Origin of the sequence: Kribbella sp. NPDC056951, assembly GCF_042674205.1 — a bacterium.
GTDB lineage: Bacteria > Actinomycetota > Actinomycetes > Propionibacteriales > Kribbellaceae > Kribbella > Kribbella yunnanensis.
This window is the reverse complement of sequence record NZ_JBHUQZ010000003.1, coordinates 220460-275677: the sequence shown is the minus strand read 5'-3', so window position 1 is coordinate 275677 and position 55218 is coordinate 220460. Positions and strand designations below refer to the sequence as shown.

The 55218-nt window shown below is 66.8% G+C and carries 66 protein-coding genes (2 of these 66 only partly in view); 6 read left to right on the top strand and 60 right to left on the bottom strand.

From position 1 onward, the window contains the following. The 6 genes in view from ACFTSF_RS14225 to ACFTSF_RS14200 are tightly spaced (at most 22 nt apart) and all read right to left on the bottom strand, a layout consistent with a single transcriptional unit that may run on beyond the window. Positions 1–426 carry the 5' portion of a low temperature requirement protein A gene (locus tag ACFTSF_RS14225; protein ID WP_380154185.1) on the bottom strand. Its footprint begins 759 nt before the window's first position, so the window shows 426 of its 1185 coding nt (coding positions 1–426); its start codon is at positions 424–426; its stop codon lies beyond the left edge, outside the window. Further along, a complete protein-coding gene (locus ACFTSF_RS14220; RefSeq protein WP_380154184.1) occupies positions 423–1508 on the bottom strand; it encodes a Gfo/Idh/MocA family protein in 1086 nt (361 codons plus the stop codon). Before ACFTSF_RS14220 ends, ACFTSF_RS14225 begins: the two co-directional genes overlap by 4 nt. Beyond that, positions 1501–2259: a ThuA domain-containing protein gene (locus tag ACFTSF_RS14215; RefSeq protein ID WP_344144669.1), complete on the bottom strand. Its 759-nt coding sequence runs from the start codon at positions 2257–2259 to the stop codon at positions 1501–1503. The genes ACFTSF_RS14220 and ACFTSF_RS14215 overlap by 8 nt, the downstream gene beginning before the upstream one ends. A gap of 22 nt (positions 2260–2281) precedes the next feature. Then, entirely contained in the window at positions 2282–3097 is an 816-nt protein-coding gene (locus ACFTSF_RS14210; protein ID WP_380154183.1) for a carbohydrate ABC transporter permease, read from the bottom strand. Between the two features lie 13 nt (positions 3098–3110). After that, entirely contained in the window at positions 3111–4043 is a 933-nt protein-coding gene (locus tag ACFTSF_RS14205; protein WP_344144665.1) for a sugar ABC transporter permease, read from the bottom strand. Between the two features lies 1 nt (position 4044). Further along, positions 4045–5286, bottom strand: a complete 1242-nt coding sequence (locus ACFTSF_RS14200) for an ABC transporter substrate-binding protein (RefSeq protein ID WP_344144663.1) — start codon at positions 5284–5286, stop codon at positions 4045–4047. Between the two features lie 106 nt (positions 5287–5392). Between ACFTSF_RS14200 and ACFTSF_RS14195 the strand changes: the two genes are divergently transcribed. Continuing rightward, the gene (locus ACFTSF_RS14195; RefSeq protein WP_380154182.1) at positions 5393–6406 is read left to right on the top strand and encodes a LacI family DNA-binding transcriptional regulator; all 1014 of its coding nucleotides are present in this window, start codon (positions 5393–5395) and stop codon (positions 6404–6406) included. A gap of 1 nt (position 6407) precedes the next feature. On the opposite strand, the gene ACFTSF_RS14190 is transcribed toward ACFTSF_RS14195, so the two are convergent. Continuing rightward, the gene (locus ACFTSF_RS14190; RefSeq protein WP_380154181.1) at positions 6408–7244 is read right to left on the bottom strand and encodes a LysR substrate-binding domain-containing protein; all 837 of its coding nucleotides are present in this window, start codon (positions 7242–7244) and stop codon (positions 6408–6410) included. Positions 7245–7318: 74 nt separating this feature from the next. Between ACFTSF_RS14190 and ACFTSF_RS14185 the strand changes: the two genes are divergently transcribed. Then, positions 7319–8779: a ketol-acid reductoisomerase gene (locus ACFTSF_RS14185; RefSeq protein ID WP_380154180.1), complete on the top strand. Its 1461-nt coding sequence runs from the start codon at positions 7319–7321 to the stop codon at positions 8777–8779. A gap of 43 nt (positions 8780–8822) precedes the next feature. Here the strand turns inward: ACFTSF_RS14185 and glmM are convergent, their stop codons facing one another. The 3 genes from glmM to rplM are packed head-to-tail and all read right to left on the bottom strand — an operon-like array spanning position 8823 to position 11177. Next, positions 8823–10169 carry a phosphoglucosamine mutase gene (gene glmM / locus ACFTSF_RS14180; protein WP_344144656.1) on the bottom strand — a complete coding sequence of 449 codons (1347 nt, stop codon included), beginning with the start codon at positions 10167–10169 and terminating at the stop codon, positions 8823–8825. A 7-nt stretch (positions 10170–10176) separates the two neighbouring features. Next, positions 10177–10698: a 30S ribosomal protein S9 gene (rpsI, locus tag ACFTSF_RS14175; RefSeq protein WP_380154179.1), complete on the bottom strand. Its 522-nt coding sequence runs from the start codon at positions 10696–10698 to the stop codon at positions 10177–10179. Positions 10699–10733: 35 nt separating this feature from the next. Next, positions 10734–11177: a 50S ribosomal protein L13 gene (gene rplM / locus ACFTSF_RS14170; RefSeq protein ID WP_131360941.1), complete on the bottom strand. Its 444-nt coding sequence runs from the start codon at positions 11175–11177 to the stop codon at positions 10734–10736. A 287-nt stretch (positions 11178–11464) separates the two neighbouring features. Between rplM and ACFTSF_RS14165 the strand changes: the two genes are divergently transcribed. Then, complete coding sequence (locus tag ACFTSF_RS14165; protein WP_344144653.1) at positions 11465–12751, top strand: citrate synthase; 1287 nt, start codon at positions 11465–11467, stop codon at positions 12749–12751. A 69-nt stretch (positions 12752–12820) separates the two neighbouring features. On the opposite strand, the gene ACFTSF_RS14160 is transcribed toward ACFTSF_RS14165, so the two are convergent. Next, entirely contained in the window at positions 12821–13276 is a 456-nt protein-coding gene (locus ACFTSF_RS14160) for a nuclear transport factor 2 family protein (protein WP_380154178.1), read from the bottom strand. Positions 13277–13384: 108 nt separating this feature from the next. Here ACFTSF_RS14160 and ACFTSF_RS14155 point away from each other — a divergent pair, with 108 nt between their 5' ends. Together ACFTSF_RS14155 and ACFTSF_RS14150 are read left to right on the top strand one after the other, a co-directional pair. Then, entirely contained in the window at positions 13385–13933 is a 549-nt protein-coding gene (locus ACFTSF_RS14155) for a helix-turn-helix domain-containing protein (RefSeq protein ID WP_344144650.1), read from the top strand. Further along, entirely contained in the window at positions 13930–14901 is a 972-nt protein-coding gene (locus tag ACFTSF_RS14150) for a hypothetical protein (RefSeq protein WP_380154177.1), read from the top strand. Before ACFTSF_RS14155 ends, ACFTSF_RS14150 begins: the two co-directional genes overlap by 4 nt. On the opposite strand, the gene ACFTSF_RS14145 is transcribed toward ACFTSF_RS14150, so the two are convergent. The 12 genes from ACFTSF_RS14145 to infA form a co-directional block, all read right to left on the bottom strand. Continuing rightward, positions 14898–16580 (bottom strand): ABC-F family ATP-binding cassette domain-containing protein, encoded by a 1683-nt coding sequence (locus ACFTSF_RS14145; protein WP_380154176.1) that lies wholly within the window; start codon positions 16578–16580, stop codon positions 14898–14900. The two genes, ACFTSF_RS14150 and ACFTSF_RS14145, sit on opposite strands and share 4 nt — an antisense overlap. A 48-nt stretch (positions 16581–16628) precedes the next feature. Beyond that, positions 16629–17405 (bottom strand): hypothetical protein, encoded by a 777-nt coding sequence (locus ACFTSF_RS14140; RefSeq protein WP_380154175.1) that lies wholly within the window; start codon positions 17403–17405, stop codon positions 16629–16631. Then, a complete protein-coding gene (locus ACFTSF_RS14135) occupies positions 17398–17919 on the bottom strand; it encodes a SigE family RNA polymerase sigma factor (protein WP_344144643.1) in 522 nt (173 codons plus the stop codon). Before ACFTSF_RS14135 ends, ACFTSF_RS14140 begins: the two co-directional genes overlap by 8 nt. Before the next feature lie 17 nt (positions 17920–17936). Continuing rightward, on the bottom strand, positions 17937–18548 hold the full coding sequence (locus ACFTSF_RS14130; RefSeq protein ID WP_380154174.1) for a class I SAM-dependent methyltransferase: 612 nt from the start codon (positions 18546–18548) through the stop codon (positions 17937–17939). Continuing rightward, positions 18541–19368, bottom strand: coding sequence for a tRNA pseudouridine(38-40) synthase TruA (gene truA / locus ACFTSF_RS14125; protein WP_380154173.1), 828 nt, complete (start codon positions 19366–19368; stop codon positions 18541–18543). The genes ACFTSF_RS14130 and truA overlap by 8 nt, the downstream gene beginning before the upstream one ends. Positions 19369–19432: 64 nt before the next feature. Then, the gene (gene rplQ, locus ACFTSF_RS14120; RefSeq protein WP_380154172.1) at positions 19433–19942 is read right to left on the bottom strand and encodes a 50S ribosomal protein L17; all 510 of its coding nucleotides are present in this window, start codon (positions 19940–19942) and stop codon (positions 19433–19435) included. Between the two features lie 49 nt (positions 19943–19991). Further along, a complete protein-coding gene (locus ACFTSF_RS14115; protein ID WP_132402598.1) occupies positions 19992–21017 on the bottom strand; it encodes a DNA-directed RNA polymerase subunit alpha in 1026 nt (341 codons plus the stop codon). A 101-nt stretch (positions 21018–21118) separates the two neighbouring features. Then, positions 21119–21727, bottom strand: a complete 609-nt coding sequence (rpsD, locus tag ACFTSF_RS14110) for a 30S ribosomal protein S4 (protein ID WP_344144636.1) — start codon at positions 21725–21727, stop codon at positions 21119–21121. A 25-nt stretch (positions 21728–21752) separates the two neighbouring features. Next, entirely contained in the window at positions 21753–22160 is a 408-nt protein-coding gene (gene rpsK, locus ACFTSF_RS14105; RefSeq protein WP_012923659.1) for a 30S ribosomal protein S11, read from the bottom strand. Positions 22161–22204: 44 nt separating this feature from the next. Next, positions 22205–22576, bottom strand: coding sequence for a 30S ribosomal protein S13 (gene rpsM, locus ACFTSF_RS14100; RefSeq protein WP_132402604.1), 372 nt, complete (start codon positions 22574–22576; stop codon positions 22205–22207). Positions 22577–22761: 185 nt separating this feature from the next. Continuing rightward, positions 22762–22875, bottom strand: a complete 114-nt coding sequence (gene rpmJ, locus ACFTSF_RS14095) for a 50S ribosomal protein L36 (RefSeq protein ID WP_008361054.1) — start codon at positions 22873–22875, stop codon at positions 22762–22764. Between the two features lie 35 nt (positions 22876–22910). Next, the gene (gene infA / locus ACFTSF_RS14090; protein ID WP_012923661.1) at positions 22911–23132 is read right to left on the bottom strand and encodes a translation initiation factor IF-1; all 222 of its coding nucleotides are present in this window, start codon (positions 23130–23132) and stop codon (positions 22911–22913) included. A gap of 180 nt (positions 23133–23312) precedes the next feature. Between infA and ACFTSF_RS14085 the strand changes: the two genes are divergently transcribed. Continuing rightward, on the top strand, positions 23313–24179 hold the full coding sequence (locus ACFTSF_RS14085) for an NAD(P)-dependent oxidoreductase (protein WP_380154171.1): 867 nt from the start codon (positions 23313–23315) through the stop codon (positions 24177–24179). On the opposite strand, the gene ACFTSF_RS14080 is transcribed toward ACFTSF_RS14085, so the two are convergent. The 37 genes from ACFTSF_RS14080 to ACFTSF_RS13900 all read right to left on the bottom strand — a co-directional run. Next, on the bottom strand, positions 24163–24945 hold the full coding sequence (locus ACFTSF_RS14080) for a hypothetical protein (RefSeq protein ID WP_380154170.1): 783 nt from the start codon (positions 24943–24945) through the stop codon (positions 24163–24165). The genes ACFTSF_RS14085 and ACFTSF_RS14080 overlap by 17 nt on opposite strands. Next, positions 24942–25391, bottom strand: coding sequence for a DUF1707 domain-containing protein (locus tag ACFTSF_RS14075; protein ID WP_380154169.1), 450 nt, complete (start codon positions 25389–25391; stop codon positions 24942–24944). Before ACFTSF_RS14075 ends, ACFTSF_RS14080 begins: the two co-directional genes overlap by 4 nt. Positions 25392–25451: 60 nt before the next feature. Continuing rightward, positions 25452–26276, bottom strand: a complete 825-nt coding sequence (gene map, locus ACFTSF_RS14070; protein WP_344144627.1) for a type I methionyl aminopeptidase — start codon at positions 26274–26276, stop codon at positions 25452–25454. Positions 26277–26285: 9 nt separating this feature from the next. Beyond that, positions 26286–26858, bottom strand: coding sequence for an adenylate kinase (locus ACFTSF_RS14065; protein WP_344144625.1), 573 nt, complete (start codon positions 26856–26858; stop codon positions 26286–26288). Next, entirely contained in the window at positions 26858–28159 is a 1302-nt protein-coding gene (gene secY / locus ACFTSF_RS14060; RefSeq protein ID WP_344144623.1) for a preprotein translocase subunit SecY, read from the bottom strand. Before secY ends, ACFTSF_RS14065 begins: the two co-directional genes overlap by 1 nt. Before the next feature lie 135 nt (positions 28160–28294). After that, positions 28295–28735, bottom strand: coding sequence for a 50S ribosomal protein L15 (rplO, locus tag ACFTSF_RS14055; protein ID WP_344144621.1), 441 nt, complete (start codon positions 28733–28735; stop codon positions 28295–28297). Between the two features lies 1 nt (position 28736). Beyond that, positions 28737–28919 carry a 50S ribosomal protein L30 gene (gene rpmD / locus ACFTSF_RS14050; protein ID WP_344144619.1) on the bottom strand — a complete coding sequence of 61 codons (183 nt, stop codon included), beginning with the start codon at positions 28917–28919 and terminating at the stop codon, positions 28737–28739. Next, a complete protein-coding gene (gene rpsE, locus ACFTSF_RS14045; RefSeq protein ID WP_344144617.1) occupies positions 28919–29518 on the bottom strand; it encodes a 30S ribosomal protein S5 in 600 nt (199 codons plus the stop codon). Before rpsE ends, rpmD begins: the two co-directional genes overlap by 1 nt. Positions 29519–29549: 31 nt before the next feature. After that, the gene (gene rplR, locus ACFTSF_RS14040) at positions 29550–29933 is read right to left on the bottom strand and encodes a 50S ribosomal protein L18 (protein ID WP_344144615.1); all 384 of its coding nucleotides are present in this window, start codon (positions 29931–29933) and stop codon (positions 29550–29552) included. A gap of 2 nt (positions 29934–29935) precedes the next feature. After that, positions 29936–30478 (bottom strand): 50S ribosomal protein L6, encoded by a 543-nt coding sequence (gene rplF, locus ACFTSF_RS14035; protein ID WP_344144613.1) that lies wholly within the window; start codon positions 30476–30478, stop codon positions 29936–29938. Positions 30479–30505: 27 nt separating this feature from the next. Next, on the bottom strand, positions 30506–30913 hold the full coding sequence (gene rpsH, locus ACFTSF_RS14030) for a 30S ribosomal protein S8 (protein WP_133800688.1): 408 nt from the start codon (positions 30911–30913) through the stop codon (positions 30506–30508). 91 nt (positions 30914–31004) lie between these two features. Further along, complete coding sequence (locus tag ACFTSF_RS14025; protein WP_132167346.1) at positions 31005–31190, bottom strand: type Z 30S ribosomal protein S14; 186 nt, start codon at positions 31188–31190, stop codon at positions 31005–31007. 1 nt (position 31191) lies between these two features. Then, a complete protein-coding gene (rplE, locus tag ACFTSF_RS14020) occupies positions 31192–31761 on the bottom strand; it encodes a 50S ribosomal protein L5 (protein WP_344144609.1) in 570 nt (189 codons plus the stop codon). After that, positions 31761–32150, bottom strand: coding sequence for a 50S ribosomal protein L24 (gene rplX / locus ACFTSF_RS14015; protein WP_132402636.1), 390 nt, complete (start codon positions 32148–32150; stop codon positions 31761–31763). Before rplX ends, rplE begins: the two co-directional genes overlap by 1 nt. Position 32151: 1 nt before the next feature. Then, positions 32152–32520 carry a 50S ribosomal protein L14 gene (rplN, locus tag ACFTSF_RS14010; RefSeq protein ID WP_077019238.1) on the bottom strand — a complete coding sequence of 123 codons (369 nt, stop codon included), beginning with the start codon at positions 32518–32520 and terminating at the stop codon, positions 32152–32154. A gap of 88 nt (positions 32521–32608) precedes the next feature. Beyond that, positions 32609–32905, bottom strand: a complete 297-nt coding sequence (rpsQ, locus tag ACFTSF_RS14005; protein WP_344144605.1) for a 30S ribosomal protein S17 — start codon at positions 32903–32905, stop codon at positions 32609–32611. Beyond that, complete coding sequence (gene rpmC, locus ACFTSF_RS14000; protein ID WP_344144603.1) at positions 32902–33192, bottom strand: 50S ribosomal protein L29; 291 nt, start codon at positions 33190–33192, stop codon at positions 32902–32904. The genes rpsQ and rpmC overlap by 4 nt, the downstream gene beginning before the upstream one ends. Next, complete coding sequence (gene rplP / locus ACFTSF_RS13995; protein ID WP_344144601.1) at positions 33192–33611, bottom strand: 50S ribosomal protein L16; 420 nt, start codon at positions 33609–33611, stop codon at positions 33192–33194. The genes rpmC and rplP overlap by 1 nt, the downstream gene beginning before the upstream one ends. A gap of 3 nt (positions 33612–33614) precedes the next feature. Continuing rightward, positions 33615–34466, bottom strand: a complete 852-nt coding sequence (rpsC, locus tag ACFTSF_RS13990) for a 30S ribosomal protein S3 (RefSeq protein ID WP_344144599.1) — start codon at positions 34464–34466, stop codon at positions 33615–33617. Position 34467: 1 nt separating this feature from the next. Continuing rightward, positions 34468–35070, bottom strand: a complete 603-nt coding sequence (gene rplV, locus ACFTSF_RS13985; RefSeq protein ID WP_380154168.1) for a 50S ribosomal protein L22 — start codon at positions 35068–35070, stop codon at positions 34468–34470. 51 nt (positions 35071–35121) lie between these two features. After that, complete coding sequence (gene rpsS, locus ACFTSF_RS13980) at positions 35122–35403, bottom strand: 30S ribosomal protein S19 (protein ID WP_130441496.1); 282 nt, start codon at positions 35401–35403, stop codon at positions 35122–35124. 15 nt (positions 35404–35418) lie between these two features. Continuing rightward, entirely contained in the window at positions 35419–36252 is an 834-nt protein-coding gene (rplB, locus tag ACFTSF_RS13975) for a 50S ribosomal protein L2 (RefSeq protein ID WP_344144594.1), read from the bottom strand. Next, complete coding sequence (gene rplW, locus ACFTSF_RS13970) at positions 36252–36557, bottom strand: 50S ribosomal protein L23 (RefSeq protein ID WP_329003464.1); 306 nt, start codon at positions 36555–36557, stop codon at positions 36252–36254. The genes rplB and rplW overlap by 1 nt, the downstream gene beginning before the upstream one ends. Next, complete coding sequence (gene rplD / locus ACFTSF_RS13965; protein WP_344144591.1) at positions 36554–37249, bottom strand: 50S ribosomal protein L4; 696 nt, start codon at positions 37247–37249, stop codon at positions 36554–36556. Before rplD ends, rplW begins: the two co-directional genes overlap by 4 nt. Beyond that, positions 37246–37902, bottom strand: a complete 657-nt coding sequence (gene rplC, locus ACFTSF_RS13960) for a 50S ribosomal protein L3 (protein ID WP_344144589.1) — start codon at positions 37900–37902, stop codon at positions 37246–37248. The genes rplD and rplC overlap by 4 nt, the downstream gene beginning before the upstream one ends. 16 nt (positions 37903–37918) lie before the next feature. Then, positions 37919–38227, bottom strand: a complete 309-nt coding sequence (gene rpsJ, locus ACFTSF_RS13955; RefSeq protein WP_012923688.1) for a 30S ribosomal protein S10 — start codon at positions 38225–38227, stop codon at positions 37919–37921. 358 nt (positions 38228–38585) lie between these two features. Beyond that, on the bottom strand, positions 38586–39779 hold the full coding sequence (gene tuf / locus ACFTSF_RS13950; protein ID WP_344144587.1) for an elongation factor Tu: 1194 nt from the start codon (positions 39777–39779) through the stop codon (positions 38586–38588). A gap of 72 nt (positions 39780–39851) precedes the next feature. Next, positions 39852–41912 carry an elongation factor G gene (gene fusA, locus ACFTSF_RS13945; protein ID WP_380154823.1) on the bottom strand — a complete coding sequence of 687 codons (2061 nt, stop codon included), beginning with the start codon at positions 41910–41912 and terminating at the stop codon, positions 39852–39854. A 122-nt stretch (positions 41913–42034) separates the two neighbouring features. Continuing rightward, positions 42035–42505 carry a 30S ribosomal protein S7 gene (gene rpsG / locus ACFTSF_RS13940; protein WP_344144583.1) on the bottom strand — a complete coding sequence of 157 codons (471 nt, stop codon included), beginning with the start codon at positions 42503–42505 and terminating at the stop codon, positions 42035–42037. After that, entirely contained in the window at positions 42505–42879 is a 375-nt protein-coding gene (gene rpsL, locus ACFTSF_RS13935) for a 30S ribosomal protein S12 (RefSeq protein ID WP_012923692.1), read from the bottom strand. Before rpsL ends, rpsG begins: the two co-directional genes overlap by 1 nt. 397 nt (positions 42880–43276) lie before the next feature. Beyond that, complete coding sequence (locus tag ACFTSF_RS13930) at positions 43277–44590, bottom strand: nuclear transport factor 2 family protein (RefSeq protein ID WP_380154167.1); 1314 nt, start codon at positions 44588–44590, stop codon at positions 43277–43279. A 159-nt stretch (positions 44591–44749) separates the two neighbouring features. Then, positions 44750–48610: a DNA-directed RNA polymerase subunit beta' gene (locus ACFTSF_RS13925; protein ID WP_344144579.1), complete on the bottom strand. Its 3861-nt coding sequence runs from the start codon at positions 48608–48610 to the stop codon at positions 44750–44752. 67 nt (positions 48611–48677) lie between these two features. Beyond that, positions 48678–52163, bottom strand: coding sequence for a DNA-directed RNA polymerase subunit beta (gene rpoB, locus ACFTSF_RS13920; RefSeq protein WP_344144577.1), 3486 nt, complete (start codon positions 52161–52163; stop codon positions 48678–48680). A gap of 264 nt (positions 52164–52427) precedes the next feature. Next, on the bottom strand, positions 52428–53093 hold the full coding sequence (locus ACFTSF_RS13915) for a hypothetical protein (RefSeq protein WP_380154166.1): 666 nt from the start codon (positions 53091–53093) through the stop codon (positions 52428–52430). Further along, a complete protein-coding gene (locus tag ACFTSF_RS13910) occupies positions 53093–53557 on the bottom strand; it encodes a hypothetical protein (RefSeq protein ID WP_344144573.1) in 465 nt (154 codons plus the stop codon). The genes ACFTSF_RS13915 and ACFTSF_RS13910 overlap by 1 nt, the downstream gene beginning before the upstream one ends. Positions 53558–53589: 32 nt before the next feature. Next, the gene (locus ACFTSF_RS13905) at positions 53590–54879 is read right to left on the bottom strand and encodes an MCE family protein (protein WP_380154165.1); all 1290 of its coding nucleotides are present in this window, start codon (positions 54877–54879) and stop codon (positions 53590–53592) included. After that, on the bottom strand, positions 54876–55218 hold the 3' end of the coding sequence (locus ACFTSF_RS13900) for an MCE family protein (protein WP_380154164.1). The gene runs 875 nt beyond the window's last position; only the last 343 of its 1218 coding nucleotides appear in the window; its start codon lies beyond the right edge, outside the window — the gene reads right to left on this strand; the stop codon is at positions 54876–54878. The genes ACFTSF_RS13905 and ACFTSF_RS13900 overlap by 4 nt, the downstream gene beginning before the upstream one ends.

Sequence of the window (55218 nt, the reverse complement as noted above, 5' to 3'; positions counted from 1 at the left end):
GGCGCGCAGCCACTGCGCGATCATCGAGACCCGCATCACGACGTACCCGACCACGACGACCCGGAAGTCCTCGTCGGCGAAGACGCGCTCGATCCCGGCGGCGAGCACGAGCACGCCGCCCATCTGGAAGATCGTCAGCACCCGGTAGAGCCAGTCGTCGGTCGCGAACGAGGTGGCGAACCAGGTGAAGTTCATCCACGCCCACCAGATCGCGAAGAACACGATCACGTACGACAGCACGCCGTGCGCGATGTGGTTCTCGGTGAGCGCGTGGTGGAGCTGGGCCGCCGCGACACTCACGGCGACCACGAACACCAGGTCGAAGAACAGCTCCAAGGTGGACGCTACCCGCCCGGGTTCCTGCGGATCGCGCGGTCGCATGGGCATCAACCGCATCCGGGACACCTGAGAGCTGCTCGTCGTCATGGCTCCAGAGTCTTCAGTACGTCCGGCCAAGACTCCAAGCAGGCACGCACAGCAGTGTCTGACGCAGTAGCGATCGCTTCGGTGTAGGCAGCAGTCAGTACGTCGTCAATCCGCACCACTGCACCAGTAGCAGCGGACTGTACGGCGGCCTCCACCATGGCCACGCTGATGACGTTGGAGTGCACCTCGGACTGCGGCTTTGTCCCCGATCGGACCGCAGCAACGAACTCGGCCAACGAACCAGCGATCTCCTCGGGCTCGTCAGCCAGCTCCGCCACTCGGGTCTCCCCCGACACCAGTTCCACGGCCGGTGCGTTGTCACCGTCCCAGTACGCCGTCCCTCCGGCCGCACTGGCTCGCCAGCGACCGTTCCATGAGGTCTCGAGGCCCGGTGCGCACCAACTGCCGTTGAACGCGAACCTGGTCCCGTTGGCGAAGGTGAACACCGCGTTGGCGGCCGCATTACCGTCGAACCAGCTCCACTCCGGGTTGTAGGAGTCGCAGTACACCGACACCGGCGCAGAACCGGTCAGTTTTCGGGCCAGGTCGAACTGGTGGATCGCCATGTCGACCAGCAGCGGCTCAGGCATCTCCTCACGGAAGCCGCTGAAGTGTGGCGCCTTGTAGAACTCACACGACAGTGAGCCGACAGGTCCGAGCTGAGCGATCTGGCGAGCGAACGCGTTGCCGGCCCGGAAGTACCGCCGAGACTGCGACACCATCAGCAGCTTGCCACTGAGCTCCGCTGCGGCGACCATCTGCAGCCCCTCGCGCACAGTCGCGGCCAACGGCTTCTCCGACAACACCGGCAACCCATGGCTCAGTGCGGTCGCGCTAACGATCGGGTGCGCCGCCGGAACCGTCACGTCGATGACCGCATCGGCCGATGCCGCCAGCTCGTCAATCGACGTGGCCACGGGCACAGCGCCGTACCCATGCTCGTCGGCTGCGCTCCGTGCCAGCGTGGTGTCGAGGTCGATCAGTCCAGCCAGTACGACGTCCCGGTTGCCGGCGATCGTGTTGAGCCACGCGCGGCCCATACCGCCGGCGCCGACCTGAAGGATGCGCAGAGGCTCAGGCATCGATCGGTCCGCCGTACCCGTGACCGTTGAAGAAGTCGCCGGTGTCATAGCGCAGCAGCGTCGGTACGGCGCGTTCGGGGCGGTCCGACTTCGCCCAGGCAACGCCGTTCGCGATCACCTTGCGGATGTCCTTGTGGTGATAGACCGGGTAGTCCTGGTCACCAGGCGAGAAGTAGAAGATCTTCCCGTGGCCGCGACGGAACGTGCAGCCGGACCGGAACGCCTCGCCACCACTGAACGTCGAGATGAAGATCAGCTCGTCCGGCACCGGGATGTCGAAGAACTCGCCGTACATCTCCTGCTGCTCGATCTCGATCGGGTGCGGCACCCCCTGCGCGATCGGGTGCGTCGGGTTCACCGTCCAGACCAGCTCACGGTCGCGCTCACTACGCCAGCGCAGCGTGCACGACGTACCCATCAGCTTGCCGAAGATCTTCGACCAGTGACCGGAGTGCAGAACGAGGAGACCCATGCCGGCCAGCACGTGCTGGTAGACCCGCTCGACCACCTTGTCCTCGACCTCACCGTGCGCCGCGTGTCCCCACCAGACCAGTACGTCGGTGGCCGCCAGCACCTCCTCGGTCAGGCCATGCTCGGGCTCGTCCAGAGTCGTGGTGGAAACCTCGGCCTCGAGGTTCTCCGCGATGCCGGCGGCGATCGTGGCGTGCATGCCGTCAGGGTAGATCTCGGCGACGTGCGGTTCGACCTGCTCGTGCCGGTTCTCGCCCCAGACGAGTACGCGAATCGTCATCTGTAGAAGTCCTTTTCAGGGGTCACTTGACTGCTCCGCCGACGGCGCCGGCGGCGATGTACTTCTGGGCGGCGATCAGCAGCACGACGGCCGGGATCGCCGACAGGACCGCGGTGGCCATCACCGCGTTCCAGTTCTGTACCTGGGTTCCCAGGTACTGGTAGATGCCGAGCGTCACCGGCCGGACGCCGCCCTTGGTGGTCAGCGTCAGCGCGAAGAGAAAGTCGCTCCAGGAGAACAGGAAACTGAACAGTCCCGCGGTGATCAGGGAGTTCCGGCTGATCGGCAGCACGATCGCGACGAACGCCCGGAACAGTCCAGCGCCGTCGACCCGCGCGGCCTCCACCAGCGACGGCGGCAGCGAGAGCATGAACGACCGCAGGATCAGGATCGCGAACGGCACCGCACTGCTGAGGTTCGCCACGATCAGCCCGGGAATCGAGTTCAGCAACCCGATCCGTTCGTACGCCGTGTAGAGCGCGTTCGCGATCACGATCCCCGGGATCATCTGCGAGATCAGAATCGCGAGCAGACCGATCGACACCCAGCGGGACCGGAACTGCGACAGCGCATAGGCACACGGCGCCGCGATCGCCAGGCTCAGCACGACCGTCCCGGTCGCGATGATCAGGCTGGTCACCAGGTTCCCACCCTGCTCACTGAGCGCCCGTCGGTAGCCGGCGAAGCTCGGCTCGAGTGGGAGGAAACCGGCCGTTAGGGTGTTGCCGGACGGCTGCAGTGACGCGTTCACCATCCAGTAGACCGGGAACAGCATCACCGCCAGGATCAGTACGCCGATCACCGTGTACGTCGCTCGTCGCGTGGCCGAGTCCGTCATCGCCGTACCCTCCTCACTCGTCCACCGCGCGGCGGGTGCTGCGCAGGTAGAAGATCGCGAACAAGAACGAGAGCGCGATCAGCAGATTGCTCAGGGCCGCGCCCTCACCGAACTTGAAGTCGATGAACGACCGCTCATACGACTGGGTCGCGAGCGTCTGCGTCGAATTGGCCGGGCCGCCGCCGGTCAGCCCGAGGATGATGTCCAGCACCTTGATCGTGTAGACGACCCCGAGCATCAGCAGCACGCCCGCCACCGCGCGCAGGTTCGGCCAGGTGATGTGGACGAACGCGCGCCGGCCGGTCGCTCCGTCCAGCTGGCCGGCTTCGTACAGCTCGTCGGGAATCTCGGCCAGACCCGAGTACAGCAAGGTGACGTTGAACGGGATCCCGATCCAGATGTTCACTCCGATCACTGCGATCAGGGCGACCGACGGCGAGTTCAGCCACGGCACCGGCTGGTCGATCAGGTGCAGGCCGGTGAGCGTGCGGTTGAGAATGCCGTTGTCCTGCTCGAGAATCGAGCGCCAGGTCGCACTCGACACGATCAGCGGCAGCAGCCAGGGCAGCAACAGCAACGACCGCAGGAGACCACCGAGCGGGAACCGTCGCCGGAAGAACAGTGCGAGCGCCAGGCCGATGCCGAACTGGAAGGCGATCGAGCCGATGGTGAACAACGCGGTGTTCACCATCGCCTGCGAGAACAACTGATCGCTCACCATCGCCGAGTAGTTCTTCAGCCCGACGAACGGCGCCTGACCGGTGAAGAACGTGCGCAGGCCGTAGTCCTGCAGGCTCATCACCAGGTTCTTCACGATCGGATAGCCGAACAGCGCAGCCATCGCGAGCACGGCCGGCAGCACGAACAAGACCTTGGTCAGGCTCTCGCCACGCCGGCCACGCGCCCGCCGTACGGCGACTGTCCGGGTCAGTGTCGCCTGCGCCATGTCAGCCGCCCGAGGCCTGCTTGAAAGCATCCTGTGCCGAGGCCTTGCCGGTCAGCGCCAACTGGATCGCCTGGTAGATCACCTTCGCCGCGTCCGGCCACTTGTCGCCGAGCTTGCCGGTCCGGGCGCGGGCGGTCTTGACCTGCTCGGCGAACGCCTTCATCGACGGCACTTCCTTGGCGTACTGGTCGAGCAGCGCGGTCTTGGTCGGAAGGGTGAAGCGGGCCTTCGCCCAGGCCAACTCGTTCTCGTCGGAGTTCAGGCACTGCACGAAATCGGCGGCCTTCTGCTGCTTGGCCTGGTCCTTGTTCAGCGGGACCGTCCAGGCCTCGCCGCCGAGCGGCGCGATCGGTGTCTGATCCGGCTTGTGCAGCGGGAAGGTGACGACATCCCACTTCACCTTCGGGCTCTCCTGCAGCGCCGGGATCTGCCACGGGCCGTTCACCATCATCGCGGCCTTACCGGCCACGAACTGGTCCTTGGCGTCACCCTGGGTCCAGTTGATCACGCTCTTCGACGCCGAGCCGGACTGGACGAGATCAACCCACAGTTGCAGGGCTTCGGCCACCTGCGGGCTCTTCAGGTCGGTCTCGTCGCCGCCATTGGTCCACATGGCCGGCAGGAACTGCCACGACCCTTCGTACGTCGCGTTGGCGTTGAACGCGATGCCGTAGCGGCCGGGCTTGGTCAGCTTCTTGGCCGCGGCCTTCAGCTCGTCCCAGGTCTTCGGCGGCTGCACGCCGGCTTCCGCCAGCATGTCCTTGTTGTAGAACAGCGCGATCGTGTTCGTCACCGGCGCCAGTCCGTAGAGCTTGCCGTCGTACGACGTCGCGTCGACCATGCCCTGAATGACTCCGTCCGCATTCAGACCCAGGTCGTTCAGGGGCGCCAGTGCGCCGGTGGCCGCGATCTGCTGGACATCGGGATTGTCGAGCATCAGCACGTCGGGCAGCGTCTTCGAGGACGCCTGCTGCAGCACCTTCTGGATCAAGGTGTCACCAGGCACCGTCTCCCGCTGGATGCTGACGCCGAGCTTCGTCCCGCAGGCGTCCAGGCCCTTCTGGACCAGCGCCTTGTCGGGGTCGTTGTTGTAGTAGTCGAGGACGGTCAGGCTGGTGACCGCGCCACCGTTTCCGCCGCCGCCGTTGCCGTTGCCGTTGCCGCTCCCACCGCAGGCCGCGATGGCGAGAGACAGGGCCACCGCACCCGCCAGGACGGCGGTGGACCGCTTGCTGCTGATCACATCGGACTCCTTGCACTGTCGCAGGTAAAGCGCTTAACTCCGGAGTGAAAGGACTATGTTCCTTGGGTCACAGTGGTGTCAAGAGTTCAGAAGGGGGCCAGCCTCGATGGTTACGATGCGCGACGTCGCCGAACGCGCGGGAGTGTCGATCGCCACGGTGTCGTTCCTGCTCAACGACACCAAGCCGGTCACCCCGGCGACCCGCGCCCGCATCGAGCAGGCAATGGCCGACCTCGGCTACCGGCGCAATGTGGTGGCCCGCGCGCTGGCCAGCCGGCGGACGCGCATCATCGCGATGGCCTATCCGGCGCTCGAGCACCGCTTCGGGATGTCGACCGCGGAGTTCTTCACCGCGGCGGCCGAGCGAGCCCGCGAGCAGGAGTACCACCTCGTTCTGTGGCCGGTCGGCAACGACGGCGTCGAGCTCCGCGAGCTACTAGGCCAGGGTTTGGTCGACGGCGTCGTACTGATGGAGGTCCAGTTGGCTGATCCCCGCGTCGAGGTGCTGCGCGAGACCGGTACGCCGTTCGCCCTCATCGGCCGGACAACCGAGCTCGACGGCCTCGCCCACGTGGACATCGACTTCGACGCGACCATCGAGGCCGCGGTCGCCCACCTGCATGACCTCGGGCACCGCTCACTTGCGCTGATCTCGGGCGACCTGGCCGACCCCCGCTTCCACGAATACGGGCCCTGGGTCCGATCAGAGGCGGCGTACCGGCGGGTGATGGCGGAATACGGCCTACGCACGGTCGTCGAACCATGCTCGGACACCCCCCGGGCCGGCCGCGAGGCCGCCGAACGCCTGCTGCAGGAGCACCCCGATACGACAGCGATCCTGGTCGCGAACGAGTACGGGGCACTGGGCGTGGTCTCCGCCCTCAAACGCCTGGGCCGCGACATCCCCGCCGACCTCTCGGTGCTCTCCCTCCTGATGGTCCCCGAAGTAGCCGCCCTCAGCGACCCCGAACTCACCTTCCTGAGAACCCCAGGCTCCGAGCTAGGCCAACTAGGCATCGAAGCCCTCATCCGCCAACTCGAAGGCGCCGCCCCCCTCCCGCCCCAACTAGTCCCCGCCACCCTCCAACCCGGCGACACCGTCGGCCCCCCACCCAGTTAGTTCAACGGGTTGGGGTGTTCCAGAGGGCGGTGATGAGGGGGCGGTGGAGGTCGGTTCGGCGGACGCAGAGGCCGATGGGGAGGGGGTCTAGTGGTGGGTGGACTCGGCGTTCGACCAGGCGGCCGGAGAAGGTTGAGGTGTCGAGGACGAGGCGCGGGACGATGCCGATGCCGAAGCCGAGGTCTACGAGAGCTAGTAGTGCCTCGTGGCCATCTGGTTCCGCGGCAATCGACGGGCGGAGGCCTCTGGCGCGGAACCAGCGGAAGGCGGCCTCGCGGACCAGGCCGCGGGCGGGAACGACGTACGGGCTGTCGGTGGGGACTCCGGGGGCGCTGACCAGGATTAGGTCGGTGGTGGCGATGGTGCGGCTGATCAGGGTGCCGGGGAGGCGCGGGGGGATGCCGGCTACGGCGGCGTCTACCTCGCCCTCGTCCAGGCGGGCTAGCGCCATCGCGGCGTCGCCGGTGCGGATGTCCAGGCGGATCTGTGGGTGGGCGGCGTGTAGTGGGGCGAGTAGGTCGGGCAGGAGGGCCTCGCAGGCGGTGACGGTGGCGAAGATGCGTAGCTCGCCGGTCAGGTCGGCCGGTACGTCGGTCCCAGCGCGATAGTCACTCCACAGCCCCAGCACCTGCTCGGCGTACGACGTGAAGCGGCGGCCGTCGGCGGTGAGCACGACTCCGCGCGGACCGCGGTCGAAGAGGCGGCTCCCGGTGCGCACTTCGAGGCGCTGGATGGTTCGCGTGAGCGTCGCGGCGCTGACGTGGCACTCCAGGCTGGTGCGGCCGTAGTTGAGGGTCTGGGCCAGGTGCAGGAACAGTTCGAGCTCGCGATGGTCCACGTTTCACCTTCTGCAACGCTGCGGTGCAGATCTTGCGCTTGCTGCAAGAGTAGCTTCGGCTTTCACTGAAAGACATGACCACCATCGACTCGTCGGTCTTCACGACCGAGACCATGACGGTGCCCGGGGGATCCGAGACGATCCTCCGCGGCGGCCGCGACCTGTTCCCGCTGCTTCCCGCGGCCTTCCACGGCATCGAGCGGATCGGCGTACTCGGCTGGGGACCGCAGGGTCGCGCCCAGGCCCTCAACCTCCGCGACTCACTGGCAGGCACCGGCATTACCGTGTCGGTCGGCCTCCGGCCGGGCTCGACGTCGGCGGACGACGCCCGGGCGAACGGCTTCACCGAGGAAGACGGCACACTCGGCGAACTGCTGACCGTCGCAGCCGCCTCCGACCTGGTGATCCTGCTGATCGCCGACGCGGCGCTGGCCGCCCAGCACGAGACGATTTTCCAAGCGCTCAAGCCCGGCGCCACGATCGGCCTGTCGCACGGCTTTCTGCTCGGCCACCTGCAGGCGAGCGGCCAGGACTTCCCGCCGGGCCACCCGGTGATCGCGGTCTGCCCGAAGGGCATGGGTGATTCGGTACGCCGTCTCTACCAGCAGGGCGCGACTGTCAACGGCGCCGGGATCAACGCGAGTATCGCGGTCCACGCCGACCCGGACGGGCATGCGACCGACCGGGCACTCGCGTGGTCGGTCGCCCTCGGATCGCCGTACACGTTCGCGACCACACTGTCGGCCGAGTACCGGTCGGACATCGTCGGTGAACGCGCGATCCTGCTCGGCGCGGTCCACGGCCTGGTCGAGGCGCTCTACCGGTACTTCCGACTCGAAGGGGCCGACCCGGTGACGGCGTACGAGCGGTCGACCGAAGCGGTGACCGGACCGATCGCGCGAACGATCTCGGCCGCCGGACTACCCGCCGTACGGGCTGCGTTGTCCGGCGCGGATCAGGAACTGTTCGATCGCGCCTACAGCGCCGCCTACCAGCCGGCCCGCGACCTGGTCGCCGAGATCTACGACGAAGTTGCCGAAGGCACCGAACTCCGCAGCGTCATCCTCGCCGAGCAACGCCTCGCCACTCGCCCGATGACCGCGATCGCCGGCAGCGAAATGTGGTCCCACAGCGCCGAGGTCCACGCCCGCCGAGGGACGGCTACAACCATTGATCCAGTTACTGCAGGACTTTTCGTTGCCACCATGACTGCCCAGGTGGACGAGTTCGCGGCCCGCGGCCATGTCTGGTCGGAGATCGTGAATGAGTCGATCATCGAGGCAGTCGACTCGCTGCTGCCCTACATGCGCGCCCGCGACGTCGCCTACATGGTCGACAACTGCTCCCGCACCGCCCGCCTCGGCACTCGACGCTGGGGCCCGCGATTCCAGGCGGCGTACGAACAGCTAGCCCTCCCCGCCCTAGCCAACCCCGCAGACCCAAAGGCAATCGACGCGTTCCTCCAAAACCCCGTCCACGAAGCCCTAGCCGTAGCCGCCGAACTCCGCCCCTCCGTCGACATCTCCGTGTCATAGCAAAGAGCCCGGGACACCAAGTGTCCCGGGCTCTCAAACAGCTTCAGAGCTTCAGCGAAGCCGCAACCACATCAGCCAGCGAGTGCGCGATCTCGTCGGCCGTGTCGGACGACTCGGCCTCGACCATCACGCGGACCAGCGGCTCCGTGCCCGAGGGACGAAGTAGCACCCGGCCGGTGTCGCCGAGCCGCTTGGTCGCCTCAGCGACAGCAGCCTGTACGACGGAGTCGGTCGCGGCCCGGTCCTTGTCCACGTTCTTGACGTTGACCAGGACCTGCGGCAGGCGGGTCATCACGCCGGCCAGGTCGGCCAGTGTCTTCCCCGTCTGGGCGATCCGGGCCAGCAGCATGACCGCGGTCAGCGTGCCGTCGCCGGTGGTGGCGTGGTCGGACAGGATCACGTGCCCGGACTGCTCACCGCCGAGCTTGTGGCCGCCGGCCTTCATCGCTTCCAGCACGTACCGGTCGCCGACTTTGGTCTGCTCGACCGCGATCTGCTCCCGGACCATCGCCTGGACGAAACCGAGGTTGCTCATCACGGTCGCGACCACGGTGTCGTTGGACAACCGGCCGCTGTCGCGCATCGCCAGCGCCAGGATCGCGAGGATCTGGTCACCGTCCACCAGCTCGCCGTTGGCGTCGACCGCCAGGCAGCGGTCGGCGTCGCCGTCCAGGGCGATACCCAGGTCGGCGCGGTGCCCGATCACCTCACGCTGCAGACCCTCCAGGTGGGTGGATCCGCAGTTCAGGTTGATGTTCAGGCCGTCCGGTGCGGCGGCGTACGTGATCACCTCGGCACCCAGCCGGCGCAGCGCCTCCGGAGCTGTCCCGGACGCGGCGCCGTTGGCGCAGTCGATGACGACCTTGACCCCGTCGAACCGGTTCGGCGCCGAGCGGACCAGATGCGAGACATACGTCTCGAAGCCCTGCCCGTCGTCGAGAACGCGGCCGACGGCCGCGCCGGTCGGGCGCTGCCACTCCTCGTTCATCCGGATCTCGATGGCGTCCTCGATCTTGTCGTCGAGTTTGATCCCACCGCGGGCCAGGAACTTGATGCCGTTGTCCGGCATCGCGTTGTGGCTGGCGGACAGCATCACGCCGAGATCGGCACCGGTCGAGCCGGTCAGATAGGCGACGGCCGGGGTCGGCAGTACGCCGAGCCGGAACACGTCGACGCCGGCGCTGGCCAGTCCGGCCACCACAGCGGCTTCCAGGAACTCTCCACTGGCGCGTGGATCCCGCCCCACAACGGCGCGTGGCCGGTGCCCTTCGAAGGCACCGGCCTCGCCGAGTACATGAGCTGCCGCGACCGAGAGGTCGAGCGCCAGCTCCGCGGTCAGGTCCACGTTTGCCAGGCCACGGACTCCGTCCGTACCGAACAAACGCCCCATCAGGTGATCAGCGCTTGCTGTACTGAGGAGCCTTGCGGGCCTTCTTGAGACCGGCCTTCTTACGCTCCTTGATCCGCGCGTCGCGGGTGAGCAGACCGGCCTTCTTCAGACCGGGCCGGTTCGCCTCCTCGTCGGCGGCGTTCAGGCACCGGGCCACGCCCAGCTGCAGCGCACCGGCCTGGCCGGTGATGCCACCGCCGTTGATCCGGGCGATGACGTCGTACGAGCCCTCGAGGCCCGCGACGACGAACGGCTCGTTCACGTGCTGCTGGTGGACCTTGTTCGGGAAGTAGACGTCCAGCGGCTTGCCGTTGACGGTCCACTGACCCGTGCCGGGCACGAGGCGGACGCGGGCGACAGCCTCCTTGCGGCGGCCGGTGGCGCCGGCCGGGTTGATCACCGCGACACGACCCGTCTCGGCGCGCTGCTCCGGAGTCGGGTTCGTCTCGGAGGTGTAGGCGACCGGGCCCTCGTTGTCGATGGGGACCTCGGGGTCGAACTCTGCAGTCTCGGTGGTGATGTCGCTCACGCTGAAAATCCTCGTTTACCTGGCTCGTCGATCGCTTACTGGGCGATCTGGGTGATCTCGAACGGCTTCGGCTGCTGGGCGGTGTGCGGGTGCTCCGGACCGGCGTAGACCTTCAGCTTGGTGAGCAGCTTCCGGCTGAGACGGTTCTTCGGGAGCATGCCCCAGACAGCCTTCTCGACGGCCTTGCGGGGATCCTTGTCGAGGATCTCGCCGATCGGCGTGGCCGTCAGACCACCCGGGTGACCCGAGTGGCGGTAGGCCAGCTTGTCCGTGCGCTTGGTGCCGGACAGGGCGACCTTGGAGGCGTTGATGACGACGACGAAGTCGCCGCCGTCGACGTGCGGAGCGAACGTCGGCTTGTGCTTGCCGCGCAGCAGGGTGGCGATCTGAACGGCGAGCCGACCGAGCGTCACATCGGTAGCGTCGATCACGTGCCACTCGCGAGTGACGTCCGCAGGCTTCGGGCTGTACGTGCGCACGGTCGTTGACCTTCGTTTCTCAGAGGTTGACAAAACAAGTACGTCGGCGAGCGGTCCGCCGACAGGAATGAACCTCTTCGGGACCTGAAACGCACAACAGCAGCCCAGAATACCGGCGTACACCACCCAGGGTCAAAGTGAGCCCAGGCTCGATGGGGACCCCGGCTTGGAAGCAGCTGAGGACCGCACTAGTTTAGCGGTGAAGATTGCAGTCCGAATCGCGTCCCGCCGGCTGATATACACCCTCACTCACCCAGGCGATGACGCCAGCTTCCGAAGAGGGCATCGTGACCGAACAGTCGCTCACCGTCCGGGACAACCGGACCGGCAAGGACTACGACCTTGCCATCACCGATGGCACCATCCGTGCCGCAGATCTCAAGCAGATCAGCGCAACCGACGGAGACGGTGGCCTCGCCACCTACGACCCCGGCTTCGTCAACACCGCCTCGACCCGGTCCTCGGTCACCTTCATCGACGGTGACAAGGGCATCCTGGAATACCGCGGCTACCCGATCGAGCAGCTCGCCGAGCAGTCGAACTACCTCGAGGTCGCGTACCTGCTGGTGAACGGCGCGCTGCCGAACAAGGCGGAGTACGAAGCCTGGGTGCACGACGTGACATATCACACCTTCGTGCACGAGAACCTGAAGACCTTCATGCAGGGCTTCCGGTACGACGCGCACCCGATGGGCATGCTGCTGGCCTCGGTCGGCGCCCTGTCCACCTTCTACCCGGAGTCCCGGGAGATCTTCGACGAGGAGTCCCGGGCGCTGCAGATCCGCCGGCTGATCGCGAAGATGCCGACCCTGGGCGCCTTCTCGTTCCGGCACGCGCAGGGCAAGCCGTACGTCTACCCGGACAACGAGCTCAGCTACGCGGCCAACTTCCTCTCGATGCTGTTCAAGATGAGCGAGCCCAAGTACGCCGCCGACGACCGGCTGGTGCGCGCACTGGAGATCCTGTTCATCCTGCACGCCGACCACGAGCAGAACGCGTCCACCAACGCGGTCCGCGCGATCGGCTCCACCCAGGTCGACCCGTACTCCGCGGTGACCGGTGGCATCGCCGCCCTCTACGGCCCGCTGCACGGCGGCGCCAACGAGGCGGTGCTGAAGATGCTGCGCCGGATCGGCTCGGTCGACAACGTGCCGTCGTTCATCGAGGGCGTGAAGAACGGCGAAGAGCGCCTGATGGGCTTCGGCCACCGGGTCTACAAGAACTACGACCCGCGCGCCAAGATCATCAAGAAGGCCGCCGACGACGTGTTCGAGGTGACGGGAATCAACCCGCTGCTGAAGATCGCCGTCGAGCTGGAGAAGATCGCGCTCGAGGACGAGTACTTCGTCTCCCGCAAGCTCTACCCGAACGTCGACTTCTACTCCGGCCTGATCTACGAGGCCCTGCAGTTCCCGCCGGAGATGTTCACGGTGCTGTTCGCCATCCCGCGCACCTCGGGCTGGCTGGCGCAGTGGCTGGAGTCGCTCGGCGACACCGACCAGAAGATCGCCCGTCCGAAGCAGATCTACACCGGTGCCCGCGGCGTCCAGTACGTCCCGATGGGCGACCGCTAGCACTTATTGGGAACGGCCCCGGTCCGGCATCTTTGCCAGGGACCGGGGCCGTTTCTGCGCTTCTGCCACCTACGACGCACCGTCGGCCGCGACCGGTTCCCGCAGCGCTGCGATCAGTTCCTCGAGCCGTCCACGCGCCTTGGCCATCGCGACATGGTCCACATAGTCGCGGGACTCCACGATCTCGCCGTCGCGAACCCGCAGGACGAACACGCACGGCACCCGGAACCGCTCCCCGGTCGCCGGAGCGACCCCGGCGTAGGCGAACTCCCCCACGATCACCTCGGGGTCGGCGGTCTGATGCACCACGATGTCCGCCGCCTCGAAATGCACCGTCGCAGCGACCTGGGGGCCGGTACCCGTGAAGTGCTCACGCAGCGCCTCGCGCGACAGCAGCGGCGGGGCGCCGTACGGACTCATTGGATGCCGTACGTCGGTTTGTTCGGCATACAGGTCGGGCAATTCGGCGTACTGACCGGCGGCGACGCCGCTCACCAGCTTCCGGAAGACCTCTTCGGGTGTCATGCGCGGAGCCTAAGTTCCGGAGAGTTCACTTCGGTTACAACCAAATGGGTCTGCTCGGACGTCTCTTTTAGGGAGGCACGGGGGTTGCCACGAGGAGAGGGGTCTGGGGTGCGAGCTGATGCGCGGGACAATCGGGCGCGAATTCTGACGGCGGCGGACGAGGTGTTCGGGCAGTCGCCACATGCGTCGACGGATGCGGTGGCCAAGTTGGCGGGGGTCGGTATCGCGACCGTTTTCCGGCATTTCCCGACCAAGACGGACCTGCTGGAGGCTGTGCTCACCCAGCGGCTGGAGCGGTTGCGGAACCAGGCTCTGACGCTGGCCGCCGGGGAGAACGCGGGGCGGGCGTTCTATGCGTTCTTCACCCAGGTGGTGGCGGAGTCCTCGGCCAAGCTCGCGATCGGTGAGGCGCTGACCTCGGCCGGCATCGCGGCCGGTGAGGACGCCCGTAAGGCGGCCGCCGGGCTGCGGGAGGCGTTCGGTTCGCTGCTGTCCGAGGCACAGCGCACTGGCGCCGTACGGGGCGATGCACGGCTGCCGGAGGTCTACGCACTGCTGATCGGCGCCTCCCGGGGTGCCACCACACGCAACGTCGACCCTGAGGTCCGGAACCGGATGCTCGGTCTCGTGTACGCCGGTCTACGCCCGGCTGCGTGAGACGTAGGCGCAGGGTCGCCCTGCTGGTCCTCCTGGTCTTCGCACTGCTGATTCCGGTACCGCTAGGCGCCTACGCGCTCTCGCTGCGCATCCAGTACGACGGTGAGTCGTCGGCCCGCACGCGGAACCACGACGCCTTCTGGCTCGGCCATGCCTGGGTGGATGGCCGTAAGAGCGCGGCTGACGTCACCGCATTGGCCAAACGGCTGCAGGGGACGGGGATCCGGGACCTGTACGTCCACACCGGTCCGCTTGAGCACGACGGCACGCTGGCGCTGGACAAGGTGTCGCCACGCGCGCGCTGGTTCACAACCGCGATGCGGGCCGCTGCACCCGACGTACGGGTGCAGGCTTGGCTCGGCGACGTCGTCCAGCCGGGGAAGAACCCGGGCATGGATCTCGAGGACGCGGCTGTCCGCAAGCAGGTGGTCGCCTCCGCGAAAACCGTGCTGGCACAGGGGTTTCAGGGCATCCACTACGACTTCGAGCCAGTGCGGTCCGGGTCGCGCGGGTTCCTCGCCGTACTGGATGAGACGCGCACCCTGGGCGCACCGCTGTCCGTAGCGGCCCACCAGATCGACCCGCTCTGGCAGCTGCACCGCATCCCGATCGACAAGTGGTGGTCGCAGGACTACTTCCGACAGGTCGCCGAGCGGGTCAACCAGATCGCAGTGATGTCCTACGACACAGCAATGCCACTGGAGTCCTTGTACGGCGGCTATGTCGCCAAGCAGACCAAGTTGGCGCTGGAGGTCACGCCACCCGGCACCGACCTCTTGATGGGCCTTCCGGCGTACTGGGAGAGCAACCCGTCCCACTGGGGACACGCAGAGACCGTCGCCGCCGCAGTCCGAGGCGCACGCCTCGGACTGGGCGACTCAACCCGCCAGAACTTCGGTCTGGCCCTGTACGTCGACTTCACCCTCACAGACGAGCACTGGGCCGCGTACCGCGACGGCTGGAGCTAGCGGGAGCGCTGGACCCGGCCTTCGTCCCAGACCGGCTCGTCGGACTCGTAAACCGTGCCATCGGCACCGAACACGAGGTGGCGGTCGAAGCCACGGGCGAACCAGCGGTCGTGGGTGACGGCGAGAACCGTGCCGTCGAAGGAGTCCAGGCCCTCTTCGAGCGCCTCGGCAGACTCGACGTCCAGGTTGTCGGTGGGCTCGTCGAGCAGCAGCAGGGTCGCACCGGACAGCTCCAGCAGCAGGATCTGGAAGCGCGCCTGCTGACCACCGGAGAGGCTGTCGAAGGTCTGCTCGGCCGCATGCGCCAGCTCGTACCGGTCCAGCTTGCGGGAAGCCAGCTCGCGGCCCATGCCGTCACGGTGCTCGTCACCGCGGTGCAGGATCTCCAGCAGCGTCTTGCCGACCAGCTCCGGGTGCTCGTGGGTCTGGGCGAACCAGCCCGGCCGCACGCGCGCACCGAGCTTCACAACACCGCTGTGCGCGACCGGTGCGATCGGAACCTCACCGATCGGCTGGTGCTCGATATCCGGGTCAGTACCGCCGTTGGCGAGCAGGCGAAGGAAGTGCGACTTCCCCGACCCGTTGGAACCCAGTACGGCGACACGTTCGCCGTACCAGACCTCCAGGTCGAAAGGCTTCATCAGACCGGTCAGCTCCAGCCCGGTGGCCACCACTGCTCGTTTGCCGGTGCGGCCGCCGGTCAGGCGCATGCTGACCTTCTGCTCGCGCGGCAGCTCCTGCGGCGGACCGACCTCCTCGAACTTGCGCAACCGGGTCTGTGCGGCCTTGTAGCGCGAGGCGAGGCCGTCGTTGTACGCCGCCTTGACCTTGTACATCTGCACCAAGGCCTTGAGCTTCGCGTGCTCCTCGTCCCAGCGCCTGCGCAACTCCTCGAACCGTTCGAAGCGGTGCTGTCGAGCCTCGTGGTACGTGCGGAAGCCACCGCCGTGGGTCCACGCGGTGTTGCCGGCCGCACCGAGCTCGACGGTGATGATCCGGGTCGCGGTGTTGGCCAGCAGTTCGCGGTCGTGGCTGATGTAGAGCACCGTCTTCTCGCTGGTGCGCAGCTGCTCCTCGAGCCACCGCTTCGCCGGCACGTCCAGGTAGTTGTCCGGCTCGTCCAGCATCAGGACCTCGTCCGGTCCGCGCAGCAGGGCCTCCAGGACCAGGCGTTTCTGCTCGCCACCGGACAGCGTCTTCACCTCACGCCACTGGCAACGGTCGAAGGGGACTCCGAGCGCAGACGTCGTGCACACGTCCCAGATGACCTCTGCGTCGTACCCGCCGACCTCACCCCAGTCGGAGATCGCCTGCGCGTACTTGAGCTGGGTCTTCTCGTCCTCGGACTCCATCATCGCCAGCTCGGCCTTCTCCAGCGTGGCCGCGGCCTGCTGGAGCGGCTCCGGCGCGACGCTGAGCAGCAGGTCCCGCACAGTCGACGCGTCCCGCACCGAGCCGACGAACTGGCGCATCACACCCAGACCGCCGGAGCGAGCGATGCTGCCGCTGTGCGCCTTCAGGTCCCCCGCGATGATCTTGGTCAGCGTGGTCTTGCCCGAACCGTTCGCTCCGACCAGTGCGACCTTCGCACCGTCCCCCACCCGGAACGTGACGTCGTCCAGCAGCACCCGACCATCCGGCAGCTCGAACCCGATGCCGGCGACTTCTACGTGACCCATTCCCCCAGTCTGACCGGCGGACCCGTCAGCAGGCGAACGGATATCGCGTCACCAGCCCTTCAGGGCATCCAGGTACGTGCTACCGGCCGGCCGGACCGAACCAGTCATGAACAGCTTGAGCGGTGCCGCGAAGAGGCCGTAGGTGTGTGAGCCGGTGAAGAAGCCCGGACTGTTGCAGCCGGTGTACTCCACCCAGATCTCCCGGATACCGGCCGCCGTGGTGAACCGCAACACGATCGCCTCACTCGGCTGAGCGGTCTGTGGTGCGCATTTGAAGACCGGCAGCTCCGAGTTCATCTCGGGCAGCACCTTGATCGCATCGACCACCTGCTGCGCGATCTCCGGGCTGAACGTCTGCTGCCCGAGCAGTGCACCGCCCTTGAGGTCGTAGCGGCACGCGTGCAACCCAGACACCGGCGTAGCGACGTCCAGACCGGTCCCAGCCGGTACGGCGTTCGTCGCCTGCGCCTTGAGGATCGGGTGCGCCGCAGGACAGAGGCTCCCCGCTACAGCAGGCGGCTGACTCGGCACAGCCTCCTGCGTTCTGCCGGCGCCACCAGCCTGCTTCCCGCCGTTGTCCGCCACACCGGCGGTCGACTCGGAGTTCGACGAGGAGGAACCGGTGAACACATTCCAGGAGCCACCGATCGCTACCACGACCAGCACCACGGCGGCGCTCGACAGCACGGCCTGCCGCCGTCGCCGTACGCGTCCCCGTGCAACCGCCGCCAGCTTGCCGCTCGCCGTCTCCGTGGCATCAGCGCGACTCTGGAACGCCGAGGCGAACTTGGGGCCGAGCTCCTGCTCAGGGTCGTGCTCAGGCATCCTCGGCTCCTTCCTTGCTCAGCGTTGTCTTCAGTGCGGCCAGTGCACGGTGCACATGCGATCTGGCCGTGGCCTCCGCACAGTGCAGCAGTACGCCGATCTCGGCGTACGAAAGCTCTTCGTAGAAGCGCAGTACGACGGCTGCGCGCTGCTTGTCCGGCAGCGTCGCGCACAGCGCCCAGATCGCCTCGGACTCCGCCCTGGCCGCCGCACCATCAGGTGCTGCCGGCGCACTGCGGACAGGGTCTTCAACCGGTGCCTCGCGGCGGCGGAAGCGCCGCCACCAGGAGATGTGCGCGTTCACCACCATCCGCTTCACGTAGGCCTCCGGGTCGTCGGCCCGGCTGACCCGTGCCCAGCGGGCGCAGGCGGTCGTCAGGGCGTCCTGGACGGCGTCCTCGGCCAGCGTTCGGTCCCCGGTGAGGACATAGGCGAACCGCATCAGTGCGTCGGCCTTCTGGCCGACCCACTGCTCGAACTCGATCGACTCCGATCGCGCCTCCGCTGTCGCCAAGGCTGCCTCCATAACCCTCAGGACGGCGTCGGACCCGCGTTCGTTGCACGCAGTACCCGGAACCCCTTGGCACTGCCGACGCGCTCGCAGGGGTAGCCCTGCTCGGTCATCCAGCGCTGCAGCGAGTCACCACCGAGGTTCTTGCCGACCACGAACCATGCCACGCCATCGGGCGCAAGACGAGCAAGCCAACGCAACAACATCTTGTGCAGCTCGGGCTTACCGATGTGGATCGCCGGATTCGACCAGATCTGGTCGAACAGCAGGTCCTCCGGTACGTCGTCGGGTAGTGCGGTGTGCACGCGGTCCGCGACTCCGGCCGCTTTGGCGTTCTCGGCGGTCAGCTCCAGCGCCCGGTTGTTCACATCGACCGCCCACACCACTGCGCTCGACTCGACCGCCAGTGCGCAGGCGATCGGCCCGTAGCCCGTTCCCAGGTCGAGGAACGTCCCGGGGCCGGTCGGCGCAGCCACCTCGCGCAGCAACACCGCCGTACCGATGTCCAGACGGTCTCGGGAGAACACCCCGCTCGACGTGGTGAACGTGTAGTCCCGTCCCCAGATCCGGCCCTCGACCGTACGGCGCACGTCTGCCGAAGCGGGCTCCGCCGAGAAGAAATGGTCAGTCACGCTGGTGCACCTCTCCCCTGACCTGTCGGGCCTGCAGGGCCCGCGCAGCCAGCTCGTTGTCCGCCGGATACCGCACTTCTTCCAGTGTGAGCCCGTGAGCAGCCACTACCGCCACCGCCGAGTCCCTGGTGCGAGAACTGAGCACTGACGCGGGCCAGTCGATCTCCCGGCGCCCGTCGCCCACCGGGATCATCGAACCCACCAGCGCGCGCACCATCGAATGACAGAACGCGTCCGCGATCACCGTGCCCTCCAGCAGGCCAGGGCCGGTGCGCTGCCAGGAGAAGTCCAGCAGGGCCCGCACTGTGCTGGCCCCCTCCCGCTTCTTGCAGAACGCCGCGAAGTCGTGCTCCCCCACCAGCTGAGCCGCCGCCGCGTTCATCCGCTCCACATCCAGCGGCCGCCCCACGCGCAGTACATGCCCACGAGTCAGCGGATCCCACCCAGCCTGCTCATCGCACAGGCGGTACACATAACGGCGAGCAAGCGCAGAAAACCGGGCGTCAAAGCCCTCTGGAGCCGCCGTCACGGCCTTGACAACCACATCCGCAGGCAGGACGCCGTTCAGCGCCCTCAAGAGCCTGAACGGCTCCACAGCGCCTTCCACATCGACATGCGTCACCTGACCACGAGCATGTACGCCGGTGTCCGTCCGGCCGGCGCAGGTCACGGCCACCCGCTCCGGCAACCGCAGTACGGTCTGGAGCGCTTCTTCGAGCGATCCCTGCACGGTCCGGAGACCATCCTGACGAGCCCAGCCGTGAAAGGCCGTCCCGTCGTACTTGAGGTCTATCCGCCAACGCCCAGTACCTTCAAACACAGTGCAATCTAACGCAACAGCGCCCCCGCACCGTGAAGTGCGGGGGCGCTGCCGGCAAGCAGACTTACTTGTCGTCGGTCTTCTCGGCCACGACGTCCTGGACCTCGTCGGTCTTGACCTCGTCGGCCGCGACCTCGTCCTGGACCTTGTCCTCGACCTTCGGCTCCGCCTTCTTGGCCGGGGCCTTCTTGGCGGTCTTCTTCGGCTTCGCCTCGGACAGCGCCTCGACGAGCTCGATCTTCACCATCGGCGCGTTGTCACCCTTGCGCGGGCCGAGCTTGATGATGCGGGTGTAACCACCCGGACGGTCGGCGAACCGCTCGCCGATCTCGGTGAAGAGCACGTGCACAACGCTCTTGTCCCGGATCCGCTTCATCACCTGGCGGCGGGAGTTCAGGTCACCACGCTTCGCCTTGGTGATCATCGACTCGGCCAGCGGCTGCAGGCGCTTGGCCTTGGCCGCGGTGGTGGTGATGGCGCCGTGCTCGAACAGCGACGTCGCGAGGTTGCTGAGGATCAGCTTCTCGTGCGCCGGGCTGCCGCCCAGCCGGGCACCCTTGGTGGGGGTAGGCATCTCTTACTCCAGAAGGATCTCAGGCCGGATTGGTGGCCCGGGGTGGGTGTCAGTACTGCTCGGTCTCGGCGAAGCTCTCGTCGTCGTCCTCGGACTCCGTGCCGTAGGCCTCGGCGGCCGCACGCAGGTCGAAGCCGGGAGGCGAGTCCTTCAGCGACAGGCCCATCTCGGCCAGCTTCAGCTTGACCTCGTCGATCGACTTGGAGCCGAAGTTGCGGATGTCCAGCAGGTCCTGCTCGCTGCGCGAGATCAGCTCACCCACGGTGTGGATGCCCTCACGCTTGAGGCAGTTGTAGGACCGGACGGTGAGCTGCAGGTCCTCGACCGGCAGCGCCAGGTCGGCGGCCATCTGCTCGTCCACCGGGGACGGGCCGATGTCGATGCCCTCGGCCTCGACGTTCAGCTCACGGGCCAGGCCGAACAGCTCAACCAGCGTCTTACCGGCCGACGCGACGGCGTCGCGGGGCAGCATCGACGGCTTGGTCTCGACGTCGACCACCAGGCGGTCGAAGTCGGTGCGCTGCTCGACACGGGTCGCCTCGACCTTGTAGGTGACCTTGAGGACCGGGGAGTAGATCGAGTCGACCGGCATCCGGCCGATCTCGGCGTCCGCGGACTTGTTCTGGATCGCGGACACGTAACCGCGGCCACGCTCCACGACCAGCTCCATCTCGAGCCGGCCCTTCTCGTTCAGGGTGGCGATCTTGAGGTCCGGGTTGTGCACCTCGACACCGGCCGGCGGCGCGATGTCCGCGGCGGTGACGTCACCGGGGCCCTGCTTGCGCAGGTACATGGTGACCGGCTCGTCGTGCTCGGAGGAGACGACCAGGTCCTTGAGGTTCAGGATCAGCTGGGTGGCGTCTTCCTTCACCCCGGCAACGGTCGAGAACTCGTGCAGGACACCGTCGACCTTGATGCTGGTGACGGCGGCGCCGGGGATCGAGGACAGCAGGGTCCGGCGGATCGAGTTACCGAGGGTGTAGCCGAAACCCGGCTCCAACGGCTCGATGACGAACCGGGACCGGTGCTCGTCGACGACCTCTTCGGTCAGGGTGGGACGCTGTGCGATAAGCAACTTCGTATTCCTTCACTGTTCGCGACGACCACTATTTGAGGCCGCGAGAGGCTGAAGAACACCGATCCGGCCGGCGGCCTGAGCCACCGGCCGGAACCGGATCAGTTCTTCGAGTAGAGCTCGACGATCAGGTGCTCGGAGACCTGGGTGTCGATCTGCTGCCGGGTGGGCAGCTGGTGGACGAGGATCCGCAACCGCTCCGGCATCACCTCGAGCCAGGCCGGAACAACCCGCTCGGCGTGCGTCTCCCGGGCGATGATGAACGGCGTCGTCTCCGCGGACTTGGCCTTGACATCGATGATGTCGTGGGTGGCCACGCGGTACGACGGGATGTTCACCTTGATGCCGTTCACGGTGAAGTGACCGTGAGTGACGAGCTGGCGGGCCTGCCGGCGCGTCCGGGCCAGGCCCGAACGGTAGATCACGTTGTCGAGCCGGGACTCGAGGATGATCAGCAGGTTGTCACCGGTCTTGCCGGAGCGCCGCGAGGCCTCCTCGTAGTACCGGCGGAACTGCTTCTCCAGCACGCCGTACGAGAAGCGGGCCTTCTGCTTCTCGCGCAGCTGGAGCAGGTACTCGCTCTCCTTCGGACGGCCGCGGCCGTGCATACCCGGCGGGTACGGACGACGCTCGAACGCCTTGTCGCCACCGACGAGGTCGACCCCGAGACGGCGCGACTTCTTGGTCATGGGTCCGGTGTAACGGGCCATTTCTAGTTACCTGCCTCTCTCTGGGTCAGACCCGGCGCCGCTTGGGCGGGCGGCAGCCGTTGTGTGCGGTCGGGGTGACGTCCTGGATGGTGCCGACCTCGAGGCCGACGGCACCCAGCGAACGGATCGCGGTCTCGCGGCCGGAGCCGGGACCCTTCACGAACACGTCGATCTTGCGCATGCCGTGCTCCATCGCCCGGCGTCCGGCGGCCTCGGCGGCCATCTGCGCGGCGAACGGGGTGGACTTGCGCGAACCCTTGAAGCCGACGGTGCCCGCGGAAGCCCACGAGATGACCGCGCCGGTCGGGTCGGTGATCGTCACGATCGTGTTGTTGAACGTGCTCTTGATGTGCGCGTGGCCGGCGGCCACGTTCTTCTTCTCCTTGCGGCGCACCTTCTTGGCGCCGGCCGCGGTGCGGCTCTTGGGAGGCATAAGTCAGTTGCTCCTGGGCAGGTCGAAAGGCTGGGTCATCCGGGTCACTTCTTCTTCTTGCCGGCGATCGCCTTCTTGCGACCCTTGCGGGTGCGGGCGTTCGTCTTCGTGCGCTGACCGCGCACCGGCAGGCCGCTGCGGTGCCGGCGGCCCTGGTACGACCCGATCTCGATCTTGCGGCGGATGTCCGCGGTCACCTCACGGCGGAGGTCACCTTCGATCTGATAGTTGCCTTCGATCCAGTCGCGAAGCTTGACCAGCTCCTCGTCGCCTAGTTCGTGGACGCGCTTGTCACCGGAGATGCCGGTGGCTTCGAGCGTCTTCAGGGCGCGAGTACGACCTACTCCGAAGATGTAGGTGAGAGCGACCTCGATGCGCTTGTCGCGCGGCAGATCGACTCCTACGAGGCGTGCCATGTGGCGGTGTTCCTTTCGTCGGCAGAGGTGTGGTGGCGCGCTGCGTCCTTGCCCGCCTCGGTGTCGTTACTGCTCACCGGCAAGGCCCCGGCCTCTGTTCCGGGGGCAGCGTCCAGCGTGTTACCGGTGCTGGACGAGCATGCGCGCTGTGGTGCGAAAGTGCCGTGCTGCTCGAACGGAGCTTCTCAGCCCTGCCGCTGCTTGTGCCGCGGGTTCTCGCAGATCACCATGACCCGGCCGTGACGGCGGATCACCTTGCACTTGTCGCAGATCTTCTTGACGCTCGGATTGACCTTCATCGAGCTTCTTTCTTCGACAGGTGTTGGTGGTCGTGTTACTTGTACCGATAGACGATGCGACCCCGGGTGAGGTCGTACGGCGACAGCTCCACGACGACCCGGTCCTCGGGGAGGATCCGGATGTAGTGCTGCCTCATCTTGCCGCTGATGTGCGCGAGCACCTTGTGCCCGTTGGACAGTTCAACACGGAACATCGCGTTCGGCAGGGCCTCGACGATGGTGCCCTCGAGTTCGATGACTCCCTCTTTTTTGGGCATGTCCTCGCACTTCTGTAGACGTGACTGACTATGGCTCGAAAAGAGCCAACAACCGAGTGTACGTCACTACCACACCCGAAACCCAATCGGCCGTCTCTCGCCATACTTACCACTTAGTTAGTACCCCACTTTGTAGTGGGTACTTGTCCGTCACGCAGCGCAGCCACCAGGGTTGCCGGTATGAAGACACCAGTCACCGTCCTCGGCCTGGGAGCGATGGGAACCGCCCTCGCCCAGGCCTTCCTGGCCGCCGGCCACCCGACCACCGTCTGGAACCGTACCCCCGGCCGCTCCCCCGAACTCGATGCGCTCGGGGCCGTCCGCGCCGAGACCCCCGGCGACGCCGTACAAGCCTCCCCGCTGACCGTCGTCTGCCTGCTCGTCGACACCACGGTGCGCGACACCCTCGACGGCATCGACCTCACCGGCAAGGTGATCGCCAACCTCACGAACTCCACCCCCGACCAGGCCCGGGCCCTGTCCGACGAGTTCGTCGCGCGGGGAGCGTCGTACCTGGACGGCGGCATCATGGCGGTTCCGGTGATGATCGGCGGCCCGGCCGCCTTCATCTTCTACAGCGGCGACTCCGCTGCCTACGAACGCCACCAGGCCAACCTCGCACCCCTGGCTCGGCCCGTGTACGTCGGTAAGGACGCCGGCCTGGCCGCGTTGTACGACATCGCGTTGCTGAGCGGGATGTACGGGATGTTCGCCGGCGCCCAGCACAGCCTGGCGCTGATGCAGGGCGAGGACATCCCGGCGGTCGAGTTCGCCGAGAAGTTCCTGATCCCGTGGCTGACGGCCATGCTGGGCACGGTTTCCGGGATGGCGGCCGACCTCGACATCCCGCCGGCACCCGGAACGGCCGGATCGAACCTGGCCATGCAGGCTGCCGCGTTCGACAACCTGATCGACACCGCAGTCGCGCAGGGGGTCGACCCCACCCTCCTGGCGCCAGTGGGCGACGTACTGAACAAGGCTGTCGACGCTGGTCATGGCGACGAGGACCTGGCCGCGATGGTCCACTTGCTCAAGACGAACGCGTAGCCGCCCACTGCTCGCCCTCGCGCCACAGCTGCTCGGGCATCAGGTCCAGCAGATCGCAGGCAGCATCGAGATGGGCGAGCGCCGTGGTGGTGTCCCGGTACGCCGGGAAGATCGCGACGAACCGGCGTCCCTCACAACTGAACCCGAACGGGGTGACGCCGGTGAGGACCTCGACCGCGCGAGGGTGCAGCAGCGCCTGAGCGTGGTCCTCGCGGCCGTTGAAGAGGTTGTAGTGCCCGGGCAAGCCGTCGATGTCCAAGGGCAGCGGCAGTAGCCCAGCGGCCGCGACCGGCGCCAGTCCGGACGGCAGCACCTGCAGCGGCGGCAGCGGGCGGTCGACCTGGAGATCAAGGAAGTCGAAGCCGAGATTGCGACGCCGGACGCGGTGCCGGAACTCACCGCTGACGAACTCCCTACCGCGATGCCGACCGGTGGTCACCTCGGCCACCTCGGCCCGCGGATCCAGATCGAACGGCGGGAACGGCCAGCGCTCGAGCACGTCCGGACCGGCCACCGCGATCCGCCAACCGAGCTCGCGGGCAGCCCGCGCCCAGTCCTTCCGCAGCCGTACGTCGGCCATCCGCATCGCCAGCGTGAACGCCAGCAGCACCGCGAACCAGCCGAGCATGAACCAGCCCACCCAGCGCGGTTCCACCAGCAGACCGACGATCACCAGCGGTACGGCGACGGCGAACCAGATCACGTAGACGAGCACGGACCCCTGCCGCAGCTGCCAGGCCAGGGCCGGGCGGAGTTGCCGGGTCAACGGCGCTTTCCGAGATTGCCCATGGCGATGATCGCCCACGGGATCAGCAACCACACCGGCCAGAAGTGCGGCCAGTGCCCGTTGTGCGCGAGCCCGATCACGAACCAGATCACCACGTTGATCGCGACGACGCCGGTGAAGCCACCACCCAACGCCATCAGCCCGCCCTTGCGGCGCTGCTCGACGTCCTTCGTCGGGAACTCCCCCGGCGCGGGCGCCGGCTTCGCGTCCTGGACGACAGCAGGTGTCTGGTACGTCTGCATCGGCGGCAGGTCGCGCACCAGCGGCTCGAGTTCGCCGTACGTCTGCACGACGTACAGCTGATCCAGACGCGACGAGAACTCAGGCTGATCCAGCCGGCCGTCGGCGAACGCATCCCGCAACCGCCCGGCAATCTTTTCCCGGTCGGCTTCGGTGAATCGCTGATGCGGCTGGTACTGAGGCATATCTCAAGTGTGCCTCAGTCTCCGGGCCGCGCGCGTCCCCCGATGGACGGACGCGGGATGTCAGTCCGCCAGTGCGCCGCAGGTGACCCCGAGCTCGGCGAGCTTGGCGGCACCACCGTCGAGGGCGGTCAGCACCCACGGTCCTTGCGGAGTGAGAGTGAACGTGTGCTCGGTGTGAGCGGCCGCGCGACCGTCGTCGGTCACCACGGTCCAGTCGTCGTCAAGCGTGTGGTTGTCCTGCTTGCCGAGTGTCAGCATCGGCTCGACCGCCAGCGCCAGACCCTCGACCAGCTTCGGGCCACGGCCCGGCTTGCCGAAGTTCGGCACGTTCGGCGGCTGGTGCATCGCCGAACCGATCCCGTGCCCGACGAAGTCCTCGACGATCCCGTACGACGAGTTGGCGCGCACGTGTGCCTCGACCGCGGCCGAAATGTCGGTCAGCCGGCCACCGAGCTTCGCGGCGGCGAATCCCCGCCACATCGACTCCTCGCAGATCCGGGCCAGCTCGAGCAGGTCGTCGCCGACCGTGCCGACCGGCACCGTGATCGCGGCGTCGCCGTGCCACCCGTCCACGATCGCACCGCAGTCGATCGAGATCAGATCGCCCTCGACGAGCACCCGGGAACCGGGGATGCCGTGCACGATCTCGTCGTTCACCGAGGCACAGATCGAGCCCGTGAACCCGTGGTAGCCCAGGAACGACGGTGTCGCACCGGAGGAACGGATGTTGTCCTCGGCGATCGCGTCCAGCTCACCGGTACTGATCCCGGGCTTGACGGCGTCGCGGAGCAACTCCAGCGTGCGGCCGACCACCAGGCCGGCCGCTCGCATGGCGAGGATCTGTTCGCGGGTCTTGATCTCGATCCCGCGGTCCTTGAATATCACTGCAGTCCTTCAGTCGGTCAGTGACTTGAGCGCCGCGATGACGCGCTCGCTGACCTCGTCGATCTCGCCGACGCCGTCCACCTCGACCAGCAGCTCGCGCTGGCCGTAGACCGCCAGCAGCGGCTTGGTCTCGGCGGTGTACACGTCCTGACGGTGCCGGATGACCTCTTCGGAGTCATCCGTGCGGCCGTCGGTGTGGGCCCGCTTGGTCATCCGGTCCACCAGGACGTCGATGTCGGCGACCAGCGCCACCACCGCGTCCAGCTTGTGGCCGTGCTCGGCCAGGATGTCGTCCAGCGTGCCCACCTGGGCGAGGGTGCGCGGGTACCCGTCGAGCAGGAACCCGTCACCGGCGTCGGCCTCCGACAACCGGTCGCGCACCATCGCGTTGGTGACCTCGTCGGGGACGTAGTCCCCGGCATCCATGAAGCGCTTGGCTTCGAGACCGAGCGGCGTCTCGTCCTTCACGTTCGCTCGGAAGATGTCGCCGGTGGACACGGCCGGGATATTCAGGCGTTCCGCAAGCACCTTTGCCTGCGTGCCCTTGCCCGCCCCGGGCGGACCCATCAGCAACATTCTCATCAGCGCAGGAACCCTTCGTAGTTACGTTGCTGCAGCTGAGACTCGATCTGCTTCACCGTGTCCAGGCCCACGCCGACCATGATCAGGATCGACGTACCACCGAAGGGGAAGTTCTGGTTCGCGCCGGCGAGAACCAGGGCGATCAGCGGAATCAGCGACAGCACGGCCAGGTAGATGGCACCCGGCAGAGTGATGCGGTTCAGCACGTAGCCCAGGTATTCCTCGGTCGGCCGGCCGGCCCGGATACCCGGGATGAAGCCGCCGTACTTCTTCATGTTGTCCGCGACTTCCTTCGGGTTGAAGGTGATCGAGACGTAGAAGTAGGTGAAGAACAGGATCAGGGCGACGTAGGTAGCCATGTAGATCGGGTGGTCGCCCTTGACCAGGTGTCCTTGGATCCAGATCGCCCATCCCTTGTCAGCTTGGAACTGACTGATCAGCACGGGCAGATACATCAGGCTGGAGGCGAAGATGACCGGGATGACACCGGCCTGGTTCACCTTCAGCGGGATGTAGGTGGAGGTGCCGCCGAACATCTTCCGGCCGACCATCCGCTTGGCGTACTGCACCGGGATCCGGCGCTGCGCCTGCTCGATGAAGATGACCGCGGCCATGATCACCAGACCGACGGCGATGACGACGAAGAACGTCCCCAGCCCCTTCTGCTTGCGGATGCTCCACAGGCTGGTCGGGAAGGTGGCGACGATCTGGGTGAAGATCAGGATCGACATACCGTTACCGACACCACGGTCGGTGATCAGCTCACCCAGCCACATGATCACGCCGGTACCGGCGGTCATGGTCAGCACCATGATGGTGACGTGGAACCAGTCGTCCTTGTACAGCAGCGGTTCGAGGCAGCCGGTGAACAGCCGGCCCGGGGTCCGGGCGAGCGCCACGAAGGCCGTCGACTGCAGGATCGCCAGACCGACGGTCAGGAAACGGGTGTACTGGGTGATCTTGGCCTGGCCCGCCTGGCCTTCCTTCTTCAGCGACTCCAGCCGCGGGATCACCACGGTGAGCAGCTGCAGGATGATGCTGGCGGTGATGTACGGCATGATGCCGAGCGCGAAGATCGCGAGCTGCAGCAGCGCACCGCCGGAGAACAGGTTGATCAGGTTGTAGAGATTGGCGTTGGCGCCGTTCTCCGCTCCCTTGATACACGTCTGCAGCGACTGGACGTTGACGCCGGGGGCCGGCACGACGGAGCCGATCCGGAAGATCACGACGATGAAGAGCACGAACAAGATCTTCCGGCGCAGGTCCGGAGTCTTGAACGCGTTGGCAAAGGCGCCTAACACCCTGTCCTCCCACATGTTTCCTCTGCCCCGGGCAGGGCAGGGGTCTGGCATAGCAGCCGGGCAAGAGACGAACCAGGGCCCGTCCGACCGGTGCAGAGTATCAAGCACCGGGCGTTACGAGCCCTGGACCGCATGTCACACCTCGGTGGTGGTTCCCCCAGCAGCCTGGATCTTGTCCAGAGCCGACTTCGAGAACTTGTGCGCCGAGACCTGCAGGGCGACGGTCAGTTCGCCGTCACCCAGCACCTTCACCGGCTGACCACGACGGACCGCGCCCTTGGCGACCAGTTCGGCTACGCCGACCTCGCCACCTTCGGGGAACAGTTGTCCGAGCTTGTCCAGGTTAACGACCTGGAACTCCACTCGGTTCCTGCTCTTGAAGCCCTTCAGCTTCGGGAGCCGCATGTGCTGCGGCATCTGGCCACCCTCGAAGTACTCGGGGATGTTGTTCCGGGCCTTGCTGCCCTTGGTACCGCGGCCGGCCGTCTTACCCTTGGAACCCTCACCACGACCCACGCGGGTCTTGGCGGTCTTGGCTCCGGGCGCCGGACGCAGGTGATGAACCTTCAGCGCCATGTCAGTCGACCTCCTCGACGGTGATGAGGTGGCGAACCGTGCGCACCATGCCGCGAACCTCGGGACGGTCCTCGTGGACGGCGCTGTCGCCGATCCGCTTGACGCCCAGGGTGCGCAGCGTGTCGCGCTGGTTCTGCTTGCCACCGATGCCCGAACGGGTCTGGGTGACCTTCAAGCGTGCCATCAGGAAGCCACCTCCGCCCGCGCCTTCAGCAGCGCTGCCGGAGCGACGTGCTCGACCGGCAGGCCACGGCGCGCGGCCACGGCCTCCGGAGTCTCCAGGGCCTGCAGCGCGGCCACCGTGGCGTGCACCACGTTGATCGCGTTGGAGGAACCCAGCGACTTGCTGAGGATGTCGTGGATCCCGGCGCACTCCAGTACGGCGCGTGCCGAGCCACCCGCGATCACACCGGTACCGGGAGCGGCCGGACGCAGCATGACAACGCCTGCGGCCTTCTCGCCCTGGACCGGGTGCGGGATGGTGCCCTGGATCCGCGGCACCTTGAAGAATGCCTTCTTGGCCTCCTCGACGCCCTTGGCGATCGCCGCGGGCACCTCCTTGGCCTTGCCGTAACCCACACCGACGGTGCCTTCGCCGTCGCCGACGACCACGAGGGCGGTGAAGCTGAAGCGACGACCACCCTTCACGACCTTGGCAACACGGTTGATGGCTACCACGCGCTCGATGTAGGCGGTCTTGTCAGCTGCCGCACCACGACCACCGTCGCGGCCACGGCGCTCACCACCGGCGCCGCCTCCGCGACGCTGCTGGCCTCCGCTCATTTCGAACTACCTTCTTCCTTGTGTGAAGCCATCAGAAACCGAGCCCGTTCTCACGCGCGGCGTCGGCCAGGGCCGCGATCCGTCCGTGGTACTTGTTCCCGGCGCGGTCGAAGACGACCGCCTCGATGCCCGCAGCCTTGGCGCGGTCGGCGATCAGGCCGCCGACGGTCTTGGCCTTGTCGGTCTTGTTGTCCGACGCACCGCGCAGGTCGGCCTCCATGGTGGAGGCGGAGACCAGCGTCTTGCCGGCCACGTCGTCGATGACCTGAACGAACAGGTGCCGCGACGACTTGGTGACCACCAGGCGCGGGCGATCCGGCGTTCCGTTGATCTTCTTCCGGACGCGGATCTGGCGACGCAGCCGCGACGCCGTCTTCTTGGCGGAGTGCTTGTTGTGACGCAGTCCGATCGCCATGGTTACTTACCAGCCTTTCCGACCTTGCGGCGGACCTGCTCGCCGGCGTACCGCACACCCTTGCCCTTGTACGGCTCGGGCTTGCGCAGCTTGCGGATGTTGGCAGCGACCTCGCCGACCGACTGCTTGTCGATCCCGATGACCGAGAAGCGGGTCGGGGCCTCGACGTTGAACGTGATGCCCTCGGGAGCGTCCACCGTGATGGTGTGGCTGTACCCGAGCGAGAACTCCAGCTGGGTCGGTCCCTTGGACAGGACGCGGTACCCGACGCCGACGATCTCGAGCTTCTTCTCGTAGCCGTCCGTCACGCCGGTCACCAGGTTGGCGATCAGGGTGCGGGACAGACCGTGCAGTTCCTTGCTCTTGCGCTGCTCGTCCGGACGCGAGACGGCGATCGTGCCGTCCTCGTCGCGGGCGACCGCGATGGGCTCCGCAACAACGTGCGAGAGCTGGCCCTTGGGACCCTTCACGGTGACCGTCTGGCCGTCGATCGTGACGTCGACGCCGGACGGGACCGTGATCGGGAGCTTACCGATGCGAGACATGAGAGTGGTCCTCCTTCCGGTTCTTCGTCACCAGACGTAGGCGAGGACTTCCCCGCCAACGCCCTTGTTCTTGGCCTGACGGTCGGTCAGCAGTCCCTGGGAGGTCGAGATGATCGCGACACCCAGGCCACCGAGGACCTTCGGCAGGTTGGTCGACTTCGCGTAGACCCGCAGGCCCGGCTTCGAGATCCGGCGCACGCCCGCGATGGAGCGCTCCCGGGTCGGACCGAACTTGAGGTCGACGATCAGGGTCTTGCCGACGGCGCCCTCCTTGGGCTCCTCCACCTTGTAGGAGGAGATGTAGCCCTCCTGCTGAAGGATGTCGGCGATGCCCTGCTTGATCTTGCTGTACGGCATCGAGGTCGACTCGTGGTACGCCTGGTTGGCGTTGCGCAGACGCGTCAGCATGTCTGCGATCGGGTCGGTCATCGTCATGGCCTGGGGCCTCTTTCCCGCCGTGGTTTCGCCGCGTGGCGACCTACGGTGACTAGATGGTGAATGGAGAAACGATCAGGGGTGGAGACGGTCACCAGCTGGACTTGGTCACACCGGGCAGCTCGCCCCGGTGCGCCATCTCCCGCAGGCAGATCCGGCAGAGGCCGAACTTGCGGAAGACCGCCTTCGGCCGGCCGCAGCGCTGGCAGCGCGTGTAGCCACGCACCGCGAACTTCGGGGTCCTGGCCTGCTTGACCTTCAGTGCTGTCTTCGCCACGTCAGTTCTCCTTGAACGGGAAGCCGAGTGCCCGCAGCAGGGCCCGGCCCTCGTCGTCGTTCTTGGCGGTGGTCACCACGGTGATGTCCATGCCGCGGACCCGGTCGATGCGGTCCTGGTTGATCTCGTGGAACATCACCTGCTCGGTCAGACCGAAGGTGTAGTTCCCGGTGCCGTCGAACTGCTTGGCCGACAGACCACGGAAGTCGCGGATCCGGGGCAGGGCCAGCGAGAGCAGCCGGTCCAGGAACTCCCACATCCGGTCGCCGCGCAGCGTGACGTGCGCGCCGATCGGCATGCCTTCGCGCAGCTTGAACTGGGCGATCGACTTGCGGGCCTTGGTCACCTGCGGCTTCTGGCCGGTGATCGCGGCCAGGTCCTTGACGGCGCCCTCGATCAGCTTGGAGTCACGGGCCGCCTCGCCGACGCCCATGTTCACCACGATCTTGGTCAGACCGGGGACCTGCATGACGTTGGCGTAGCTGAACTCCTCGTTCAGCTTGCCGACGATCTCCTCGCGGTACTTCGTCTTCAGCCGGGGCTGAACCCGCTCGGTCACTGTCTCGGTCATCAGATCTCCTCGCCGGTACGCCGCGCGATCCGGACGCTCCGGAAACCGGCGTACGTCGAACCGTCGGGGCGCCGCTTCTGCACCTCGACGCGGTTGTAGCCGACGCGGGTGGTCACCTTCTGCTTCTTGCCGTCCTTCTCGACCTCGACCAGAAGCATCACGTTGGAGACGTGGATCGGGGCTTCCTGGGTGACGATGCCACCCGTGGTGCCGCCGCGCTGGGCCTGCTGCACCTTGGTGTGCTTCTTGACCCGGTTCACGCCTTCGACGATGACCTTCTCGGCATCGGGCAGGACCTGAATGATCTTGCCTTCGAGACCCTTGGACTTACCGGCGATCACGCGGACCTGATCGCCCTTCTTCACGTGCAACTTGCGCTGGGCAGCCATCTCAGAGCACCTCCGGTGCGAGCGAGATGATCTTCATGAAGCGCTTCTCGCGCAGCTCCCGGCCGACCGGCCCGAAGATACGGGTGCCGCGCGGCTCGCCATCGGCCTTGAGGATCACGGCGGCGTTCTCGTCGAACCGGATGTAGGAGCCGTCCGGACGCCGGCGCTCCTTCACGGTGCGAACGATGACGGCCTTGACGACGTCGCCCTTCTTGACGCCGCCACCCGGGATCGCGTCCTTGACGGTGGCGACGATCGTGTCACCGACACCGGCGTAGCGCCGACCGGAGCCACCGAGAACGCGGATGCAAAGAATTTCCTTTGCGCCCGTGTTGTCGGCGACCTTCAGTCGCGACTCCTGCTGGATCATCTGTTGATCTCCTGGTTGTCTCGCTGGTTCTCATTCACATGAGCCTTGCGGAACGAATAATTTCGATTGGTTTCCGGACGAACCGGGACTACTTGGCCTTCTCGAGGATCTCGACCAGGCGCCAGCGCTTGGTCGCCGACAGCGGCCGGGTCTCCATCAGCAGCACGCGGTCGCCGATCCCGGCGGCGTTCTGCTCGTCGTGGGCCTTGAGCTTGCTGGTCCGCCGGATGACCTTGCCGTAGAGCTTGTGCTTGACCCGGTCCTCGACCTCGACGGTGATGGTCTTGTCCATCTTGTCGCTGAGCACCAGGCCCTCACGGGTCTTACGGGTGCTGCGGGTCTCGGGGGTCGTGCTCACGGTCTCGTCCTTCACGTTCTCGGTCATGCCTTCGCCTCGGCCTTCTCGCTGTCGTCCGCGGTCTCGGTCGACTCGACCTCGGCCTCGACGACCGGGGCCTCGACCTCTTCGGTGATGCCGAGCGCACGCTCGGTCAGCACCGTGTAGATGCGGGCGATGTCCTTCCGGACGGCGCGCAGCCGGCCGTGCGACTCCAGCTGTCCGGTGGCAGCCTGGAACCGGAGGTTGAACAGCTCCTCCTTGGCTTCACCGAGCTTGCTCAGCAGCTCGTCCCGGCCCAGGTTCCGCAGCTCGGCGGCGGTCAGGGTAGCCATCAGTTCTCACCTGCCTCTCGGGTGATGAAGCGGCACTTCATCGGCAACTTGTGGATCGCGCGGCGCATGGCCTCGCGAGCGATGTCCTCCGGCACGCCGGAGAGCTCGAACATCACACGACCCGACTTCACGTTCGCGATCCACCACTCGGGCGAACCCTTACCGGAACCCATCCGGGTCTCGGCCGGCTTCTTGGTCAGCGGGCGGTCCGGGTAGATGTTGATCCAGACCTTTCCGCCACGCTTGATGTGCCGGGTCATCGCGATACGCGCCGACTCGATCTGCCGGTTGGTGACGTAGTGGCTTTCCAGGGCCTGGATGCCGAACTCACCGAACGCCAGCGTGGTACCGCCCTTGGCAGCGCCGGAGCGCTTCGGGTGGTGCTGCTTGCGGTGCTTGACCTTGCGGGGGATGAGCATCGTTCAGCTCTCCGTTCCGGTCGTCTCGGCGGGCTTGTCGGCCGCCGGAGCAGTCGCCTCGGCAGCTGGAGCCGCGTTGCGGGCGTTGTCCCGGCCACCGTCACGACGGCCACCACGGTCGCCGCCACGGTCGCGGTCGCCGCCACGGCCACCACGGTCGTCGCGACGGGCCGGCCGACGCTGCTGGGTGGCAGCGCGGGCCGCGGCCTGCGCTTCGCGCTCGGCCCGGGAGCCGGCCACGTCACCCTTGTAGATCCAGACCTTCACGCCGATCCGGCCGAAGGTCGTGCGGGCCTCGTAGAAGCCGTAGTCGATGTCGGCGCGCAGCGTGTGCAGCGGCACCCGACCCTCGCGGTAGAACTCCGACCGCGACATTTCGGCGCCACCAAGACGGCCGGAGCACTGGATCCGGATGCCCAGGGCGCCGCCACGCATGGTGGTCTGCATCGCCTTGCGCATCGCGCGGCGGAACGCCACGCGGCCGGACAGCTGCTCGGCCACACCCTGTGCGACCAGCTGCGCGTCCACCTCGGAGTTCTTCACCTCGAGGATGTTCAGCTGCACCTGCTTGCCGGTGAGCTCCTCCAGGCTGCCCCGGATCCGGTCCGCCTCGGCGCCACGGCGGCCGATGACGATGCCCGGACGAGCGGTGTGGATGTCGACCCGCACGCGGTCACGGGTGCGCTCGATCTCCACCCGGGAGATACCGGCGCGCTCCATGCCCTTGCTCAGCAGCTTGCGGATCTTGACGTCCTCGCCGACGTAGTCCTTGTACAGCTTGTCGGCGTACCAACGGCTCTTGTGGTCGGTGCTGATGCCGAGACGGAACCCGTGCGGGTTTACCTTCTGTCCCACGTCAGGACTCCTTCTTCTCAGCGGTGGCCTTCTTGGCAGCCGCCTTCTTGGCGGTTGCCTTCTTGGCCGGCTTCTCGGCCGCGTCCGACTTCTCGGCAGCAGCCTTCTTCGCCGTCTTCTTGGCCGGGGCCTTCTTGGCAGTCTCAGCCTTGGCCTCGTCCGCCTTCTTGGCGGTCTTCTTGGCCGGCGCCTTGGCGACGGGCTCCTCGATGACCCGCGGCTGCACCACGACAGTGATGTGGCTGGTCCGCTTGTCGATCCGGGTCGCCCGGCCCTGGGCGCGGGGGCGGTGACGCTTCAGCGTCGGTCCCTCGTCGACCAGGATCTTCGAGACGATCAGCTCGTCCCGGCTCAGGTGCTCGGTGCCCTCGGCGTTCGCCGCGGCGCTGTCCACGACCTTGTACACGGTCGCGGCAGCGGCCTGCGGGGCGAACTTCAGAGTGGCGAGTGCGTCGTCGACGCCCACACCGCGCACCAGATCGGCCACGCGACGCGCCTTCATCGGCGTCACGCGGACGAAGCGCGCGACCGCGAAGGCCCCGGGCTGCTCGCCCAACAGGCTCTCGCGACGGGCACTGACGGCCCTACGCTCTTGAACGCTCATGATGTTCGAATCTCTCCGTAGGTTGCTTTCGCGTCGTCAACTGACCAGCGGTCAGCGACGCCGTGACTTCCGGTCGTCCTTCTCGTGACCCTTGAACGTCCGGGTCGGGGCGAACTCGCCGAGCTTGTGCCCGACCATCGCGTCCGTCACGAACACCGGCACGTGCTTGCGGCCGTCGTGCACCGCAATCGTGTGGCCGATCATGTCCGGCACGATCATCGATCGGCGGGACCAGGTCTTGATCACATTCTTGGTGCCCTTTTCGTTCTGCACCTCCACCTTCTTTGCCAGGTGGTGGTCGACGAACGGGCCCTTCTTCAAGCTGCGTGGCATTCTGGCCGGCTCCTATCAGCGCTTCTTGCCGGCCTTGCGGCGCCGGACGATCATGCGGTCGCTTTCCTTGCGGGTACGGGTACGGCCCTCGGGCTTGCCCCACGGGGACACCGGGTGGCGTCCACCCGAGGTCTTACCCTCACCACCACCGTGCGGGTGGTCGACCGGGTTCATCGCGACACCGCGGACGGTCGGGCGCTTGCCCTTCCAGCGCATCCGGCCGGCCTTGCCCCAGTTGATGTTCGACTGCTCGCCGTTGCCGACCTCGCCGAGGGTGGCGCGGCAGCGTACGTCGACCATCCGGACCTCGCCGGAGGGCATCCGCAGGGTTGCCATCCGACCCTCCTTCGCGACCAGCTGAATGCTGGTACCGGCGGAGCGGCCCATCTTGGCGCCACCACCCGGACGCAGCTCGACAGCGTGGATCGTGGAGCCGACCGGGATGTTGCGCAGCGGCAGGTTGTTGCCGACCTTGATGTCGGCGGCCGGGCCGTTCTCGACGACGGTGCCCTGCTTCAGGTTGGTCGGGGCGAGGATGTAGCGCTTCTCGCCGTCGACGTAGTGCAGCAGTGCGATCCGCGCGGTGCGGTTCGGGTCGTACTCGATGTGCGCGACCTTGGCCGGCACGCCGTCCTTGTCGTACCGCTTGAAGTCGATCAGGCGGTACGCACGCTTGTGGCCGCCACCCTGGTGCCGAGTGGTGATCTTGCCGCTGTTGTTGCGGCCACCCTTCTTCGGCAGCGGGCGCAGCAGCGACTTCTCAGGGGTCGAACGGGTGAGCTCGACGAAGTCGGCCACGCTGGAGCCACGACGGCCCGGCGTTGTCGGCTTGTATTTGCGGATACCCATTACGACTGGCCTCCGAAGATATCGATGCGGTCGTCACCCTTGAGGGTCACGATCGCCCGCTTGGTGTCCGGGCGCTTGCCCCAGCCCGCACGGGTGCGGCGGCGCTTGCCCTTGCGGTTCAGCGTGTTGACGTCGTTCACCTTGACCTTGAACACCTTCTCGACCGCGAGCTTGATCTCGGTCTTGTTGGCGTCGGGAGCGACCTCGAACGTGTACTTCTGCTCGTCCAGCAGGCCGTAGCTCTTCTCGCTCACGACCGGCCGCAGCAGCACGTCCCGCGGGTCCTTGTTCACTCCGTGGCTCATGCTTCAACCTCCTGCTCGGCCTCGGTCGACGTTGCGACGGCCTTCACGGACTTACCTTTCGGGGCGCCGGCGACGAAGCTGTCGAGCGCACCCTTGGTGAACACGACCGCGTCGCTGCACAGCACGTCGTACGCGTTCAGCTGGTCGGCCGCGATCAGGTGCACGTGCTGCACGTTGCGCAGGCTCAGCCAGGTGAGCTCGTCGGCCCGGTCCACGACGACGAGCGCCTTGCCCGGGTCGGTGACGGCCGACAGCACGCTCAGCGCGCTCTTGGTCGACGGGGTGTCGCCCTCGACGAACGCCTCGACCACGAACACGCGGCCGTCCCGGGCCCGGTCCGACAGCGCGCCCCGGAGAGCGGCGGCGATCATCTTCTTCGGGGTCCGCTGGCTGTAGTCACGCGGCGTGGGGCCGTGGACGACGCCACCACCGGTGAACTGCGGCGCGCGGGTCGAACCCTGGCGGGCGCGACCGGTGCCCTTCTGGCGGTACGGCTTGGCGCCACCACCGGACACCTCGCCCCGGCGCTTGACCTTGTGCGTGCCCTGACGGGCCGCGGCCAGCTGGGCCACCACTACCTGGTGGATCAGCGGGATGTTGACCTGTACGTCGAACAGCTCGGCCGGAAGCTCGGCGGAACCCTTCTTGCTGACCTTGTCGCCCTTCACGGCGACGACGTCGACGGTGCTCACTTGGCAGCCCCCTTCGCGGCGTTGCGGATCAGCACCAGGCCGCCCTTGGGACCGGGAACGGCACCCTTGAGCAGGATCAGGCCGCGGTCCGCGTCGATGGCGTGCACGGTGATGTTCTGCGTGGTGACCTTCTCGTGGCCCATCCGGCCGGCCATCTTCAGACCCTTGAAAACCCGGCCCGGGGTGGCGCAGCCGCCGATGGAACCCGGCGAGCGGTGCTTCTTGTGGACACCGTGGGTGGCGCGCAGACCGTGGAAGCCGTGCCGCTTCATCACACCGGCGAAACCCTTGCCCTTGCTGGTGGCGGAGACGTCGACCAGCTCGCCGGCCTCGAAGGCCTCGGCCTTGATCTCCTGGCCCAGCGTGTACTCGCTGGCGTCAGCGGTCCGCAGCTCCAGCAGGTGCCGCCGCGGCGTCACGCCGGCCTTGTCGAAGTGGCCGCGCATGGGCTTGGTCACCTTGCGCGGGTCGATGTCGCCGAACGCGATCTGGACACCGTCGTAGCCGGCGTCGGCAGCGGTCCGGACGCCGGTGACGACACACGGGCCGGCCTGGATCACGGTGACGGGGACGACACGGTTGTTCTCGTCCCAGGTCTGGGTCATGCCGAGCTTGGTGCCCAGCAGACCGCGCGTGTTCTTGTGATTGCTCATCAGCTGTTCGCGTCCCTCAGAGCTTGATCTCGATGTCGACGCCCGCCGGCAGGTCGAGCCGCATCAGCGAGTCGACGGTCTTCGGCGTGGGGTCGATGATGTCGATGAGCCGCTTGTGGGTGCGCATCTCGAAGTGCTCGCGGCTGTCCTTGTACTTGTGCGGCGAGCGGATGACGCAGAACACGTTCTTTTCCGTCGGCAACGGCACCGGGCCAGCAACCTTCGCACCAGTACGCGTCACCGTGTCGACAATCTTGCGTGCCGAGCTGTCGATGACCTCGTGGTCGTAGGCCTTCAGCCGGATGCGGATCTTCTGTCCCGCCATCGCTTCGCTTCGTCCTTCTCTATCGTCAACGTCTACGTTGCTCCGACCCCCGCGGTCGGGTGTGTCGCGTGCGCGGAACGCGCGTGACTCACCGCTTCTTCGACCAGGGCTTGGGGATCGGGGCTCGGTCTCGGACCGGGCCTCGGCATGGTCTCCGGTCCGGCGCACCAGCCAGACGGAACGTCTGGGGCGCGCCCCGGCAACCTCGCCTGAGCAACCTGAATATTGTGCCAGAGATCGGCGCCGAAACGCCAATCGGGTGGCTTTGACCCCGATCTCCCGCCCACCTGAGCGGGGATCGGGTGCAAAGCAGAGGTCCGCGGGGCTCAGACTACGAGCCCACGCGGACCTCGTGAGATCACTTGAGGATCTTGGTGACCCGGCCGGCGCCGACGGTGCGGCCACCTTCACGGATCGCGAACTTGAGGTTCTCCTCCATGGCGATCGGCTGGATCAGCTCGACGTTCATGTCGGTGTTGTCGCCCGGCATGACCATCTCGGTGCCCTCGGGGAGGGTGACGACGCCGGTCACGTCCGTGGTACGGAAGTAGAACTGCGGGCGGTAGTTCTGGAAGAACGGCGTGTGCCGGCCGCCCTCTTCCTTCGAGAGGATGTAGACCGAAGCCTCGAAGGAGGTGTGCGGGGTCGTGGTGCCCGGCTTGATGACGACCATGCCGCGCTCGACGTCCTCGCGCTTGGTGCCACGAAGCAGCAGACCGACGTTCTCGCCCGCCTGGCCCTCGTCGAGGAGCTTGCGGAACATCTCGATACCGGTGACGGTGGTCGTCTGCTTGGTCTCACGGATGCCGACGATGTCGACGGTCTCGTTGACCTTGACGATGCCGCGCTCGATCCGGCCGGTGATGACGGTGCCACGACCGGTGATCGTGAAGACGTCCTCAACGGGCATCAGGAACGGCTTGTCGACCTCGCGCTCCGGCTGCGGGATGTAGGAGTCGACCGCGTCCATCAGCTCGATGATCGACTCGCCCCACTTGGCGTCGCCCTGCAGCGCCGGGTGAGCGGCGACGCGGACGATCGGCGCGTTGTCGCCGTCGAACTCCTGCTCCGAGAGCAGCTCGCGGACCTCGAGCTCGACGAGCTCCAGGATCTCCTCGTCGTCCACCATGTCGCACTTGTTCAGCGCGACGACCATCGCCGGCACGCCGACCTGACGGGCGAGCAGCACGTGCTCACGCGTCTGCGGCATCGGGCCGTCGGTGGCGGCGACGACCAGGATCGCACCGTCCATCTGGGCCGCACCGGTGATCATGTTCTTGATGTAGTCGGCGTGACCCGGGCAGTCGACGTGCGCGTAGTGGCGCGCCTCGGTCTGGTACTCGACGTGCGCGATGGAGATGGTGATACCGCGCTGGCGCTCTTCCGGCGCCTTGTCGATCTGATCGAAGGCCGAAGCCTCGTTCAGGTTCGGGTACTTGTCGTGCAGCACCTTGGTGATCGCCGCGGTAAGAGTGGTCTTACCGTGGTCGATGTGACCGATGGTGCCGATGTTGACGTGCGGCTTAGTCCGCTCGAACTTCGCCTTAGCCACTGGGGCCCTCCTGGAAAGTGTTGACTTACGCCGTACGCCGACGCGCTGTGGGTTGGTTGGACCGGAGCGAGGTTACTCGCCGCGGGCCTTCTTGATGATCTCTTCCGCCACGTTCTTCGGAACCTCGGCGTAGGAATCGAACTGCATCGAGTACGACGCACGGCCCTGGGTCTTCGACCGCAGGTCACCGACATACCCGAACATCTCGGACAGCGGCACAGAGGCCTTGATCGCCCGGCTTCCACCGGGGCCCTCGTCCATCGACTGGATCTGGCCACGACGGGAGTTGAGGTCGCCGATCACTTCACCCATGTAGTCCTCGGGGGTGATCACCTCGACCGCGAACATCGGCTCGAGGATGACCGGGTTCGCCCGCCGGGCGGCGTCCTTGAAGGCCATCGAACCGGCGATCTTGAACGCGAGCTCGGAGGAGTCGACGTCGTGGTAGGCGCCGTCGGTCAGCGTGACCTTGACGTCCACCATCGGGTAGCCGGCCAGGACGCCGAACTCCATGGCTTCCTGCGCGCCCTCGTCCACCGACGGGATGTACTCGCGGGGGATGCGGCCACCGGTGACGGCGTTGACGAACTCGTAACCGCCCTCGCCACCGGCTTCGACCGAAGTCGGCTCGATGTTGATGATCACACGCGCGAACTGACCCGAACCACCGGTCTGCTTCTTGTGCGTGTAGTCGACCTTCTCGACCTTCTTCTTGATGGTCTCGCGGTAGGCGACCTGCGGCTTGCCGACGTTGGCCTCGACGCGGAACTCGCGCTTCATCCGGTCGACCAGCACCTCGAGGTGCAGCTCACCCATACCGGCGATGATCGTCTGGCCGGTGTCGTCGTCGGTCCGGACCTGGAAGGTCGGGTCCTCCTCGGCGAGCCGCTGGATCGCGACGCCCAGCTTCTCCTGGTCGCCCTTCGACTTCGGCTCGATGGCGACCGAGATCACCGGTGCCGGGAACTGCATCGACTCGAGCACGACCGGCTTGGCCGGGTCGGCCAGCGTCTCACCGGTGGTGGTGTCCTTCAGACCCATCACCGCGACGATGTGACCGGCGCCGATCGAGGCGATCTCCTCACGCTTGTTCGCGTGCATCCGGTAGATCTTGCCGATCCGCTCCTTGCGCCCCTTGGTGGGGTTCAGGACCTGCGTGCCGGTCTCGAGCTTGCCGGAGTACACCCGGATGAAGGTGAGCTTGCCCAGGTGCGGGTCGGCGGCGATCTTGAACGCCAGCGCCGAGAACGGCTCGCTGTCGTCCGGCTTGCGCAGCACGACCTGCTCGCTGTCCTTGACGTCGTGGCCCTCGATGGCCGGGACGTCGAGCGGGCTCGGCAGGTAGGCGTTGATCGCGTCGAGCAGGGGCTGGACGCCCTTGTTCTTGAACGCGGTACCGGTCAGCACCGGGGTCAGCTTGGAGGCGATCGTCGCGCGGCGGATGCCGGCCACGACCTGCTCCTGGGTGGGCTCGTTGCCCTCCAGGTACAGCTCCATGATCTCGTCGTCGGCCTCGGCCAGCGTCTCGATCAGCTTGTCGCGCCACTCGGCCGCGATCTCGGTGTGGCTGGCCGGGATCTCCTCGACCGTGTAGTCCTCACCCATCGTGGTCTCGCCACGCCAGGTGAGCGCCCGCATCCCGACCAGGTCGACGACGCCGATGAAGTCGGACTCGGCGCCGATCGGCAGCTGCAGCACCAGCGGTGTCGCGGCCAGCCGGTCGACGATCATGTCGACGCAGCGCATGAACTCGGCGCCGGTGCGGTCGAGCTTGTTGACGAAGCAGATCCGCGGTACGCCGTACCGGTCGGCCTGACGCCACACGGTCTCGGACTGCGGCTCGACACCGGCGACACCGTCGAACACCGCGACGGCACCGTCGAGGACGCGCAGCGAGCGCTCCACCTCGACGGTGAAGTCGACGTGACCCGGGGTGTCGATGATGTTGATGGTGTGGTCTTTCCAGGTGCAGGTCGTCGCGGCGGACGTGATCGTGATGCCGCGCTCCTGCTCCTGCTCCATCCAGTCCATCGTGGCAGCGCCGTCGTGGACCTCACCGATCTTGTACGTGATACCGGTGTAGAAGAGGATCCGCTCGGTCGTCGTCGTCTTGCCGGCGTCGATGTGCGCCATGATCCCGATGTTGCGGACCTTGGCCAGGTCGGTGGTGATTTGTACGGCCACCTCGGTGGTCTACCTCTCGATTCTGTGCTGCGTAAAAAGTGTGCGTGCGGGGGTCCGGAGCGGACCCCGGATCACCAGCGGTAGTGGGCGAAGGCCTTGTTGGCTTCGGCCATCTTGTGGGTGTCCTCGCGGCGCTTGACCGAGGCGCCCAGACCGTTGGAGGCGTCCAGGATCTCGTTCATCAGGCGCTCGGACATCGTCTTCTCGCGGCGAGCGCGGGAGTACGTCGTCAGCCAGCGCAGGGCCAGCGTGTTCGAGCGGCCCGGCTTGACCTCGATCGGCACCTGGTAGGTGGCGCCACCGACGCGGCGGCTCTTCACCTCGATGCTCGGCTTCACGTTGTCGAGCGCGCGCTTCAGCGTGATGACCGGGTCGGTGCCCGTCTTCGTCCGCGTGCCCTCGAGGGCCGTGTAGACGATGCTCTGCGCGATCTGCTTCTTGCCGTCGACCAGGATCTTCGAGATCAACTGGGTGACGAGCGGCGAACTGTAGACCGGGTCGATGATGACCGGCCGCTTCGGGGCGGGACCCTTGCGCGGCATTAGCTCTTCTCCTTCTTCGCGCCGTAACGGCTACGAGCCTGCTTCCGGTTCTTCACACCCTGGGTGTCGAGCGAACCGCGGATGATCTTGTACCGGACACCGGGCAGGTCCTTCACACGACCGCCACGCACGAGCACGATCGAGTGCTCCTGCAGGTTGTGGCCGACGCCGGGGATGTACGCGGTGACCTCGATGCCGCTGGTCAGGCGGACACGCGCGACCTTGCGAAGGGCCGAGTTCGGCTTCTTCGGCGTGGTGGTGTAGACGCGCGTGCACACACCGCGACGCTGAGGGGAACCCTTCAGGGCGGGCGTCTTGTTCTTGGACACCTTGTCCTGGCGGCCCTTGCGGACCAGCTGCTGAATGGTGGGCACCGCGTAGGTCTCTTTCTGTCGTCCGGCTTTCTGCTCATGCTGTTGTGCCTGACCCCCGCGGTCGGGTGTGTCGCGTGCGCACGGGCGTACCGAAGCCGTAATCTTTCTGACTGTCGGCAGGAGTCCCGTGCCACGCGCGCAGACCCTGATGTAACGAGGGGCACGCATGACGGCCCAGGATGACCCGGGCACGATCGTTAAGACTAGCGGCTGCCTCCAGCACGGTCAAAATGACTGACTGCACTGCGGTGAGGCTGAACCGCTGTTCCAGTCTACAGGCTCCCCGGCGTACCTCTGACCGCCCCCGTGGCAGGTATCACTGCCAGACCAGTGGGCGCCGCTTTCACGGCGCCCGCAGACCGTCCAGCAGGCGGATCACCGTCTCATCCGGGCCGGTTCAGGAGCGGAATTCGACGTCCATGATCAGGCCTTCGGAGACCCGGTAGAGCCCGAGCCGGGCCACCGGTTGGCCGCTGTCGTGCGCGACCTGGTGCTCGACCACCCACTCGCCGACCATCAGCTTCTGCACCACCTCGGTCTTGCACCGGCCGGCCTCGAACAGCGGCTGGTAGAGCTCGCGGAGGAACCGGCGGCCCTTCATCTCGGTGCCGTCGGCAAACGAGATCCGGGCGGTCGGCGAGTACATCGCCAGAAACGCCTCCAGATCGTGCGCCGCGTACGCCGAGTGCTCGCGCCCGACGACTCGTGCCGCGGGGGTCTCCGCGGGCCCGAAGGAGCTCGTGAGGGCGCTCAGCAGCTCCGGCGTCTCCGGCAGCTGCGCACTGGCGGGCGCGGCAGCTGCGGGCGCCGGTGCCACGACGGCGGCCGCGGCGGGAGCCGTCGTGGCCGGAACGGTCTCGGTGGGGATGTCGAGGGTGAGTTCTTCCTTCACCTGCTCGGGTTTTGGCTTGGCCGGCGTCCGCCGGGTGGTGGCGGTCCTGGCTTTCGGTGGCGGGACGAGGAGGTCGCCCTGGGCCGCCGTCCCCGGCTCTTCGCCCAGGTGGGCGATCGCCCAGTCCAGAGCCTTGGTGACGGCGGCGCGTGATTCTTCGGTGTGGTCGAGCATGTCGAACCCGTGGTGCCCTTTCGGTACGTCGATGATGTCCAGCGCGGTGCCACCCGCGGAGACGAACTCCGCCACGGGGCCGGCGAGCTCAGCACGCTCGAGCCCGGCCCTCGTCAGCAGCACCGGCAAGTCCTTGTGTTTGCCGATGACTTCGGCGGCGTTGACCAGATCGTCGACACCGGGCGGGGTGGCGAGCAGCGGATAGGTGAGGGCGACGCCGCGCAGCCAGTCGGGGCGGCTGTCCAGCCACTCCCCTGCCAGCAGACCGGCACCGGAGAAGAACCACAGCACGACCCGATCCGGGTCGACGCGCGGGTCCGAACGCAGTACGCCGATCGCTGCCTCCACCTCGTCCGCGGCGCTGGACAACTGGTCCAGGCCCCGGATCAGGCTGTGATCGACGACGGCGGCCACCGCTCCACGGCGAGCGGCGGCGGTCGCATATCCCTTGTAGACCGGCCAGTCCCGAGGCGTCGCCTGGAGATCAGCAGGTGCCGGACCACCGTGCACAAAGAGAATCGCGCCCGTCCGGGCGCTGCCCACAGGGCGGTAGAAGTCGATCTCGCCGAGCCTGTCGACACGCACCTCGGGCCCGTCCAGCACGCCGAGGACGAAGGGCCGCAGATAGCCCGGAAGATCCGTCATGACCCAATCTTGGACCATGCCCCGGACACTTTGGACCACCACCCCGAGTGTCCCCGCGGTTACGATCCGAAACGTCCGATTTCCCTTACCCGCAAAGGCGTTTGAAACGCCGCAACGGCGGCACCCCCGAAGGGGTACCGCCGTTGTGAGTGACTCGAATCAGTTCTGGTACGAACCGAGGTCGAAGTCGTCGAGCGGGACCGACTGCCCGGCGGACGGGCCGAAGTCGTAGTCGTACGACTCGTAGCCGACCATCGAGTACATCGCGGCCTTCGCCTCCTCGGTGGGCTCCACCCGGATGTTGCGGTAACGGTCCATGCCGGTACCCGCCGGGATCAGCTTTCCGATGATGACGTTCTCCTTCAGACCGACCAGGGAGTCGGACTTGCCGTGGATCGCGGCCTCGGTGAGGACGCGGGTCGTCTCCTGGAAAGAGGCGGCCGACAGCCACGACTCGGTGGCCAGCGAGGCCTTGGTGATACCCATCAGCACCGGGCGACCGGAGGCCGGCGTACCGCCCTCGGCGACCACGCGGCGGTTCTCACCCTCGAAGAGGATGCGGTCCGCGAGCTCACCCGGCAGCAGGTTCGCGTCACCCGACTCGATCACCGTGACCCGGCGCAGCATCTGCCGGACGATGATCTCGATGTGCTTGTCGTGGATGGCCACACCCTGCGAGCGGTACACGGCCTGGACCTCGTCCACCAGGTGCTCCTGCGCCTTGCGCACACCCAGGATCCGCAGCACTTCCTGCGGGTCCGGCGTGCCCTGCATGAGCTGCTGGCCGACCTCGACGTGCTGACCCTCTTCGATCAGCAGGCGACCACGCTTCGACACCGGGTAGGCGACCTCCTCGGAACCGTCGTCCGGGGTGAGCACCAGCTTCCGGGTCTTGTCGGTGTCCTCGATCGAGATCCGGCCGGCCGCCTCGGAGATCGGCGCCTTGCCCTTCGGCTGCCGGGCCTCGAACAGCTCGACGACACGCGGCAGACCGTGGGTGATGTCATCACCCGCGACACCGCCGGTGTGGAAGGTACGCATCGTCAGCTGCGTGCCCGGCTCACCGATGGACTGGGCCGCGATGATACCGACGGCCTCACCGATGTCGACCGGCTTGCCGGTCGCCAGCGAACGGCCGTAGCACTTGGCGCAGGTACCGGTCTTGGCGTCACAGGTCAGCACGGAGCGGACCTTGACCTCCTTGACCCCGGCCTCGATCAGCTTCGCGATCGAGACGTCGCCCAGGTCGGCGCCCGCGGTCAGCACGATGCTGCCGTCGGCCCCGGTGGTGTCGGTGGCCAGCGTCCGTGCGTAGGCGCTGGTCTCGACGTTCTCGGCGTGCACGACGCGGCCGTCCGGACCGTCCTCACCGATCTGCTTGGGCAGACCGCGCTCGGTGCCGCAGTCCTCCTCGCGGATGATGACGTCCTGCGAGACGTCCACCAGACGACGGGTCAGGTACCCCGAGTCGGCGGTCCGCAGCGCGGTGTCGGCCAGACCCTTACGAGCACCGTGCGTCGCGATGAAGTACTCGACGACGGACAGGCCCTCGCGGAAGTTGGCCTTGATCGGACGGGCGATGATCTCGCCCTTCGGGTTGGCCACCAGACCACGCATACCGGCGATCTGCCGGATCTGCATCATGTTTCCACGCGCACCCGAGTGGACCATCATCCAGATCGGGTTGTGCTTCTCGAAGTTCTCCTCCATCGCCTTGCCGACCTCGGCGTTGGCTCCGGTCCAGATCTCGATCAGCTCCTGCCGCCGCTCGGACGAGGTGATCAGACCCCGCTCGAACTGCTTCTGGACCTTCTCGGCCTGCGACTCGTACCGCGCCATGATCTCGGGCTTGGACGGCGGCGTGCTGAAGTCGTCGATGGACACGGTGACACCGGACCGGGTGGCCCAGCGGAAACCGAGGTCCTTCAACGCGTCGAGGGCGTTGGCGACCTCGACCTTCGTGTAGCGCTCGGCCAGGTCGTTGACGATCCCGCCGAGCTGCTTCTTGCCGACCTCGAGGTTGACGAACGGGTAGTCCGCCGGCAGCGTCTCGTTGAACAGCGCCCGGCCGAGCGTGGTCTCCAGCGAGAACCCGCCGGTGGACAGCTCCTCCGAACCCTCCGGCGCACCCGCGCCGGTGAGCCGCAGCGTGATCTTGGCCTGCAGCGACAGCTCGTTGCGGTCGAAGGCCATGATGGCCTCGGCCACCGAGCCGAACGCCCGGCCCTCGCCCAGCGCGCCGTCCTTCAGCATCGTCAGGAAGTAGATGCCGATGATCATGTCCTGCGTCGGCATCGTGACCGGACGGCCGTCGGCCGGCTTCAGGATGTTGTTCGTCGACAGCATCAGGATCCGCGCCTCGGCCTGGGCCTCGGCCGACAGCGGCAGGTGCACCGCCATCTGGTCACCGTCGAAGTCGGCGTTGAACGCCGAGCAGACGAGCGGGTGGATCTGGATCGCCTTGCCCTCGATCAGCTGCGGCTCGAACGCCTGGATGCCCAGCCGGTGCAGCGTAGGCGCACGGTTCAGCAGCACGGGGTGCTCGGTGATGACCTCTTCCAGCACGTCCCAGACCTGGGCGCGCTGACGCTCGACCATCCGCTTGGCGGACTTGATGTTCTGCGCGTGGTTGAGGTCGACCAGCCGCTTCATCACGAACGGCTTGAACAGCTCCAGCGCCATCGCCTTCGGCAGACCGCACTGGTGCAGCTTCAGCTGCGGGCCGACCACGATGACCGAACGGCCGGAGTAGTCGACGCGCTTGCCGAGCAGGTTCTGACGGAACCGGCCCTGCTTGCCCTTGAGCATGTCGGACAGCGACTTCAGCGGCCGGTTGCCCGGGCCGGTGACCGGACGGCCACGGCGGCCGTTGTCGAACAGTGCGTCGACGGCCTCCTGCAGCATCCGCTTCTCGTTGTTGACGATGATCTCGGGCGCGCCGAGGTCGAGCAGCCGCTTGAGGCGGTTGTTCCGGTTGATCACCCGGCGGTACAGGTCGTTCAGGTCGGAGGTGGCGAACCGGCCACCGTCGAGCTGGACCATCGGCCGCAGATCCGGCGGGATGACCGGGACGCAGTCCAGGACCATACCCATCGGGCTGTTGTTGGTGGCCAGGAACGCGGTGACGACCTTGAGCCGCTTCAGGGCGCGGGTCTTGCGCTGGCCCTTACCGGTCTTGATCGTCTCGCGCAGGTTGTCCGCCTCGGCCTTCAGGTCGAAGGTCTCGAGCCGGCGCTGGATCGCGGCCGCGCCCATCGCTCCGGCGAAGTACTTGCCGAAACGCTCCTTCATGGCGCGGTAGAGGATCTCGTCACCCTCGAGGTCCTGGACCTTCAGGTTCTTGAACCGGGTCCAGACCTCGTCGAGGCGGTCGATCTCGCGCTGCGCACGGTCGCGCAGCTGCTTGACCTCACGCTCGGCGCCTTCCTTCACCTTGCGGCGGACGTCGGCCTTCGCACCCTCGGACTCGAGCTGCGCGAGGTCCTCCTCGAGCTTCTTCATCCGGGTCTCGATGTCGTTGTCGCGCCGGTTCTCGAGCTGCTTGCGCTCGACGTCGGTCCGGCCCTCCAACGACGCGAGGTCACGGTGCCGTGCCTCGTCGTCGACGTCGGTGATCATGTACGCCGCGAAGTAGATGACCTTCTCGAGGTCCTTCGGGGCGAGGTCGAGCAGGTAGCCGAGCCGCGACGGGACACCCTTGAAGTACCAGATGTGGGTGACCGGAGCGGCCAGCTCGATGTGGCCCATCCGCTCCCGGCGCACCTTGGAACGGGTGACCTCGACGCCACACCGCTCGCAGATGATGCCCTTGAAGCGAACGCGCTTGTACTTACCGCAGTAGCACTCCCAGTCCCGGGTGGGACCGAAGATCTTCTCGCAGAACAGACCGTCACGCTCGGGCTTGAGCGTCCGGTAGTTGATCGTCTCGGGCTTCTTGACCTCGCCGTGCGACCACTGGCGGATTTCGTCCGCAGTGGCCAGGCCGATCCGAAGCTCGTCGAAGAAGTTCACGTCGAGCACGATGTGTTATCTCCCGTAAAAAGTTGGTCTGAGATGAGTTGGCTGTTGATCGAGAGCGGCAACCCGCTCAGACCTCCTCGACGCTGTTCGGCTCACGCCGGGACAGGTCGATACCCAGTTCCTCCGCAGCGCGGAAGACGTCCTCTTCGCTGTCGCGCATCTCGACCCGGCTTCCGTCGGACGAGAGGACCTCGACATTCAGACACAGAGACTGCATTTCCTTGACCAGAACCTTGAAGGACTCCGGGATACCCGGCTCCGGGATGTTCTCGCCCTTGACGATCGCTTCGTAGACCTTCACGCGACCGACCACATCGTCCGACTTGATCGTCAGCAGCTCCTGCAGCGCGAAGGCGGCACCGTAGGCCTCGAGGGCCCACACCTCCATCTCGCCGAACCGCTGACCACCGAACTGCGCCTTACCACCCAGCGGCTGCTGCGTGATCATCGAGTACGGACCGGTCGAGCGGGCGTGGATCTTGTCGTCCACCAGGTGGTGCAGCTTCAGCATGTACATGTAGCCGACGCCGACCGGCTCCGGGAACGGCTCGCCGGAGCGGCCGTCGAAGAGCCGGGCCTTACCGGTGCTGTTGACCATCCGGTCACCGTCGCGGTTCGGCAGGGTCGAGCCGAGCAGGCCGGTGACCTCTTCCTCGCGGGCACCGTCGAAGACCGGGGTGGCGACGTTCGTCATCGGCTCGGCCTCGCCGGCGCCGATCTTGATGAGTCGCTGGGCCCACTCTTCCTTGCTGTCCGGGTCGACCTTCCAGCCGCGGCTGGCGACCCACCCGAGGTGCGTCTCCAGGACCTGACCGACGTTCATCCGGCCGGGCACGCCCAGCGGGTTCAGGATGATGTCGACCTGGGTGCCGTCCTCCATGAACGGCATGTCCTCGACCGGCAGGATCTTCGAGATGACGCCCTTGTTGCCGTGGCGTCCGGCGAGCTTGTCACCGACGGAGATCTTGCGCTTCTGGGCGACGTACACCCGGACCAGCTGGTTGACACCCGGCGGCAGCTCGTCGCCGTTGTCCCGGTCGAAGACCCGGACGCCGATGACGGTGCCCTGCTCACCGTGCGGAACCTTCAGCGAGGTGTCGCGGACCTCCCGCGCCTTCTCACCGAAGATGGCGCGCAGCAGGCGCTCTTCCGGAGTCAGCTCGGTCTCACCCTTGGGCGTGACCTTGCCGACCAGGATGTCACCGGTGGTGACCTCGGCGCCGATCCGGATGATGCCGCGCTCGTCCAGGTCCGCCAGCATCTCGTCGGAGACGTTCGGGATGTCCCGGGTGATCTCCTCCGGACCCAGCTTGGTGTCGCGGGCGTCGACCTCGTGCTCCTCGATGTGGATCGAGGTCAGCAGGTCCTGCTGTACGACGCGCTGCGACAGGATGATCGCGTCTTCGTAGTTGTGACCCTCCCACGGCATGAACGCCACCAGCAGGTTCCGGCCGAGGGCCATCTCGCCCTCGTCGGTGCACGGACCGTCGGCCAGCGGCGAGCCGATCTCGACCCGCTGCCCGGCGTCGACCAGCGGACGCTGGTTGATGCAGGTGCCCTGGTTCGAGCGACGGAACTTCTGCAGCCGGTAGGTCTGGTAGGTGCCGTCGTCGGCGGCGATCTCGATCAGATCGGCCGAGACCTCCTTGACCACACCCGCCTTGTCGGAGACGACCACGTCGCCGGCGTCGACCGCACCGCGGAACTCCATCCCGGTGCCGACCAGCGGCGCGTCCGAGGTGATCAGCGGCACCGCCTGACGCTGCATGTTCGAACCCATCAGCGCGCGGTTGGCGTCGTCGTGCTCGAGGAACGGGATCAGGGCGGTCGCGACCGACACCATCTGGCGCGGCGAGACGTCCATGTAGTCGACGTCCGCGACCAGCGCGAGCTCGACCTCACCGTGCCGGCGACGGACCAGCACGCGGTCCTCGGCGAGCCGGTTGTCGTCGGTCAGCGCGGCGTTGGCCTGCGCGATGACGAACCGGTCCTCCTCGTCCGCGGTCAGGTAGTCCACCTGCGTGGTGACCAGACCCTCGATGACCTTGCGGTACGGCGTCTCGACGAACCCGAACGGGTTCACCCGGCCGTACGACGCGAGCGAGCCGATCAGACCGATGTTCGGGCCTTCCGGGGTCTCGATCGGGCACATCCGGCCGTAGTGGGACGGGTGCACGTCGCGGACCTCGAAGCCGGCCCGCTCACGGCTCAGACCACCCGGGCCGAGCGCGTTCAGACGCCGCTTGTGGGTCAGACCGGCGACCGGGTTGGTCTGGTCCATGAACTGCGACAGCTGCGACGTACCGAAGAACTCCTTCAGTGCCGCGACCACCGGACGGATGTTGATCAGGGTCTGCGGCGTGATCGCCTCGACGTCCTGGGTCGTCATCCGCTCCCGGACCACGCGCTCCATCCGGGCCAGGCCGGTGCGCAGCTGGTTCTGGATCAGCTCGCCGACGGTACGCAGCCGCCGGTTGCCGAAGTGGTCGATGTCGTCTTCCTCGACGACGATCTCACCGGTCGGCGCGGGCAGCTCGGTCTTGCCCTCGTGCAGGGCGACCAGGTACTTGATCGTGGCGACGATGTCGTTGATCGTCAGCACGGCCGTGTCGTGGGTCTCGTCGCGACCCAGCTTCTTGTTGATCTTGTAGCGGCCGACCTTGGCCAGGTCGTAGCGCTTGCCGTTGAAGTAGTAGTTCTCCAGCAGCGCCTGCGCGGCCTCGCGCGTCGGCGGTTCGCCCGGACGCAGCTTGCGGTAGATGTCCAGCAGCGCGTCGTCCTGCCCGGAGGTGTGGTCCTTCTCCAGGGTGAGGCGGATCGACTCGTACTCGCCGAACTCCTCGAGGATCTGCGCGTCGGTCCAGCCCAGGGCCTTCAGCAGCACGGTGACGTTCTGCTTGCGCTTGCGGTCCAGCCGGACACCGACCATGTCCCGCTTGTCGACCTCGAACTCCAGCCACGCACCGCGCGACGGGATCACCTTGGCGGTGAAGATGTCCTTGTCGGACGTCTTGTCCGGCGTGCGCTCGAAGTACACACCGGGCGAACGGACCAGCTGCGAGACGACGACCCGCTCGGTGCCGTTGATCACGAAGGTGCCCTTGCGCGTCATCAGCGGGAAGTCACCCATGAAGACGGTCTGGCTCTTGATCTCGCCGGTCTCGTTGTTCATGAACTCGGCGGTGACGAACAGCGGCGCCGAATACGTGACGTCGCGCTCCTTGCACTCGTCGACCGTGTTCTTCGGCGGCTCGAACCGGTGGTCGCGGAACGACAGCGACATGGTGCCGCTGAAGTCCTCGATCGGGGAGATCTCCTCGAAGATCTCTTCCAGGCCGGAGGGGCCGGACAGTTCGGTCCGTCCTTCGGCCTCGGCGGCGGCCACACGGGCCTGCCAGGTTTCGTTACCGACCAGCCAGTCGAAACTGTCCACCTGCAGCGCGAGCAGATCGGGAACCTCGAGAGGCTGCGCGATCTTCGCGAAGGAGATACGGCGGGGAGAGCCGGAAACGTCGGAAATGCTGTCGGACTGGGGGTTGCGCGAGGCGACCAAGGGGCGTCCTTCCACGGGCTCGCAGAAATCACTTGCGGTGCTGGGAGCGCAGGCCAAACCACCCCAGTCAAATCGTGGACCCGAGCTGAGGTGGGAGAAAGGCAGCGCAAAGCAATAGGCTACCCGATAGAGACAAGCCTGTCCAATGGGGTCCGATAGTTTGCCTTCGGACCACCCTTTCCGTCAAGGACCGACCCGGTGTCTCCAGTGGGTAGATCACCCACGAGACTCCCGGCGTCCCGCTGGTGCGGAGTCACAAAGAGACTACAGTCCGGCGATCTCCTGGACCAGCCATCGGCCGTCATTTCGGACCATCGTGAACCGGGTCCGGTTCAGATCCACCCGGGGCTTACCCTGCGTGATCGTGCTGGTGGTGGTCTGGTTCACGAAGATGATCAGCGTGACCCGGTCGGCGTCGCCGTCGCGGACCCCGACCTCGCGGACCTCGGCCTTCACGGTCGCCTTGGACTTCTTCGCCAGTTCGCCGGCCACCTTGGCGGTCTCGTCGAACTTCCCGGCGAACTCCGGGGTCATCGTCGCCCGCGCCGCCGCGAAACTCTTGTCCAGGTCCCGGTAGTCGTAGCTGAGCGCGGTCTCGGCAGCCTTCCGCCCGGCCGCGGCCGCCTCGCCCCGGGCGTCCTCGGCCTGCTTGCCCTGCCAGGCCTTCACCCCGAGCACCGCCGCCACGGTCAGTACCAAGACGATCAGGACCCCGAGGACGGCGTACAGAACACTCCCGACCGGACCTTTTTCACTACTCTCGGTAGTCGGCGGTACCTCTGCAGGCTCTTCAACGGGGGTCTCCTCGACCTCTGCTGTGTCCTGAGTCACGTCCTCAAGCGCTTCATCGACCGGCTCTGCGGTCGGTGGAACCACACCTGTACGGCGTTGGCCCGCGATCCGCGGGCGATTGCGTGGCCGGTCCGGCATCAGCCCACCACCTGGAGATCGGCGGTCAACCAGCGGTCCTTCTCGCGGACCATGTCCAGCTTGATCCGGTACCGGCGTTCGACCCCGTCGGTCGACGCGGTGTTGGTGACGAGCGCGTTCACGATCACCAGGACCTCGGCCGAGTCCTTGTCCCCGGACACCACCGCGGCCTCCTTCACATCGCCCTTCGAGGTCGCCTTGTTGGCGGCCACGTCGGTCTTGACCGCTTGGATCCCGGACTCGAACTCCTGCCGGAACTGCCCGGTGGAGTTGTCCAGCACGCGCTTCGAGTCCGCGTCCCAGGTCTGGTAGTCGTAGGTGGTGAAGTCCAGCGCGAGCTGACGCGCGGACTTCATCGCGCCTTCGCGCAGGGCCTTGTCCTGGCTCTGCTTCTGCAGCGCGATCACCGAGAGGGTTGCGGCGGCCAGGGCGAACACCAGCAGGACGCTCAGCGCCCATGCCACGATCAGCCTGCCCCGCCGGGAGTTGCCCGAAGTCACTTGCCGGTCACCGGTCCGAGGATGAGAGCCTTCCAGGAGTCGCTGCCGAGCAGCTCCTGCTGTCCACCGGTCGAGCCGAGCACCATCTCCGGCATGCCGCCGGAACCGCCCGCCTCACCGGTCGCCGGGTCGTAGCCGATCCCGTACCCGACCCGGTTGTTGCCCGCTCGCGACGACGGCTTCGGCGCGTTCTGCGCGCCCCGAACATTCGTGCCGGTCGACGGCGACGCCGTACAAGCTGCGTTCTTGGCCTTGATGTCCGTGGTGTCCTGCGGCACTCGCCAGTTGTCCTTGGAGTAGCCGGCCCGGCAGGCCGGTGGCGTGAACCCGAGCACCAGCCCAAAGTGGGCGTCGTAGTGCCCGGTCCCGGGATCCTTGGCCGGTACGACGTATCCACCCATCGCGACCGCGGGATACACGACGAGCAGCTGCTCGACGGCATCGAGCCGGACCGCGGTCAACTGGTTCACCGTCAGCAGGTTACCCAGCAGCACCGCGATGTCGGCGCGGTTGTCCTGGATCAGGCCGGTGATCTGGGTCGAGGCGTTCGAGCCCTGGTCGATCACCTTGCGCAGGTTCGCGTCCGAGCCGACCAGGGCGTCGGACAGCAGCGCGAGGTTCTTCGCCCAGGTCTTGATCGCGTCGCCACTGGCGACCTGGGTGGCCAGCACGGTGTCGCCGTCGTTGATCAGCTTGATCGTCTGCAGGATGTTCGCGTCCGCGTCGTCGATCAGCAGGCCGGAGTTGTCGATGATCCGCTGTAGGTCGGTCCCGCGCCCCTTCAGCGCAGCCCCGAGCTCCTTGACCGTGGTCCGCAGGCTGTCCTGGTTCACGGAGTTGACCAGCTGGTCGAGGTTCAGCAGCAGCTCGGTGGTGTCGATCGGGATCGCGGTGTTCTCCCGGTCGATCCGCGAGTTGTCCTTCAGGTACGGGCCCTCGTCGCGGCGCGGTTGCAGGTCGACGTACTGCTCGCCGATCGCGGACCGGTTCGCCACCACGGCGAGCAGGTCGTTCGGGATCTTGGTCTTCTTGTCGATGTCCAGGTCGACCAGCACACCGTCGGGCAGCAGCTTCAGCTCGCCGACCCGGCCGACCGGCTGGCCGCGGTACGTCACCTCGGCGCCTTCGAAGATGCCGCCGGACTCGGCGAAACTGGCGCTGACCGTGTAGTCCTCGTCGAACAGCAGCTTGTCGATCTGCGCGTACTTCGCGCCGACGAACGCGATCCCGACGACGGTGATCAGCAGGAACACCATCAGCTGGATCCGGACTCCCCTGGTGATCACTTCACCACCCCCGGCATCAGTGCGCGGGCCAGGTCGGGATCGAATCCGGCCCGGTTGAGCTTCGGACGGCAGACCGGCAGCAGGAGCACGGTCACACAGGTCGTCGCGATCCCGGTCGGCTTCTGCGTCGGGTTCGCGCCCGGCTTGGTCGGGAGGTGCACCGGGAGGCTGATGTTGCCGGTCGGCAGCGCGGTCGGGCCAATGGTCGGCAGATCCAGACCGATCAGGCCCTTCAGCAGCTTCTGGGTGTTGATGTCCAAGGTGATACCGAGGTTCGTGTAGTCACCCTGGACACCCCGTGCCGCGGCATCCGGGAACGGGTAGGTGAACAGCAGCTCA

What these genes read in the sequence shown, in the direction of transcription:
- ACFTSF_RS14220 (WP_380154184.1), bottom strand. Translation starts at nt 1,508, where the DNA reads ATGCCTGAGCCTCTGCGCATCCTTCAGGTCGGCGCCGGCGGTATGGGC.
- ACFTSF_RS14215 (WP_344144669.1), bottom strand. Translation starts at nt 2,259, where the DNA reads ATGACGATTCGCGTACTCGTCTGGGGCGAGAACCGGCACGAGCAGGTC.
- ACFTSF_RS14210 (WP_380154183.1), bottom strand. Translation starts at nt 3,097, where the DNA reads ATGACGGACTCGGCCACGCGACGAGCGACGTACACGGTGATCGGCGTA.
- ACFTSF_RS14205 (WP_344144665.1), bottom strand. Translation starts at nt 4,043, where the DNA reads ATGGCGCAGGCGACACTGACCCGGACAGTCGCCGTACGGCGGGCGCGT.
- ACFTSF_RS14195 (WP_380154182.1), top strand. Translation starts at nt 5,393, where the DNA reads ATGGTTACGATGCGCGACGTCGCCGAACGCGCGGGAGTGTCGATCGCC.
- ACFTSF_RS14185 (WP_380154180.1), top strand. Translation starts at nt 7,319, where the DNA reads ATGACCACCATCGACTCGTCGGTCTTCACGACCGAGACCATGACGGTG.
- glmM (WP_344144656.1), bottom strand. Translation starts at nt 10,169, where the DNA reads ATGGGGCGTTTGTTCGGTACGGACGGAGTCCGTGGCCTGGCAAACGTG.
- ACFTSF_RS14160 (WP_380154178.1), bottom strand. Translation starts at nt 13,276, where the DNA reads ATGACACCCGAAGAGGTCTTCCGGAAGCTGGTGAGCGGCGTCGCCGCC.
- ACFTSF_RS14145 (WP_380154176.1), bottom strand. Translation starts at nt 16,580, where the DNA reads ATGGGTCACGTAGAAGTCGCCGGCATCGGGTTCGAGCTGCCGGATGGT.
- ACFTSF_RS14140 (WP_380154175.1), bottom strand. Translation starts at nt 17,405, where the DNA reads ATGCCTGAGCACGACCCTGAGCAGGAGCTCGGCCCCAAGTTCGCCTCG.
- rplQ (WP_380154172.1), bottom strand. Translation starts at nt 19,942, where the DNA reads ATGCCTACCCCCACCAAGGGTGCCCGGCTGGGCGGCAGCCCGGCGCAC.
- rpsD (WP_344144636.1), bottom strand. Translation starts at nt 21,727, where the DNA reads ATGGCCCGTTACACCGGACCCATGACCAAGAAGTCGCGCCGTCTCGGG.
- rpsK (WP_012923659.1), bottom strand. Translation starts at nt 22,160, where the DNA reads ATGCCTCCCAAGAGCCGCACCGCGGCCGGCGCCAAGAAGGTGCGCCGC.
- rpsM (WP_132402604.1), bottom strand. Translation starts at nt 22,576, where the DNA reads ATGGCACGCCTCGTAGGAGTCGATCTGCCGCGCGACAAGCGCATCGAG.
- rpmJ (WP_008361054.1), bottom strand. Translation starts at nt 22,875, where the DNA reads ATGAAGGTCAATCCGAGCGTCAAGAAGATCTGCGACAAGTGCAAGGTG.
- infA (WP_012923661.1), bottom strand. Translation starts at nt 23,132, where the DNA reads ATGCCCAAAAAAGAGGGAGTCATCGAACTCGAGGGCACCATCGTCGAG.
- ACFTSF_RS14085 (WP_380154171.1), top strand. Translation starts at nt 23,313, where the DNA reads ATGAAGACACCAGTCACCGTCCTCGGCCTGGGAGCGATGGGAACCGCC.
- ACFTSF_RS14075 (WP_380154169.1), bottom strand. Translation starts at nt 25,391, where the DNA reads ATGCCTCAGTACCAGCCGCATCAGCGATTCACCGAAGCCGACCGGGAA.
- ACFTSF_RS14065 (WP_344144625.1), bottom strand. Translation starts at nt 26,858, where the DNA reads ATGAGAATGTTGCTGATGGGTCCGCCCGGGGCGGGCAAGGGCACGCAG.
- rplO (WP_344144621.1), bottom strand. Translation starts at nt 28,735, where the DNA reads ATGGCGCTGAAGGTTCATCACCTGCGTCCGGCGCCCGGAGCCAAGACC.
- rpmD (WP_344144619.1), bottom strand. Translation starts at nt 28,919, where the DNA reads ATGGCACGCTTGAAGGTCACCCAGACCCGTTCGGGCATCGGTGGCAAG.
- rpsE (WP_344144617.1), bottom strand. Translation starts at nt 29,518, where the DNA reads ATGAGCGGAGGCCAGCAGCGTCGCGGAGGCGGCGCCGGTGGTGAGCGC.
- rplR (WP_344144615.1), bottom strand. Translation starts at nt 29,933, where the DNA reads ATGGCGATCGGACTGCGTCACAACAAGCACTCCGCCAAGAAGACGGCG.
- rplF (WP_344144613.1), bottom strand. Translation starts at nt 30,478, where the DNA reads ATGTCTCGCATCGGTAAGCTCCCGATCACGGTCCCGTCCGGCGTCGAC.
- rpsH (WP_133800688.1), bottom strand. Translation starts at nt 30,913, where the DNA reads ATGACGATGACCGACCCGATCGCAGACATGCTGACGCGTCTGCGCAAC.
- rplE (WP_344144609.1), bottom strand. Translation starts at nt 31,761, where the DNA reads ATGACCGAGACAGTGACCGAGCGGGTTCAGCCCCGGCTGAAGACGAAG.
- rplX (WP_132402636.1), bottom strand. Translation starts at nt 32,150, where the DNA reads ATGGCTGCCCAGCGCAAGTTGCACGTGAAGAAGGGCGATCAGGTCCGC.
- rplN (WP_077019238.1), bottom strand. Translation starts at nt 32,520, where the DNA reads ATGATCCAGCAGGAGTCGCGACTGAAGGTCGCCGACAACACGGGCGCA.
- rpsQ (WP_344144605.1), bottom strand. Translation starts at nt 32,905, where the DNA reads ATGACCGAGAACGTGAAGGACGAGACCGTGAGCACGACCCCCGAGACC.
- rpmC (WP_344144603.1), bottom strand. Translation starts at nt 33,192, where the DNA reads ATGGCTACCCTGACCGCCGCCGAGCTGCGGAACCTGGGCCGGGACGAG.
- rplP (WP_344144601.1), bottom strand. Translation starts at nt 33,611, where the DNA reads ATGCTCATCCCCCGCAAGGTCAAGCACCGCAAGCAGCACCACCCGAAG.
- rplV (WP_380154168.1), bottom strand. Translation starts at nt 35,070, where the DNA reads ATGAGCGTTCAAGAGCGTAGGGCCGTCAGTGCCCGTCGCGAGAGCCTG.
- rpsS (WP_130441496.1), bottom strand. Translation starts at nt 35,403, where the DNA reads ATGCCACGCAGCTTGAAGAAGGGCCCGTTCGTCGACCACCACCTGGCA.
- rplB (WP_344144594.1), bottom strand. Translation starts at nt 36,252, where the DNA reads ATGGGTATCCGCAAATACAAGCCGACAACGCCGGGCCGTCGTGGCTCC.
- rplW (WP_329003464.1), bottom strand. Translation starts at nt 36,557, where the DNA reads ATGAGCCACGGAGTGAACAAGGACCCGCGGGACGTGCTGCTGCGGCCG.
- rplC (WP_344144589.1), bottom strand. Translation starts at nt 37,902, where the DNA reads ATGAGCAATCACAAGAACACGCGCGGTCTGCTGGGCACCAAGCTCGGC.
- rpsJ (WP_012923688.1), bottom strand. Translation starts at nt 38,227, where the DNA reads ATGGCGGGACAGAAGATCCGCATCCGGCTGAAGGCCTACGACCACGAG.
- fusA (WP_380154823.1), bottom strand. Translation starts at nt 41,912, where the DNA reads ATGGCGCACATCGACGCCGGCAAGACGACGACGACCGAGCGGATCCTC.
- rpsG (WP_344144583.1), bottom strand. Translation starts at nt 42,505, where the DNA reads ATGCCGCGCAAGGGTCCCGCCCCGAAGCGGCCGGTCATCATCGACCCG.
- ACFTSF_RS13930 (WP_380154167.1), bottom strand. Translation starts at nt 44,590, where the DNA reads ATGACGGATCTTCCGGGCTATCTGCGGCCCTTCGTCCTCGGCGTGCTG.
- ACFTSF_RS13915 (WP_380154166.1), bottom strand. Translation starts at nt 53,093, where the DNA reads ATGCCGGACCGGCCACGCAATCGCCCGCGGATCGCGGGCCAACGCCGT.